This is a genomic window from Duganella sp. AC917, assembly GCF_979258245.1.
This window is the reverse complement of sequence record NZ_OZ409848.1, coordinates 1,425,754-1,483,424: the sequence shown is the minus strand read 5'-3', so window position 1 is coordinate 1,483,424 and position 57,671 is coordinate 1,425,754. Positions and strand designations below refer to the sequence as shown.

Below are 57,671 nucleotides of genomic sequence, written 5' to 3'. Positions count from 1 at the left end.
GGCGGCGCCGGCCGCCAGCATGCCCAGATAGGTCACGCCCCATTCGTAGCTGGTCAGGCGGAAATCGCCCGGCTTGAGGACGGCGTCCGGGTCCGGCTGCGTCAGGTCGGTGACCGGGGCGCCGCTGGTCTTGTGGATCAATTCGGCGGGAGTGGTCCGGTCCAGATAGTCGAACACGCGGTCCAGCACGGCTTTGACTTCATTGCGGTCCATCGCGCGATACGGGGTTGGATATTGCACTTCCAGCGCATGCAGCATGGCGTCGGCGGCCGCCGGGCCCTTTTCCTGCGCGACCGGCGCGTCCTGCGCCGCGACCTCGAACGCCACGGGCGCCAGTCCCGCAAGCAGCGCGGCGGCCACGCCACGGCGCAATTTCAACGTGTTCAACAATGCCTTCTCCTTCGGTTCGAATGACTATCTGGTATGGAATGGCGCGGCTGCGGCGCGCGGATAACAATATGACGGGAACGGCGATGAATTCCTATGGGGCGCCGGCCGAAAATTGGCAATAATCAAGTTGTTGAGCGGGGAGATGTCGCGGCGGGGCCTGCGTTGAGGCCCCGCAGCGAATGTGGCGGGATGAACTGCTTGCGGGATTACTTCTCGAGCTGGTAGAAATGCAGCACGGTCGTTTGCGTATAGTCGCGGCCCGGATCGACGCGGGTGGTCGGGAACGCCGACTGGTTCGGGCTGTCCGGATAACCCTGCGCCTCAAAGCTGATCGACTGGTACTTGGTCAGCTTCTGGCCGCCCTTGCCGGTGATTTCACCCTTGAGGAAATTGCCGGTGTAGACCTGCATGCCCGGTTCGGTGGTGGAAATCTTCAGGCCACGTCCGGATTGGCGATCCTCGATCTTGACGGCCGGCTTCGGCGTGGCGGTCTTGCCGCCGCGCAGAAGGTAGTTGTGGTCGATGCCGCCGTTGGCCAGCGCCAGCTGCGGATGCTGCATGCGCACGCGCTCGGTCACATTGCCAGGGGTACGGAAGTCGAACGGCGTGCCGGCCACCGGCAGCGGCTCGCCGGTCGGGATCAAGGTCTTGTTGACCGGCAGGATCGCATCCGACTCGATGGTCAAGTCGGCGTCGGTGGCCAGGCGCGTGGCCGGGATGCCCGACAGGTTGATCATGCTGTGCCAGGTCAGGTTGACCACGGTCGGCTTGTCGGTGCTGGCGCCGTAGCGGATGGTCAGGTCGTTCTTGTTATTGAGCTCGTACGTCACGTCGGCCACCACGGTGCCCGGGAAGCCCTGGTCGCCGTCCGGCGACGTCAGCGTGAAGGTCACCGACGCCTTGTCGGCCGTCTGCGCGACGCTCTTGACGACCCAGTTGCGCTTGTCCCAGCCGATGGTGCCGCCGTGCAGCGTGTTGGGCGCCTCGTTGACCGCCAGCGCGAACTTCTTGCCGTCGAGCGCGAACGTGCCGTTGGCGATGCGGTTGGCGTAGCGGCCCACCGTCACGTTGGTGAAGCCCGGCGTGGCCTCGTAGCCGGCCAGCGTATCGTAGCCGACCGCCAGATCGGCGGCGTTGCCCTGCTTGTCCGGGAAGCGCAGGCTCTGCACCGTCGCGCCGTAGGAGATCAGCGTGGCCGACAGCCCGCCGGCGTTCTTCAGGACGATGGCCTCGACCTTGGCGCCGTTCGACAGCGTGCCGAAGGGCATGCGCGACAACGACACGCCCGCTGGCGCGGCGTCGTCGCGGGATGGCACTTGGCTGCAGGCGCTGAGGCCGACCAGGGTGCTGAGCAGGAAAATCTTGGCGGGTCTGGTGGAGATAGTCATGTTTAGGTGAGGTGTCCGTTAAAAAATGGGCGGCCGGCGGATGCCGGTTGTGCCTATGATAAATGCTGAGCTGACCGTCCGGCGCCCGGGAGCGGCCTTCTCGGCAAAAAAAGTGCGCCAGCCCGATATGCGGAGGCCGGCGCGTTGCTACCCGAATCAGCGCGCCAGGCTGGAAATCTCGCCGTCGGTCAATGCCGCACCGTAGATGCGCAAGTCGTCCATCGAGCCCTTGTACGGCGCGTCCCACCAGTTCACGCCCAGCGCGAATACGCCGGTGGTGGTGGTGAACACGTTGGGGAAGTTCACGCCGTTGAACCGCTTGGCGCCGTTGACATAGATATTAACGGCACCGTTCTTGACGGTGAACGCCACGTGCGACCACTGCCCGACCGGGATATTCATGCCCAGGCCGGCGTCATACCATGCCGTACCGGACCACAGCATGGAGGCCCCGCCGACGCCATCATGCCCCTTCGGCAGCAGGCTGACCCACGAATCGCCGTTGCGGGCGCCGAAGAAGGTCGTGGTGAATGCCGTCAACTGGGCCGGCTTGAGCCACATCGCCACCGTGTAGTTGTTGCTGGAAATCAACCCATTCGGCAAGCGCACACCGGTTGCGCCGTTAAAGACCGCCGCGCTGCCCTTCATGCCCGGCTCGTAGGCCAGGCTGCCGCCGCCGACATCGATCTTGGCGCCGATGACCGCGCCGGCGCCGAACGCGCCGGTCGAATCGCCCAGGTTGCCGTCGAAGGCGTAGTGGGCAATCATCCCGCCGAGCTTGCGCACGGTGACGACAAACGACTTGACCACGCGCGCCTGGCCCTTGGTGATGGTGGCCGTCAGCGTGACGGCGACATCGCTGGCCGGGCTGGTGACCTGCCCCGTGTTGCTCAACACGGCCGGATTCGACGACGTCCACGTGATCGCCGCGTCGCGCGCGCCGCTGGTCGGCAGCGTCATGTCGCCGGTGACCGCGTTGGTGTTGCCCAGCGTGAGCTGGTCGGCGATGGCATTGACCGTCTGCATGTCGCTGCGCGGCGTCAGGCGGCTGCCCATGATGGATATACCGTCGCGCGACGTCGCCGAGAACGTCATCACATAGCTTTGCGAGGTTTCATCCCACTGCTGGAGGAATACGCCTTTGAACGGCGGCGAGCCGGCCAGGTTGATCTCGGCCTGGTTGGCGCCCACCAGCGCCCAGTTGCCCGATGCGGCGCCGCTGACCGTCCCGTTCGCATTGAGCGTGATCAACTTCGACTTCTTAATGGTGGCGGAGATATCCTTGGCATGGTTGACGAACATATAGTCGCCAAACACGTGTCCGTGCTGGACCGGCGCCAGGGTTTCATTGGTGTTGCGGTAAGGCGCCACCACGGGCCAGCCGTCGGCGTTCATGAACATCTGGTGCACGCGGATTTGGTGCTGTTCGCCGCGCTCGGGGAAACGGGTGTGGAAAATCAGGAAATGCTTGCCCGTGGCAGCGTCGTAATACGCCGAATTGTGGCCCGCCGAGACATAGCCGGTGCCGATGCCGGTACCCGGCTCGCCAAGCTTGCGCTCGAACAGGAAATTGCCCATGATTTTCACGCCGTACGGCGCGATCGAGGCGTCGTCGAACAGCGGCTTGGTCGGATCGGCCTTGACGTTGGCCATGTTGACGCCCTGCGCGTCGAAGTACGGGCCGTCCGCCGAGGTGGCGCGCGACACGCGCATGTTGTAGCCGCCGGCCGCGTCCAGGCCGCCGAACGACGTGAACATATAGTAGTACTGCGTCACGGGGCTGAACATCACGTAAGCGCCCTCGATCCGGCTGTGGTTGCCGCCCATCAGTCGCTTGCCGTAGCCCTGCCCCGGCAGCGGCGTGCCGTTGACCGGATTCATCTGCATGATGAAAATACCGCCGGAGTAGGAACCGTAGATCATCCACAGCCTGCCGCCGTTGTCGAAAAACACGTTCGGGTCGACGGTGTTCGGATGCTTGAGGGCGTCGTAGACCGTGCCGTCATAGCTGGCCTGGCCCCACATGCCGGATTTGAGGATGATGCCCTTGTTCACATACGGGCCTTCGATCTTGTCGGCCACGGCGATGCCCAGCGCCGACCGCGGCGAATCGCCCTTGCAAGCGTTGTAGTACATATAGAACTTGCCGTCGGCCAGACGAATCACGTCCGGCGCCCACAGCGTATTCGATTGCGCCCAGCTGAATGTCTCGGCCAACTCCGTATAGACGTTGCTCGAACCGTTCAGGAACAGCTTATTGGTGGCGCTGACCGAATCGGTGATCGGCGTCCAGCGCATCAAGTCCTTGCTCTTGGCCGACGCAAGGTGCGAGCCGAACACATAATAAGTACCATCGGTTTTGATCACCGAGGGATCGTGGACGGAAGCGTTGAGGAAGGTTACCGGGACGGTCGGCGCTTGCGCGGCGGCCTGGGTGGACAGCATGGAGGACGCCAATACAGCGGCGGCTCCCCATAGCGAGAAGGATGTGGTCACGTTTTGTCTCCATTGATATTTTTATCGTTTTATCCGCCGGTGACCACGGACGCATTCCTTGTCGCCGGAAGCGGTCCGCAAATCCCATGGTCGGCTTTGCACGATATATCGATGGAAACAGCGTGTCCAATGACCTTTTATGGCGTCGCGATAGCCAAATGAGCATCGGACAGGATGGCAATTGTCATCGGGCGGCATACGAGGTCTATCAAGATCGGCAAATAGGCAAATACAGCGTCAAGGCTTCGCCTGCTGTGCGACGGAACCCGAAACCCTCATAGAACGCGGCCGCCCGGACATCCTTCGCATCGACGACCAGCACGCGCACGCCCAATGTCTTCCGCACGGATAGCGCCACATTGACGGCATGGGCCAGCAGCAATTGCCCATGTCCCCGACCTTTCGCTTCTTGCGTCACAGCCAGACGCGCAACTCGAATAGCCGGCACAGGATACTTGGGCAGCCGCTTGCGGTCGTCACCCTGGAGGTCATGCAAGTGCAACTCCGCTGCGGAAAGAGCGCAATACCCGAGGATACGCGCTGGTTGTGCGTCGTCGCCGTACAACTCCCGCGACTGCAATATTTAGACATATATTAATAGTTTGCGGCGTGCGCTAGGCAATCGCCGGAATCACGTGGTCGCCAATGTCTTTTAATACGCTGTGAACAGGCCGCGTCCGGCCGCTGACGTTGACGATGACATGCGAGACGCCCACCTCGGCCATCCGCCGTAAATAATGTGTCAGCGCCACGTGGCCGCTGCGCACGCCAAGCGGAATGGCTTCCGGCGCGGCGTGCGGGTCGGCCAGCAATTCGAGGTTCAGCGACTGGATAAACGGCTTGTCGATGCCATTGCCCCGCTCTCGCAGCGCTTGCTGCCATAACCCGATGCGCCCGAGCTGGCGTTCTTCTTCCCGGTGGTAGGAGGCCCAGCCGTCCGCGTTGGCGGCGGTCCATTGCAGCGACTGGCGCGACGAACCGACCACGATCATTGGAATCTGCGTGGCCGGACGGGGCAGGATTTCGAAGCCGCCGGTGTGACCCAGCAGCGCCGCGTGCGCTTCGGCGTTCGGGTTGAGCGCCGCACGCACAATGTTCCAGCCCTCGCGGTAGAGGGCCGCCGACTCCGCAACGTCTTTGCCGAATGCGGCAAACTCCGCCGGCCGGTCGCCGGACCCGAGCCCAAGGATAAATCTTCCGCCTGAGAGGCGATCAAGCGACAGCGCCGCTTTCGCCAGGTGCAAGGGATTACGCAGCGGCAGCACGGCGGCGGCGGTGCCCACGGCAATACGCTCGGTGGCGCCGGCCAGATGGGCGAGCCAGAGGAACGGGTCGTCCAGCGCGCTGACATTGCCCTCCTGCGGGATCATCAGCGGCACGTCGCGCGTCCACAAAGCGGCAAATCCGGCCGCTTCGGCGATTCTTGCGGTCAGGCGTGCCTCGACGGGATCGGCAGGCGTTGACGAGGGCATCGGGGCCGGCGTCATCAAACCGAGCGTCAAGCCGGTGCCCAGTACGTGGTTATAAGCGCGGTTATAGTTTGGGAGCATGGTATATAGGGAAACGAGTCCTGGCGATGTTGGCATTCCATCCAACATCATGCCCTATCGAGGGCGATCGTGCCTTCGGGCGCCGGGGACTTGGAGGGGGCTAACCGGGCAGTCGCGTCCCTGGCGGCGTCACCAAGCCAGTGCGCGCGGACCAATCGCCGCGCCCAGGGCGGTCGGAATGAGGATGCCCAACAGATACCAGGAACCGACGAATACAGGACTCATTTCCGGACAGTGCAGGCAGTACACGACCGCAGCCGCAGCGCCGGCGGAAAATCCCGCCGCCGCTCCCGCCAGTCGCAACCGGGTGGGCGCCCGTCTCCGAAGGATATGCAGGGCAGCGACGAACAATGGCAGCGACAGCACCGCGATCAGTAGCGGGCAATAGCGCCAGGTTCTGCCCCAGAACAGGTCCGAACGCCACTCCGGCGCGGCCAGCCAGAGCACCACGGCCGCCACCGCCCACAGCGCCAGCACCGGCCCGGCAATCAACAGCGGCAGTACTTGGACGTCGGCGCCGGGCGCCGCCAGCCGTTTGACCGCCAAGCCGCCCGCCCCGGCCAACGCCAGCGAAAAACCCAGCTTCAGCCAGAACGCCGGCGCTGTCAGCGCCAGGCCCAGGTCCGGCCGCACGCCCAATATCGCCAGCATCAGCAAGACGCTGGCGACCAGGGCGCCGAGCAACGGCAGCGCCGTGGCGCGCACCGGCCGCGCGGTCAGCGCCACATCCGGCCCGCTGGACAACATGTTGATCAAATCCTCTGTCTTCATGGCGAACCTCTCAGGATAGTGGCCAATGTCTTCATTCCGCGATGCACCGACACCTTGACGGCCGACTCCGACATCTGCAGCAACGCGGCGGCTTCCCGCGTCGATAGACCGTCCAGCTTGGTATGGATGATCGCATCGCGTTGCTTGGCCGGCAACAGGCCGAGCATCTTGGCGAGGTCGCGGCGCGCGTCACCGGCCTCCGCCTCGGCGCTGGAAAACAGCGCACCCTCGCCTTCGTCCACTTCGTCGAGCGAGTCGTGCAGGCTGTCGCGCCGGGCATGCCGGCGCAGCCAGTCGATCAGCTTGTACCTGGCGATGGTATAGACCCACGCCGTCAGCGGCACGGCGGTGTCGTAGCTCAGCCGCTGGTTGTGGATGGCCAGCAGCGCTTCCTGCACCAGATCCTCCACCTCGTCGGGCCAGCGGCTCAGGCGCCGGCGCAGGAAAGCCCGTAAATGGGTGGCCGTTGCCGTCAGAAACCGGCGATAAGCCAGGGCGTCACCGTCCCTGCCCTGTAAAAACAAGGCATGCAGGCGTAATTCGGTCAAGCGCAGGTGGTCCACCTCTTCTATTCGTCGCATCCCGGCCTTTGGTTACATTACGCGTGCGAATTATTTTTACGTATCTTTCGGCCCGGCTGTAACCAATCGCCACGCTGTCGCGAACTTCATGTTGCACGCTCGGTTTGTTGCTGTTGCCGCCGATGTCGTGCAATCACGTAGTTTAACTTGACAAGGAATGACCATGAACAAACTGACGACCACCCTGCTTGCCGCCTGCCTGATGATTTCGGGCGCCAGCTACGCCCAGGACGCGATGAAGAAGGACGACATGTCCAAGGACGCCATGGCCAAAGACGGCATGAAGAAGGAAACCATGAAAAAACCCATGCATCACGACAAAATGGCCAAGGATGACATGAAGAAGGACGCCATGGCCAAGGACGAGATGAAGAAAGACGACATGAAAAAGGACGACATGGCGAAAGATCCGATGAAGAAATAAGCGCCGGCGGCCGGGGTGCGGACGTGTCGCCGTTCCCGGTCACGGCGGCGCGGCGAACATGATAAGCGCGCCGAGCAAATAGAGCGGCGCCGTCGGTACGCACCGCTGAAAAGAATATCAAACTTGCTAAGGTATAATTTGCCACGAGTTGAGGAGTTGTGATGCAAAGCGAGCGCGACATGCGCAAACGGTTGCGGAAAATGCTGTCCAAATAGGCTCGGACACGCCAGCCCTTTCCGTGCACCGATCAGCAATTTTATTCCGGAGTGCGCACCGTGCATCCACCAGACAAGTCACCCCATGACATGCGCAGCGCTTTCCGGCGCGAGTTCGCTTCGCCACAAGTGTGGATGGTGCGCACCGTGGTGGTGGGCGCGGCCGCCGTGGCGGGTCTGGTGGTGGTCGGTTTCACCTGGCTGGCCGGCACCGCCCTGGCGCTGTTCGTGCAGATGGCCGGCGCCGCCTGGTGGCTGCCGCTGCTATGGACGCCGGCCTGTTGTGGCGTCATCGTCTGGCTGACGCGTCGCTACGCGCGCGGCGCCGGCGGCTCCGGCATTCCGCAGGTCATGGCCGCGCTGGCGCCGGAGCTATCCGGCGGTAGGCGGCCGCTGCTCGTCTCGTTGCGCCTGAGCGTGGCGAAGATCGGTCTGACCTCGGCCGGTCTGCTGGGCGGCCTGTCGCTGGGAAGGGAGGGACCGTCGGTGCAGATCGCCGCCGGCGTGATGCTCGCGGCGCGTCGCTGGCTGCCGCGCGGCAGCGGCGTCAGCGCCCATTCGCTGCTGGTGGCCGGCGGCGCCGCCGGCATCGCGGCGGCATTCAACACCCCGCTGGCCGGCGTCATGTTCGCCATCGAAGAATTGTCGCGCACGCCCGAACAGCGCAACAGCGGCCTGATCGTTTCAGGCATCGTGCTGGCCGGCCTGATCGCCGTTTCGGTGTATGGCAACGGCACCCATTTCGGCGTCATCCACCCCGGCCCGATCGGGCTGGCCCTGGTCGGCCCGGGCCTGCTGGTGACGTTGGTCGCCGGCTTGGCGGGCGGCCTGTTCGCCCGTCTGTTGCTGGCGTCGCTGCGCGGCACCTCGCCGGACCGGCCCAGCCGCTGGCGCCAGCGCTTTCCCGTGCGCTTCGCCATCGGTTGCGGGCTGGCGGTGGCGCTGATCGGCGTGGTCACCGGTGGCGCCACCTATGGCAGCGGCAACGAAGCAACGCGTGCCCTGCTCGACAGCCATGCCGACGTCCCGGTCGGGTTCGCGCTATTCAAGTTCATCGCCACCTGGCTGACGGCCTGGTCGGGTGTGCCGGCGGGCATCTTCGCGCCATCGCTGTCCATCGGCGCCGCGCTCGGCCACGACGTCGCCGTGCTTACCGGCTATCCGTACGCCCCGGCCGTCATCGCGCTCGGCATGGTCGGCTTCCTGGCCGCCGCCACGCAAGCGCCGCTCACCGCATTCATCATCGTGATGGAAATGGTAGACGGTCATGGCATGGTGCTCAGCCTGATGGCCTGCGCGGTCGTCGCCAGCACCGTCTCACGTGTGCTCAGTCCGCCGCTGTATGCGGCGCTGGCGTTGATACAGCTGCCGCCACGCCGGGTCTACCGAGCTCAGAACGGAGCCACGATGGGCGAGCAGTAATTCAAACCTCGCGATCCGACACTGAAGTGGTCCGTGACGCGAGCATCGTCCGTTCCAGCCCGGACTTGAGGCTCGTCCAGTAGCGCTCGCTGACAGGCAGTGACGGCCCGCAGCGCAGCGCTACCACGTAGCCGCCCTCCTGCTCCTGGCGTAGTCCCAGCACCTGATCCCGCCTGACCAGTATGCGCCGGTGAATACGCAGGAACTGCTCCGGGTCGAGGTATTGCACCAGTTCGGTCAACGTGGTCCGGTGCAACAGCGTACGCCCGGCCAGATGCAGCTCGACGTAGTTCCCCGCCGTCTCGATCCACAGCACATCCTCCACGGCCACTTTATCCATCCGCCCCACCGACCTGACGATCAGTTCACGCCAGAACCCGGGCGCGGGATCGGTGAACTGGCGCAAAGCCCGGGTGTACATGGCGCGTTGTTCCAGCAGCACCCGCGCGCGCGACATGGCCTCGTGCAGGCGCCGCTCGTCGACCGGCTTGACGATGTAGTCCAGCGCATGGGTGTCGAACGCTTCGAGCGCATGGCCCCGGTGGGCGGTGGCAAACACGATGAGCGGCGGCAGTTCCAGCCGGCTCAGGGAACGGGCCATCTCCACCCCGGACTCCTGGGGCATCTGGACGTCGAGCAGCACCAGGTCCACGTCGTTCGTTTGCATGAAGCTGCGCGCGGCGGCCGCACTGGGGCATTCGCCCGCCACCACCCACTCGCTGAGCGGCGCCAGCGACATCCGCAGATTGGTGCGCGCGTGCGCCTCGTCGTCGACAATCAGTACTTTAAAAGCCATCGTCAATCCATCACTTGCCATGGAAGCCGCAGTCCGGCCACGAAGCGGCCATCGATGCGCGCCACATCGAGCGACGCCAGCTTGCCATAGGCCAGTCCCAGCCGGGCCCGGATCCCGCGCAAGCCGATCCCCAGTCCCGCAGCCGGCGCTGCCTGGGGGAAGATCGGGTTGCTCACCCGAACCAGCAGGAATTCGCCGTCGCGCACGAACGTCACGCTGATATCGCTGCTATCGGCGTGGCATTCCAGGTCATGCCGCAACGCGTTTTCGACCAAGGGCTGCAGCAGCATCGGCGGACACTCCACGTCCTCGTCCAACACATCGTCGCCCTCGATGCTGACGCGCAGGCGCCCACCGAAACGCAGATGTTGCAGCTCCAGGTAATCGCGCACGAACTGCAGCTCCTGTTTTACGCTGACCCAGTCGCGCTCACTGCTTAACAGGGCGTACTGCAGCAAGTCGCCAAAGCGCGACAGGCCTTCCAGCGCCAGCGGCTTGTCGTCGGTCCGCACCATGGCGCCGATCGCGCTGAGCGTATTAAAAACAAAGTGCGGCTCGAGCTGTCCGCGCAGCGCGGCCAGGCGCTGCCGCTCCAGCGCCAATCGCACATCGGCCAGTTCGCGCGTCTGCGCCTGCCGCTGCTGCCACAGCAGGCCCGCCACGACGACGCCAAATGCGAGGGTCAACAACACGAACACCACGAACCACTCGAATTTACCCATCGAAATCAAGTAGTTCCACGCGTTCGGCAGGTTAGGCGCCAGGTCAACCTTGAAGCAGCGCCGATAGGCCAGGCCAAGCATCGCGACCGGCCAACACACGGCCAAGTAAAGCAGGTAACCGCGAACGATGCGCCGACGCGTGGCGAGCCAGTCGGGATGACGCCGATAGATCAGGTAGAGCACATAGCTTTGTACCATCATCACCGCGTAACCGCACCACCAGCCCAGCGTCATCATCCAGTAGCTGCGGGCGTCGCCGTGTAGCGTCGCGTCGCCGTAGGTGCTGATGCCCGCCACGGCGCACAGCAGCGTCCACAGTCCGAAGTTAATTACAAGGGCGCGCAAAGTAGCGGACATGAGTAGTTATTGTTGATTTAGTTGGCAAAGTATATCAGCCGCCCCCGGCCGCCTTGACCCCGTTCATCCCACGGCAAGCGGTGCTCGTCACACACCGGTGTGGGAGCGACCGTGCTTGCGCTACGCTGGCCGCTCCCCAACTTTCAGTCGACTACCCCATGCGTTTTTCCATCTTGCGACCAATTCCGCTTCTTGCTTTCAGCCTCGCCGCCGTGGCCGGCGACGACACACCGCCGACACAGCAGGTCGAGGTGCGCGGGCCCGCCAGCAGCCAACTGCGCCGCGACGATGCCGTCGGGCGCATCGTGATCGGCCGCGACGACCTGCAGCGCTACGGCGAAACCACATTGTCGGATGCGCTGAAGCGGCAGCCGGGCCTGAGCATCGTCGGCGGCGAGATACGCATGCGCGGTCTTGGCAGCGGGTACACGCAAATCCTCATCGACGGCCAGCCGGCGCCGACCAACTTTGATATCGCCACCTTGTCGCCCGAGCTGATCGAGCGCGTCGAGATCCAGCGCAGCGCGCAAGTCGATTCCAGCACGCAGTCGGTGGCCGGTTCGCTCAACATCATATTACGCAAGGTCTCTGGCGCGGCGCGGCGCACGGCGAAGATCAGCGCCGAACGGCAGGCCGGCGCCACCAGCCCCGCCGCCACCACGCAATGGACCGGACGCAGCGGCGCGCTCGGCTACGGCGTGACCGCAACCGCCAGCGAGACGCGCCGGCGCGACCGCTCGGCCACCGACGAACGAACCGACGATGCCGGTCTCGCGGACGTGCGCCGCCTGGACGATGACAATCGCAGCCGTACCCGTCGTTTCAGCGCCGCGCCACGCGCCGACCTCAAACTAGACGGCGGCGACACGTTGACCTGGCAAGGTCTGTTCGACCTGTCGCATCTGGACGCGCGCGCGGCGCAGGCCGAGACCACGCTGCAAGGAGCGCCCACCGCGTCTCCCGAATCCGGCTGGCGAGCGCTCTATAAAAACTGGCTGGCGAAGGCGAACCTGGCCTGGACGCATCGCTTCGACACCGGCAGTCTGACGCTCAAGGCGGGCATCGAGTTCAACAACCGGGACGGCGACTACCTTTTCCAAGGCATCGACGCCGGCGGCAATCCCTGGCTCGATCGCGCTGTCGTATCGCGCGCCGGCGAGCGCCGCGCCACCACCAGCGGCAAATATGTGACACCGCTGGCCGCCGGCCACGACATTGCGATCGGCTGGGACGCGTCCCATGTGCGGCGCGAGGAAAGCCGCCATCAGCGTGACACAAACCCACAGGCGCCGGATGCCGCGCCCATGTATAGGCTGGATCAGGACTACAACGCCAGCGTCGGGCAGGTAGCGATGTTCGCGCAGGACGAATGGAGCGTCACGCCGCGCCTGCAAGCGTATCTCGGCTTGCGTTGGGAGGGTTTGGAGACGCGCACCTGGGGCCCGGGCAACGCCGCGACCGCCTCTCGCGTGTGGAGCCCGGTGGCCCAAGTACTCTGGAAGCTGCCTGGCAGCACGCGCGACCAGCTGCGCCTCGCGCTCGCGCGCACGTACAAGGCGCCGCAACCACGCGACCTGGTGCCGCGCCGCTACACCGTCAACAACGACAACGGACCGACGCAGCCGGACTATCAGGGCAATCCATCGCTGCGTCCCGAGCTGGCCTGGGGCTTGGATGGCGCCCTCGAATCCTATTTTTCGCAGGATGCCATGGTCAGCGTGTCGGCCTATGTGCGGCGGATACAAGACGTGGTGCAGCTCAGGGTCTGGCAGGAAAACGGCGTCTGGATCAGCAGCCCGTCCAACGGCGGCGTCGCCAGTGTGCACGGTGTGGAGATTGACGCGCGCGTCCCGTTCAAGCTGGCATCGGCCAACGGAACCACGATCGAACTAAGGACCAATCTGGGCCGCAACTGGTCACGCGTTGACGGCTTCGCCGGTCCGGACAATCGCCTTGCCAATCAAGCGCCGCTGACCGCCAACCTGGGGCTCGATCTGCGCATGCCGCAAAACCGCGGCGCGGGCGCGAATCTCCGTTTTGTCGGCGGCTGGCAGGCGCGAACAGCACAGTCGCTGGTCCAGGAGACCGGCGTGGTGCGGGAGCTGGAAGCCTATGCAACCTGGCCGGCGGCAAGCGGCCGGCTGCGCTTCACGGTGGCCAACCTGCTGCAGTCGGCGCGTCGTACCGGTCAACGTTATGACGACGGCGTGTACGCAAGTACCCGCCTGTCGTTGGGCAGGGAGCGCCCGCTTTTCCGATTGCAGTATGAGGTACAGCAATAACCCAGGGACGCGCCGGGCACCGCTTGGCCGTTGCGCAAAGCTGTGCCATACTCATCATCGAAGACCGCGAAAAACGGCCATCCACGCCACCGTGTAGATGGCCGCGCACACGCCGACCGGCAATTCTGCCGGATCGGCCAGCGTTTCCCCCGACATCCGTCGGAACTTATTGCGAACAGGCCCGCCACCGGATCTGCCCGTATTTATTGGAACGCGCCGTGAATCATCCTGTTATCACCTCAAAATCCACCTCAAAACTGAGTATCGCCATTGTCGGCGCCGGCCTGGGCGGATTGACGCTCGCACGGGTTCTACACATCAACGGTATCGCAGCGACGATCTATGAAGCCGAGGCGTCGCCACGCGCCCGCACGCAAGGCGGCCTGTTGGACATCCACGAATACAACGGTCAGCAAGGACTGCGGACGGCAGGTTTGTACGAAAAATTCCTCGATATCGTGCTGCCGGGCGAGGATGCCAAGCGCGTCGTCGATAAACATGGCGATGTCTTGCTGGACCGGCCCGGGTTGGGCAATCTCGCGAGGCCCGAGGTGGACCGGGGCGCTTTGCGCCAACTGCTCATCGAGTCCCTGCCGCCCGGTACCATCCGGTGGGGCCGCAAGCTCACCGGGACCGCGCGTCCGGGCGGTGCGCAAACCGAACTGCTATTTGCCGATGGCTCGACGGCGACTTGCGATCTGTTGGTCGGCGCCGACGGCGCGTGGTCGAGGGTGCGCCCGTTGCTCTCCGCAGCCCGGCCGGAATATGTCGGCACCACCTTCATCGAGACCAGCCTGTTCGACGGCGACACCCGGCACAAAGCCAGCGCGGACGCAGTCGGACCGGGGACGCTGATGGCGGTAGCGCCCGGACAAGGCATTCTGGCGCACCGGTACGCAAACGGGACTTTGCACGCCTATATCGCGCTGAACCGGCCCGAGGCCTGGATCGATGCGCTTGACGTCAGCGTCCCCTCATCGGCGCTAGCGCGCCTCGCCGACGAGTTCAAGGAGTGGGCGGCACCACTACGGGCGCTGATCACCGACACCGAGACCGAGCCGGTGGTCCGGCCGATATATGCGCTCCCCATCTCCCATCGATGGCCGCGCGTTGCCGGTATTACGCTGTTGGGCGATGCGGCCCACTTGATGTCGCCCTTCGCGGGCGAAGGCGCCAACCTGGCGATTTACGATGGCGCAGAACTGGGCAAGGCGATCAGCACCTATCCTGACGATATCGAGGCGGCACTCGCCTGCTACGAACGAGACCTGTTCCCGCGCAGCGCATCGGTCGCGGCGCAGACAGCGCAGAACCATCAGCGCTTCTTCGGGCCGGACGCGCCCCGCAGCGTCGTCGAATTATTCAGTACAACGGTCCACCCGGCACGCTGACGAAGTTGCCGCCGCCGGCCGTGTTGTGAGACCATGGAGACCGCCCAACCGGACCGGATATCTCATGACAGCCACCCCGCAGCGTGACACCATCGCCACCCTCGCCGACCTTGAGGCATTGTTCGACCGGCCGGCGGCCCCGTCGATCACCAAGGAAGCGACTTTCATCCATCCGCACTACGCCACCTTGATCGCTGCCTCGCCGTTCGCGGTGCTGGCGACCAACGGCCCGGACGGACTCGATGCTTCGCCGCGCGGCGACGCGCCCGGTTTCGTTGTGGTGGAAGACGAGACGACGCTGCTGCTGCCGGAGCGGCGCGGGAACAATCGCATCGACAGCTTGCGTAACCTGGTCGCCGATCCGCGCGTGGCGCTGCTGTTTTTGATTCCCGGGCACGGTGAAACGTTGCGCGTTCAGGGCCGGGCCAGCATCGTGGTCACACCGGCGTTGCTGGAGCGCTTCGCGGTCGACGGCAACGCGCCAAAGTGCGTGCTGGCGATCAAGGTGGAGTCGGTGTTCTTCCAGTGCGCCCGCGCGATTTTGCGCTCACGCCTGTGGGATGCGGCGGCGGTGCGCGACACGGCGCTGCCCAGCCCAGGCGCCATTCTTGCCGCGCTTAGTAAAAACGGCATCGATGGCGACAAATACGACGCGGAGCTGCCGGCCCGCCAGCGCAGCACGCTGTATTGAGCGCACCGCGACAGGCGGCGCGCCCTTGGCGATTCATTACTGCTTGCCAACCTTGGCGGCGGCCTGCTCGATGACCTTGGCGACATCGGCCGGACGGGCGATGAAGGCCGCGTGGCTGCCGTTGATCTCGACGGTCGTGCTGCCTGCGCGCTTGGCCATGTAGCGCTGCAGGTCGGGATTGACGGTGCGGTCGGCGGTCGACACGATCGCCCAGCTCGGCCTGGTTTTCCAGGCCGCCTGCGTGACCGGCGCACCTGCCGTTTGCACGGCCGGCATCACCTGCGAGATCGCCATGAAGCGCGCCGTGGCGGCCGGCAGATCGGCGGCAAAGTCCGCGTGGAACAGCGATTGCTCGAAATACAGGTGACCGTCCGCGCTGGCCTTGATCGCATCGCTGGCCGGCGGCGTTTTCTTGACCAGGTCGAGCAGACTCTCCCCGGCGTCCGGCGCGAAGGCGGCCACATACACCAGCCCCGCCACTTTCGGATTGTTACCCGCTTCGGTGATGACCATGCCGCCATAGCTGTGGCCGACCAGGATGCTGTCGCCAGTCATGGCGTCGATCGCGCTTGCCGTCGCCTTGACGTCGTCGGCAAGCGAGGTCTCCGGCTGCTGCACGACAGCGACGTTGTAGCCGTCCTTGGTCAGGATGTCGGCCACGCCCTGCCAGCCGGAACCATCGGCGAAGAAGCCGTGAACCAAAACGATGTTTTTGACCGGCGCGGCCATGGCGGCGCTGCCGGTGCCGGCGGCGAAAGCGAGGGCGAGTGAAGCGGCGATGCGGGTAACGGTTTTCATGGCGAGTCTCCAAAAATAAACAAATAAAGAAGGTAGGTCATCGGATTCGGATAGTTGTCGCGGCGGCCGCATGGCGGCGCGCCGCGATGGTTTTAGGCGATCTGGGTCAGCAACAGGGCTGCCGCTTCCGCCGACGAGCCGGGGTTCTGGCCGGTGATCAGCAAACCGTCGCGGACCACGTACGAGCCCCAGTCGGGACCTTTGGAATACACGCCGCCCTTGGCGATGAGCTCATCTTCGACCAGGAACGGCACAACATTGGTCAAGCCGACGCCCTCTTCCTCGGTGTTGGTGAAGCCGGTGACTTGTTTGCCTTCGACCAGCGGGCGGCCGGCCGGCGTCTGGACATGGCGCAGCACGCCTGGCGCATGGCAGACCAGCGCCACCGGCTTGTTTGCGGCCAGGAACGACTCGATCAGCGCGATCGAGTTGCGGTCTTCCGCCAGGTCCCACAGCGGGCCGTGGCCGCCTGGATAAAACACGGTGTCGAAATCGGCCTGGTTGACACTATCGAGCCGAACGGTGGCCGCCAGTTGGGCGGTCGCGGCGGCGTCGGCTTCGAAGCGATGCGTTTGCGCGGTCTGGAACGACGGCTCATTGCTTTTCGGATCCAGCGGCGGCTGGCCGCCCAGAGGCGAGGCCAGCACCACCTCGACGCCGGCGTCCTTGAACGTGTAATACGGCGCGGCCAATTCTTCCAGCCAGAAGCCGGTCTTGCGGCCGGTGTTGCCCAGCGTGTCGTGGGAAGTCAAAACCATCAGTACTTTTTTCATGTTAGTTCTCCAAAGAAGTTAGGAAGCAAGGTAAGTACATCACGCCGGAGTAGACCAGTCGTCTAGGCCGACCGTAAAAAAAAGCCGGTCATCGCCGTCCCCTCCCACCCGGTTGAAATCGACCGGGCTTCATCTCGTGTGTTCATGGGAGGTACTTTAGCACCGATTAGACCAGTCGTCTACAACTATTTCAAAAAAAGATGCGCCCGCCCTCAGCGCATCGCCGTCTCGGGCAGCGCCGAGTTCGCGTTATATGGGCGGGCGCCTGAGCACTGAAAGCACCCAGGCGCGCAAGGCAGTTTACCTCTGCTCGCCGTTGGCCATCTGCCCGAAGACCTCGTCACGACGTACCCAGGCGTGATACAGCGCCGCGCCCAGGTGGGCCAGGATGGTCAGGAACAGCAGGTACGCCAGGACGCCATGCAGCGGGCGCAGGAAACCGTACACTCCCGGGCTATGCGGCAGGATTGCCGGCAGGTGCACGCCGCCAAACATCGTGATCGGATAGCCGCCGGCAGACAGCATGGCCCAGCCGATCAACGGCATCGCCAGCATCAGTCCATATAGCAGCCAGTGCGACGCGTGCGCGGCGAATTTCTGGATGGCCGGCAGGTCGGCCGGCAGCGCCGGCGTCGGCCGGGTCAGGCGGTTGACCAGTCGCACGATGGCCAGCAGCAGAATGGCGATGCCCAGTGGACGGTGCAGATCCAGCAGCTGGTCGCGGTAGCGCAGCGAGACGACCATGCCGGCGCCGACAAACAGCATGGCGAGGATGGCAAGTGCCATGGACCAGTGCAGCACCCGGGCGAGCAGGTTGAAGTGGCGTGGACGGTTCATCGGGCGCTCCCGTTCTGGGCGACAGGTTGGGTGGTTTTGCCCTGGCTGATTTCGCGTTCGCGGCGGTTGAACGACACCGAGTAGGCCGCGGAACGGGCATGCAGGACCGGATCATCGCTGGCGGCGATACCCACCGGCAGTATCAACGGGTCGAAATTGAGGTCGCGGCAAGGACCGGTCGCCTGCGGCTCGGCATGGGCCAGCGTCAAGGTGCCGAGGGTAGCCTCCTGCCGTGTGTCGGGCCAGGCCTTGGACGGATCCGTAATCGGATCGCCGGGGGCGGCGATTTGCACCACCATGTCCCAGACCAGCGGGCCGGCGGCCAGGCGCCGGTTCAGGTCTTCAATCAGGAAATCGGGATCGGCGGCCTTCAATTGGTCCGGCGTCATCGCGACGAACGGCAGCCGTGGACGCATCGACCAGCGCACCATGCGATCGGCGCCCTGCCCGTCCGTCAGGCGGAACGCGTTCACGCCGTTGAAACGGGTGCTGCCCAGGCTATCGGACCTGGGCGCCGATTTGGCCCACGCCTGGAACGCGGCGATCTCCGGATTGGCGGCCAGCACGGCCTTCATCTTCTCCGGGTCGGGCTTGCCGGTGGCGGGATCGGGCTTGCCGGCCTCGTTCATGGCCTGGAATGCCTGAGGGGTGGCGGCGGCAAAGAACGGAAAACTGTTCATCGCGATGCGCCACTCCTGGCCGTCGTCGGTTTTCAGCTGCACGGCCATGCCGCGCACCGGCGAGGCGCCGTCGGGCGCGTACGGGTTGTTCGACGACGAGGAAAAGCGGCCGATGACGGCGATCGACGGCTGCGAGAATGCGCGCGCCTTGGACAATTTGGCCGCTTCGGCCGTCGGCGCGAAGGTCCCGGCGAAGCAAACGCCCTTGCTGTGCGCGCGCCGGAAGCCGGCCGCTTGCTTGCCCGACCCTTCGGCGAAGTCCATCATTTTTTGCGGTGTCAGATTGTGGTTGCCGAACCAGCCGCCGACCCACGCGAACAGCGCGGCGAGGACGGCAAGGATCAGGGCGATCGGTAATAGCAGAATCAGGGAGCCACGGCGAGGCGTGGGCGTGGGGGTTGGCATGTCGGTCTGGCTTTCGTTGGTTCGATGGCGGATGACATCAATGCACCGATTTTAGCGGCCTTATCATTACTACCAGATTACTATTTGTTTCTGGCATGTATCAACGCACCGGCGGCCGGGATCACCCGTGCCGCCGGCTTTTACTGGCGGATCAGGCCGCCGGAGCGATTTCCAGGGCAAAGTCGCGATAGGAATGCAGCGGGCGGCCGAGTATCGTGGTCAAACGCTCGACGTCGCCGGCTGCGGGGATCATGCCGTCGCTGACATAACGCTCGGCCATCAGGCGCATCTCGTAGGCCATCCACTTCGGCATGAAGGTCGCCAGATTCTGCTCGAACCCGGTCGGGTCGTCGCCGCCATAGACCACGGGACGCCCCAGCACCTTGGACCAGATCGACGCCACCGCGGCGCCGGTGAGCGTGTCCGGACCGACCAGGTTGATGGTCTCGCTCGGCAGCTTGCCCGGTGCCTGCTCGCGGCGGACCAACTCGATCGCCGCGACTTCGGCGATGTCCCGGGCGTCGACCATGGCCACGCCTTTGCCGCCCACCGGCATCGGATAAACGCCGTGCTGGAAGATGACGTCCTTGACCATGTGCTCGTTGTCGATGAAGTACGACGGCCGCAGGATGGTGGCGCCAAAGCCCATCTGTTCGATCATCCGTTCGGCGCCCAGCTTGACGGCGAAGTGCGGCACGTTGACGAAGCGGTCGGCATGAAGCACCGACAGGTAGACCAGCCGATCGACGCCCGATTCGCGGGCGACGTTGAGGGTGATCAGCGCCTGGGTGAATTCGTCACCGGCCACCGCGTTGAGCAGGAACAGCGTGCTGACGCCTTTGAAGGCGCTGCGCAGCGAATCGATATCGAGCAGATCGCCTTTGACGATTTTCACGCTGGCCGGAAAGTCGGCCTTCGACGGATCGCGAACGAGGACGCGCACGTCGGCGCCACGGGTAACGAGTTGCTGGACAACTTGGCGGCCAACACGGCCGGTGGCGCCGGTAACGAGGATAGTCATGGTATTTCTCCTGAGTGGTGTTTGAGAAGATGTGCTTGGAAGACAGTTCCATAGTAACGGTACCGCACATGGTCCGATAGATGGCATAATGAGACTTGGCGTCTCACTGGTGGAACACATGGATTTGCTCGCACTGACCGATTTCAACCTCGTTGCCCGGCACGGCGGATTTGGACGGGCCGCCCGCGCCACCGGCCGCCCCAAGGCCACGCTCTCGCGCCGGGTCGCGGAACTGGAGGCCGGTCTCGGCCTGCGCCTGCTCGAGCGGGGCGCCAACTCGCTAAAGCTGACCGAGGAGGGGCGCGCACTTCATGAGCGCACTTGGGCCTTGCTGGCGGAAGTCGACGAGACGGTGGCGGCGATCGTGTCGGGCGGCGAGACGCCCCAAGGCAGGTTGCGGATCAGCGCGCCGCTGCTGTTTTCACACGCCGCCATGGGCAAACTGGCCGCTGGCTTCGCGCTGAAATATCCCCAGGTGAGGCTGGAGGTCACCACGGACGACCGCGCGGTCGACATGGTCGAGGAAGGCTACGACCTGGTCATCCGCGTTAATCCGGATCCCGATGCCAGTCTGGTTGGACGGATCTTTCTGCGCGATCGACTGGTCGTGGTGGCGCACCCGGATCTGCACCGGCCGACGGACCAGTCCGCCGTGCCGGCCGTGGCGCGCGGGACGGGCGATATGAGCACGGTGTGGAGCCTGGCGGCGCCGGCGGGGAAGTCGACCGTCGCCGTCGAGACGGTGCTGCGTTTGTCATCGCACTTCATGGTGCGCGACGCAGTTCGGCTGGGTACCGGCGCCGCGCGCCTGCCGCTGTCGCTGGTGCTCGGCGACCTCGCGGCCGGTTCACTGGTGGCTTGGGGTGATATCGATGCACCCGATGTCGCGCTGTGGGTGCTGTATCCCTCCAGGCGGCTACTGAGTGCCCGCGTGTCCGCGTTCCTCGGCTACCTGAGGGAGGCTTTTCCGAACGGTACGCCAGACGAGCTGGCCGCCTATATCACGCCCGCTTGAAACCGAATACAGTACTCTGCTGTTCACGCGCAAGACCTGCCGGTTGGCGGCGCAATCCGCCCCTCGGGCATGCTTATGGAATAACCCGAGGCGCAATTGCATCGCCAGCCGGCCCGTCACGCCACTGGTTGATGGGTGGCGTCATGCGCACCGCCAGCATGTCTTTTTCCACCGCGCTGTCGAGGCGTATGCCGACGTCGTAGTCCTCCCCGATCTGGTAGACGAAGCCGTCGTTGCTGTCGATGTCGAGTGGAAACCCAAGTCGCGATGCTAGCCCGCCGTCCAGCCGCCGCCGATTGCCTTGACCAGCTGCACGCCGGCCTGGCGGTAGCGGGTAGTCAGGTCCAGTTCGCTGCGGGCCGACTGCAGATACGCCGTCTGCGCCGTCACGACATCGAGGTAGCTGGCCGCGCCCTGGTCGTAGCGTTTCTTGGCCAGGTCCAGCGCGCGCTTGGCGGCTGCCGCCGCCAGATGGTCGGACTTTGCCGCCTCGTCGTAGTTGGTCAGCAAGGACAACTGGTCTTCCACCTGCTGGAAAGCGGTCAACACGACCGAGCGGTAGCGCTGGCCCGCTTCGTCCAGCACCGCCTCCGCGTTGGCGATCTGCGCCTTGCGCCGGCCGCCGTCGAGCAGGCTGACAGCCAGGGTCGGGCCGACCGCCCAGAACAGGTTGGACGCCTGCGCGAAGCGGCCGAAGTCGCCGGACTGCAAGCCCCCTGCCGCGTTCAACGTCAGTGAAGGGAACAGCGCCGCGCGCGCCACGCCCACCTGGTCGCTGGCGGCGGCCACGCGCGACGCGGCGGCGGCGAGGTCCGGCCGGCGCTGCAGCAACTGCGACGGCAAGCCCAAAGGCAACGCCGGCGTGATGAAACCGTCGCCGGCCGGGGCCACCGCGAAGTCGGCGGCGTTGGCGCCAACCAGCGCGGCGATCGCGTGCTCCTGCACATTGCGCTGCGCCTGGCGCTGGCGCAGCAGCGAGCGGGTCGATTCGAGCTGGGTCTCAGCGCGCGCCAGGTCCAGCCCGGAGGCGCTGCCGCCGTCATGGCGGTGGGTGATCAGGTCCGCCTGGCGCTTGTAGGCGGCTTCGGTCTCGCGCAGCAGATTGAGGTCGGCGTCGGCGCCGCGCAGCGCGAGCAGCGTGTCGGCCAGCTGCACCTGCAGCGACAGGCGCGCTGCCCCCAGGTCGGCGTCGGCGGCGCGCTCCTGCGCTACGCCCGCGCTGACCTGCTTGTCGATGCGACCCCACAGGTCGATCTCGTAGCCGAGATCGAATTCCAGGGTACCGCTGTCGTACTCGCTGGGCGAGGTGGCGCCGCGCAGCGGTTTGAGATCGGACTGGCGCAGGCGCTGGCCGTTGAGCGAAGCACCCAATGTCGGCGATTGCGCCGCGCGCAGCACGCCGGTGGCGGCCTGCGCCTGGCGGTAACGCGCCAGCGCGCTGGCCAGGTCCGGGCTGTTGGCGATCAGCTGCCGTTCCAGCTGATCGAGCTGTGGATCGGCGTACATGGTCCACCAGTCGGCCGGCAGCATCGGCGCCTGGTCGTTGGCGGCGGCCCAGCCGGGCGGCACGTCGCGGAAGCCGGCGGCCATCGGCACCGCCGGCGGCGTGCGCGGCGGCGCGTCGGCGCACGCCGCCAGGGCCAGGGTCACGGCCAGAGTCACGGGGGTGGCGTAGCGGATCTTCACGGCTTGGCCTTGGCGTTGGGGGTTGCGCCGGCGGCCGCGACACGCACCAGGTCGCCCGTGGCGACGCCGTCCGGCGGATTGGCGATGACCTGGTCTCCTTTGTCGAGGCCGGCGGCCACCTCGACCGCGTTGCCGAGGTCGCGTCCGACGGTGATGCGCTTGACCACCACGTGGTTGTCCTTGCCCAGCACCGCCACCTGGGTGCCGGCCTTGTTGAAGATCAGCGCGCTCGGCGGAATGCTCAGCGCCCCGCTCGACAACGGCGCATCGAAGTGGATCGACGCGTAGCCGCCCGGCAGCAGCTCGCGGCTGTCGTTGCGCACCGTCAGCTGCACCAGCATGGCGCCGGAGTTGGCGTTGATGGCCTGCGACAGCGACTGCACGGTGGCGGTGTAGACCTTGCCGGCGCGCTCGGGCACGGTCAGCTCGGCCTGGTCGCCGACCTTGATCGCGGCCACCTGGCGCTGCGGCACGTTGACGTAGACGCGCAGGCGGCTGATGTCGGATACCACGAACAGCTCGCTGCCGGGCGTGCCGCCGACATTGATCAGCGCGCCGACGTCGGTGTTGCGCGCGGTGACCACGCCATCGAACGGCGCCACCAGGCGCGTGTAGCGCTGCAGCGCCTGCACCCGGTCGACATTGGCCTGCATGGCGTTGACGGCCGACTGCTTGGCGGCCAGGTCGCCGGCCTTTTCATCGGCTTCCTGGCGCGAGACGGCGTCCGCGTCCAGCAGGCCCTGCCAACGCTTGGCGGTGCTGGTGGCCAATGTCAGGTTGCTGCGCGCGCTGGCCAGTTCGGCCTTGGCCTGAAGCAGTTGCTGATCAAGGTCCGGGGTTTCGATGTCGGCCAGCGTCTGGCCGGCCTTGACCGGCGCGCCGATGTCGACCTTCCAGTTTTTCAGGTAGCCGCTGACGCGGGCATAGATCGGCGCCCTCGCCCACGGCTCGATGCGCGCCGACAGGTCGATCGAGGCGCCCGCCATCTGCCCGGCCGGCAGGATGCTGACGGCCGGCACCAGCGGCGCGCTGGCTTCCTTGACTTGCTGCGCCTCGGAACGGCGGCTGATGACGCCGGCCGCGACCAGCGCGGCGGCCAGCACGATGAGCCCCAGAACCAGCGGCTTGTGCCCTTTACGGGGAGTGTTAGTTGGCATGGACGGGTGCTCCGGAAACAGGTTGGTCGTTATGCGGCGACGGGGTCGGCGAGGCCTTGGTCCCGGGCGCGTGTTTTTTGTGCACGATGCTGAACACCACCGGCACGAACAGCAAGGTGGCGGTGGTGGCGAAGATCAGGCCGCCGATGACGGCGCGGCCCAGCGGCGCGTTCTGCTCGCCGCCGTCGCCCAGGCCCAGCGCCATCGGCAGCATGCCGATGATCATCGACAGCGCGGTCATCAGCACCGGACGGAAGCGCACCGAGCCCGCCTCCAGCGCGGCGGCGGTGGCGTCGCCCAGTTCGTCGAGGCGTTCGCGCGCGAACGAGATCACCAGCACCGAGTTGGCGGTGGCCACGCCCATGCACATGATGGCGCCGGTCAGCGCCGGTACCGACAGCGTGGTGTTGGTGGCGAACAGCATCCAGACAATGCCGGCCAGCGCCGCCGGCAGCGCCGAGACGATCACGGCCGGGTCGAGCCACGACTGGAAGTTGACGACGATCAGGAAGTAAATCAGTACCACCGCGCCCAGCAGGCCAAACAGCAGTCCGGAGAACGCCCGGTCCATGGTCTTGACCTGGCCCAGCATCTGCGCCGACGCGCCCTTGGGCAGCTCCGCCTTGGTGTCGGCCAGCAGCTTGTTGATGTCCTTGGCGACGGCGCCGAGGTCGCGGTCCTGCGTGGTGGCGTAGATCTGCACCATCGGTGCGATATCGTACTGGCTCACCAGCGCCGACGCGGTGCCGCGTTCGAAGCGCGCCACGCCGCCCAGCGTCGTGCCGCCGGTGCTGGCGCCGTTGCCGACCGGCAGATTGGCCAGCGCCGACAACGAATCCAGCTGCGGTTGCGGGGTCTGCATGACGATCGGGTAGCTGACGCCGTTGGCCGGATTGAGCCAGAAGGTCGGCGCCACCTGCGACGAGCCGGCCAGGTTGACGACCATGCTGTTGGTGACGTCGCGCGTGGTCAGGCCCAGTTGCTGCGCCTGGCCACGGTCGACATCGACATTGAACACCGGCGCCTTGTTCGATTGCTGGATGCGGGCGTCGGCCACGCCGGGAATGGCGCGGATGCGCTTGAGCAGCTTCTCGGCGTAGACGTAGTTGTCGGCGATCTTGCCGCCGCGTATCTGCACGTCGATCGGCGCCGGCGAACCGAAGTTCAAAATCTGGCCGACGATGTCGGCCGGCGGGAACGAGAAGGTGGTGTCTGGGAACTCCTCCGGCAGCACCTTGCGCAGCTTGCGCACATACTCGGCGGTCGGCGCATGCTCCTCCCCCAGCGCGATCTGGAAGTCGCCGTCCTGCGCGCCCATCATGCCGGTGTTGTTGTAGACCATATTGATCGAGCTGGCCGGCATGCCGATGTTGTCGGTCATGGTGACGATTTCGCTGGCCGGAATCACGCGGCGGATCGCCTGGTCGATGCGGGCGAAGCGCGCGGCGGTTTCCTCGATGCGGGTGCCGACCGGCACGCGCGCGTGGATCAGCACCTGGCCGGAATCGACCGACGGGAAGAAGTTACTGCCCAGGAAAGGCACCAGCACGAACGACGCCGCCACCACCAGCAGGAAGCCGATGACGAACGGCGGCCGGTTGCCGATCGCCGATTGCAGGATGTCCATATAGTCGGCACGCACCTTTTCAAAGCGCGCCTCGAAACCGCGCTGGAAGCGCACCAGCGGGTTGCCCGACGGCTGCGGCGCGCCGTGGCCGCCGTGCGCGTGGGCGTGGCCCTCGCCGGTATCGTGCGGTGTCAGCAGGTAGTTGGCCATCGTCGGCACCAAGGTACGCGACAGGATGAACGAGCAGATCATCGCAAAGATCACTGCCTCGGCCATCGGCACGAACAGGAAGCGCGATACGCCGTCTAGGAAGAACATCGGCACGAACACGATGCAGATGCACAGCAGCGAGACAAAGGCCGGCGTGACGATCTGCGCGGCGCCATCGAGGATGGCGTTTTCCACCGACTTGCCCTGCTCCAGGTGCCAGTTGATGTTTTCGATGGTGACGGTGGCGTCGTCGACCAGGATGCCCACGGCCAGCGCCAGCCCGCCCAGGGTCATCAGGTTGAGCGACTCGCCGATGGCCGACAGCGCCACGATGGAACCGAGGATCGACAGCGGGATCGACACCGCAATGATGATGGTCGAGCGCCAGCTGCCAAGGAACAGCAGGATCATCAGCGACGTGAGCGCGGCAGCGATCACGCCTTCCGACGCCACGCCCTTGATGGCGGCGCGCACGAACACCGACTGGTCGTTGATCGGCGTGACCTTCAGCGCGTCCGGCCAGCCGGCCTTGAGCGTATCGATTTTCGAGCGCACGCCGTCGACGATGGCCAGTGTCGACGCCGAACCGTTCTTCAGCACCGACATCAGCACCGAGCGGCTGCCGTCGACGTGCACCACGTTGGTCTGCGGCGCGTTGCCGTCGTGGACGTTGGCGATGTCGCCCAGGTAGATGGTGGCGCCGTTGACTACCTTGACCGGCAGACGCGCCAGGTCGGCGATGGCCGACGGCGCGCTGTTGAGCTGGATCGTGTATTCGAGCGTATCGATTTTCTGCGTGCCGACCGGCGTCAGCACGTTTTGCGCCGCCAGCGCGTTGGCGATGTCCTGCGCCGACAGGCCGCGCGCCTGCAGCAGCGCCGGATCGACGTCGATCTGAACTTGCCGCTGCTTGCCGCCGTACGGCAGCGGAATGGCCGCGCCCGGCACGCTGACAAGCGGCGTGCGCACCGTGTTGGTGCCCAGGTCCGACAGCTGCTGTTCCGACAGGCCCTTGCCCGACAAGGCCACCTGCAGGATCGGCACGGTGGCGGCGTTGTAGTTGATGATCAGCGGCGGCGTGATCCCGGCCGGCATCTGCTTGAGCAGCGCCTGCGAGATCGCCGTCACCTGGGCGTTGGCCACCGCCACGTTGACGCCGGGCTGGAAGAAGATCTTGACGATGCTCACGCCGGTGTACGTATTGGCCTCGATGTGCTCGATGTCGTTGACCGTGGTGGTCAGCGCGCGCTGGAACAAGGTCGACACGCGCCCGGCCATCTGGTCGGGCGGCTGGCCGGTGTACTGCCACGCCACCGCGATCACCGGGATTTTGATGTCCGGGAAAATGTCGGTCGGCGTGCGCAGCGCCGCCAGCGGACCGGCGATCAGCAGCAGCAGGGCCATGACCACAAACGTATAGGGACGCCGGAGCGCCACGCGGACGATATCGATTAACACAAGTTACTCCCAGGACGAACCGGCCGGACATGACGGCGCGCCGTGGCACCGCGCGTTCCCGGGCAAGCCAGGAATGCGGACGCCACAGCGCGACGACATGTCGGCCAATTGCTACATTAGTGAATCAATTTTAGCCGTTTTATCGTTATTGACGGTTTAAGAATTGTTTCTGGAATGTATCAAGCATGCGCATCGACGCCAATGCGGCAATCGAGTTGTGCGATGCGCGCAACGCGGCGGTGCGGTTCCTCAAATGAAGGCTCGATAACGCACATACAGCACGCATAAGGCTGGCGAATTGCCATGGGTAAATGTTATCCTTCATTTGCCTACCCATATGCTTTCCAAGGAAACAGAAAAAATGACATTGCATGCCGAAACATCGTTCGAACAGGCCGATCTGGCTACTTTGCTGGAGCGCAGCGACGACAGCGCGCTGGACACCCTGGGTTTCGGTGTGATCGGGTTCGACCAGAGCGGCCAGGTCAAGCGTTACAACGCCTTCGAATCGCAAGCGGCGGGCCTGCGGGCGGAGCGCGTACTGGATCAAGACCTGTTCCTGGCCGTCGCGCCGTGCATGAACAACTTCATGGTGGCCCAGCGCTTCGCCGACGCGCGCGCAGAAGGCGCGCCGCTCGACGACATCATCAACTACGTGCTGACCTTGCGCATGCGCCCCACCAAGGTCAAGCTGCGGCTGTTGTACCAGCCAGGCGCCGCGCTGGCGTACGTGCTGGTGCTGCGGCCGTGAGCGCCGCCGGCGAGCATCCTGACGCGCAGGAATACGAGTCGCTGTTGCAGTTCCTGTACATGGCGCCGGTCGGCCTGGTGCAACTGGCTGCCGACGGCGGCATCCAGATGCTCAATCCGCTGTCGGCGCAACTGCTGATGCCGCTCAGCCGCGACGGCGGCCTGACCAACCTGTTCGAGGCGCTGGCGCCGGTCGCGCCCGACCTGCGCCAGCAGTGCGCCAGCTTCGCCGAGCCGCAAGGCCAGGTATGCGACGCCATCCGCCTGTATCTGCATGCAGACGACAAGGGCGGCGGGCCCCAGGTGATGTCGCTCAGCATGTTGAAGCTTGGCCCGGATCGCCTGATGGCGGTGCTCACCGACGTCACGGTGCAAGACCGGCGCGAGCGCCAGTTGCGCAAGACCGACGCCTGGCTCAATGCCATCATGACTAACATTACCGATTATGCACTGGTCAGTCTCGACCGCCAGGGCCGCGTCGAATCGTGGAACGAAAGCATCCAGCGCGTGACCGGCTACGATGCGGCCGCCATCAAGGGTCAGCACTACGCCCGTTTCTATCCCGACGGCGCCACCACCGAGGCACAGCAACTGGACCGCCTGCGCGAGGCCGACGAAAACGGCTGGACCCTGGACGAAGGCCTGCGGCTGCGCGCCGACGGCAGCCAATTCTGGGGCAGCGCGATGATTTCGCCGCTGCCGCTGCGCGGCGACGAAGCCGCTTCTGCGAGCACCGGCGCCGAGGCCCTGCTTCCAGCCGCCGACGACGAAGCGGCGTATTGCATGATCATCCGGGACATTTCCGACAAGCGCGACGTCAGCGAAGACTTGCGCAAGGCCACGTACAGCGACCACCTGACCGGGTTGTCGAACCGGCGCGGCTTCTTCGAGGCGGCCGACCTGGAGCTGACGCGCCGCAAGAAAGCCGCGCGCCCGGTCTCCCTGATCGCCATCGATGCCGACCACTTCAAGGCCATCAACGACCGCCACGGCCATCCGGCCGGCGACGCCGTGCTGGCCCACCTGGCGCAGACCATGCGCAGCGTGTGCCGCCAGGTCGATGTGCTGGCGCGCGTGGGCGGCGAGGAATTCGCCATCATCCTGCCATCGGTCGCGCTCGACGACGCGCTGGCCATCGCCGAGCGCCTGCGCGCCCAGGTGGAACTGACGCCGGCAATGTACGAGCAACAGCCGATCGCCTATTCGATCAGCATCGGCGTGGCCGTGATGGACGACACGCTGGCGGGCTTCGACGGCCTGATCAAGCGCGCCGACGAGGCCCTGTACGCGGCCAAACGGCGCGGGCGCAACCAGGTGGCGGTCTGGGAACCGCCGGCGACGGAGCAAGCATGAGCGGTGATACCGACCTGGCCTACGAAGCGCTGATCCAGTTCCTGTATCGGGCGCCGGTGGCGCTGATCCAGCTGCAACAAGACGGCGCCATCGAAATCCTCAACCCGATGGCGGCGCGCCTGCTGATGCCGCTCGCGCCCGACGGCGAGATGGAAAACTTCTTCCACGTGCTGCGCCGGCACGCACCCGACCTGCCGCAGCTGTGCGCCGACTTTTCCGCCGCGCAGGGCGTCATCTGCGAAGGCCGCCGCATCAGTATCGAGGCGACCGACGGCAACCCCGAGGGCCCCGCCGTACTCTCGCTCGGTCTGCTCAAACTCGACGACAACCGCCTGATGGCGGTGCTGCTGGACGCCACCCATGAAGTGGTGCGCGAGCAGCGCATGCTGGCCAGCGCGGCGCAGGTCGACACGCTCACGCAGTTGCCCAACCGGGCCGGCACGCTGACCCTGTTGCGCAAGATGGCCGCGCGCGAACGCGCCGCCACGGGCGACCATTGCGCGCTGCTGCTGGTCAACCTGGACCGTTTCAAGCAAGTCAACGATACGCTCGGCAACGCCGTCGGCAACCAGGTGCTCGCGCTGGTGGCCGAACGCCTGCGCGCGACGGTGCGCTCGAGCAGCCGCCCCGCCGGCGGCGGCATGGCCGTGGAAACCGCCACCCACGTCGGCGGCGACGAATTCACCGTGCTGCTCGACGGCTTGCCGGAACGGGCGATCGTCGAGCGCATCGCCGGCCGTTTGCTCGAGCGCCTGGGCAAGCCGTATCGGGTTGGCAACCAGGAACTGGCGCTCACGTTCAGCCTGGGCATGGTGATGCTCAACGACGGGGCGCACGACGCCGACGACTTGCTGCGCGACGCCGCGATTGCCATGACCGTGGCCAAGTCCCAGGGCGGCAACCGCATGGTCGCGTTCCAGCAGGAGATGCGCGACCAGGCCCTGCTGCGCAGCAGCCTGGAAGCGGATTTGCGCCTGGCCATCGAGCGCGCAGAATTGTTCAATGTGTACCAGCCGGTGGTCGGCCTGATGGCCGACGGCCGCATGGACCCCAGTGCCGGCGTGGAAGCGCTGGTGCGCTGGCGCCATCCGGCGCGCGGCCTGGTCGGTCCGATCGAGTTCATCGGCGTGGCCGAATCGACCGGCATGATCCATGCGATCGGCGAGCAGGTGCTGGCCACGGCGTGCCACGATTTCGTTGCCTGGCAGCGGCAATTGGGCGGAGACGCGCCGCGCCTGCTGGCGGTCAACCTGTCGCGCGCCCAGTTGACGCAAGCCGACCTGTGCGACAAGGTCGCCGCCATCCTCGCCGACACCGGCATGCCGGCGCTGCAACTGCAGCTGGAAATCACCGAGAGCCTGGCCGCGCAAGGCGCCGACATCCAGCAGCAACTGCTCGGGCTAAAACAACTGGGCGTCAAGTTGGCGCTCGACGATTTCGGCACCGGCTATTCGTCGCTGTCGAGCCTGCACCTGCTGCCGGTCGATACCGTCAAGATCGACCGCTCGTTCGTCAGCCTGGCGGCCAGCAGCGCGCACCACAAGGTGCTGATCGAGGCCACGGTGCTCGTCGCGCGCAGCCTCGGCATGACCACGGTGGCCGAAGGCATCGAAACCGTGGAACAGGCCAACGTGGCCCATGCGCAGGGCTGCGACAAGGGACAAGGGTATCTGTACAGCCGGCCACTCGAGAGCGCCGCGCTGTTGCAATGGCTGGAGAGGCAGCACGCGCCAGCGGCGGGTTGAAACGGGTCGGGGTAACGGTCTTCAACTTGTAGTGCGATAATAGTCACAGATGACTTCCACCGCCAAGCCCACCCGCCAGCCGCATGACGCGGCCGACATGAAACCCTGCTGCGCCGCCTCGCGTCCGCCCGTCGGCAGTCCTTCGACACCGGCGCTCCCGGGCGCCACGCAGTCCGTCGCGCCGGTGGCCGTGCCCGAGCCGCGCGCCATGATCGCCTTCCCCGCCGTCGACTTCCTGATGGGTACCGATTACGCGCGCGCCAACCACGGCGACGGCGAAGGCCCGGTGCGCCCGGTGACGCTGTCGCCGTTCGCGATCGACACTTATCCTGTCACCAACGCCGATTTCGCCGAGTTCGTGGACGCCACCGGCTATGTCACCGCGTCCGAACGCTACGGCAACTCCTTTGTCTTCCAGGGACAAATCCCGGCTGGCCGCTACGACGAACTGGTCATCGACACGCTGGCGGCGGCGCCGTGGTGGTGTCTGGTGGAAGGCGCGTCGTGGCGGTCGCCGGAAGGGCCGGGATCGACCATCGCCGGGCGCATGACGCATCCGGTGGTGCACGTGTGCTGGGACGATGCGATGGCCTACGCGGCCTGGAGCGGCGGCGTGCTGCCGACCGAGGCGCAGTGGGAATATGCCGCGCGCGGCGGCCTGGAACAGAAGCTGTATCCGTGGGGCGACGAGCTCACGCCGCAGGGACGCTTCCTGTGTAACACTTGGCAGGGCGAATTCCCGGACGTGAATACGGCTGCCGACGGTTACGCCGCCACCAGCCCGGTCGATGCGTTTCCGCCGAACGGCCATGGCCTGTATTCGGCGACCGGCAACACCTGGGAGTGGTGCCTGGACTTCTGGGGCACGGCTTTCAATGCCGACGCCAGCGCCGATCCGCAGGGCCCGGCGCACGGCGACGCCCGCGTGATGAAGGGCGGCTCTTTCCTGTGCCACGCTTCGTATTGCAACCGCTACCGGCCGGCCGCGCGCACGCGCAACACGCCGGACAGCGCGGCGTCCAACATCGGCTTTCGCTGCGCCAGGGCGCTGCCCCACCCTGCCGCTACCGTCGCTGCCGGCTAGCCTTTGCCGGCTTTGGGCGCCGGGTCCGGGTACTCGACCGAGGCGACGTGCTCGCGCGCCATGTCCTCGGCCATCCGGGCGACGATGTCCGGATGCGCGGCGGCGATGTTCTTGCTCTCTTTCGGATCGCGCGACAGGTCGTACAGTTCGAGCGGGCCATCGCGCGTCAGCCGCACCGCTTTCCATTTTCCCCGGCGCGCCGCCTGGCGGAATTCGGGATCGTAATATTCCCAGTACAGCAGCCGCTCGGCCGGCTGGCGCGCCGGATCGACCAACAGCGGCTTGAGGCTGACGCCGTCCGTCTTTTGCGCCTGCGCGCCGGCCAGATCGAGCGCCGTCGGCAGGAAATCGGGGAAATACACCGGCACATCGCTGACGGCGCCGGCGGGAATCTTGCCGGGCCAGCGCACGATCCACGGATCGCGGATGCCGCCTTCGTACATGTCGCGTTTGTACCCGGTCAGACCGCCGTTGGAGTCGAAAAAATCGGCGACACGGGTTTGCTGCGCCGTCGGCTCCGACCTTGGTCCATTGTCCGAGGCGAAGAAAATCACCGTGTCGCGTTCCAGCCCGGCGCTGGCGATCTTGTCGAGCAGCCGGCCGATGCCCTGGTCGAGATAATGGACCATGGCGGCGTAGGTTTTCTCGTCGTCGGCCCAGCCGGCGCGGTCGGCGTACGGACCGAAATCGGGCGCCGTGAACGGCGAATGGGGACTGTTATAGGCCGTGTACAGGAAGAACGGCGCATCGCGGTGGCGCTCGATGAAGTCGATCGAGTCCTCGGTGACCATGAACGGCTCGTAGCGGCCATGCTTGCCGTTGGCGTTTTCCGGGATGTCGACCAGTTTGTCGCCATGGACGCGCTGCGTTGGCCAATAGCCGGGCGTCTTGTCGAACTGGATCAGCCAGCCCTTGAATTCGTCGAAGCCGAATTTCGGCGGCGTGGCGCTGGCCTCGAAGCCGTCCAGGTGCCACTTGCCCATCAGGCCGGTGCGGTAACCGGCCGCCTGCAGATACTGCGCGACGGTGCGGTCTTCCGGCACCAGGTTCGGACGGCGCCAGAGCTGCGCGCTGCCGCCCTTGGTGCCCAGCTTGCCGCCGGCGATGGCGGTGTTGTCGCGGATGCGCGCATGGCCGGTATGCAGGCCTGTCATCAGCGCGCAACGCGACGGCCCGCACACAGGCGCGCCGGCGTAGCCCTGCGTGAACAGCATGCCCTCGCGGGCCAGACGGTCGATATTGGGCGTGGCGATCTTGCGTTGGCCGTAGATGGACGCGTCGCCATAGCCCATGTCATCGGCCAGGATGAAGATGATGTTGGGACGCCGCTCCCCCGCCGCCGGCGCGGCGAACACCGGCGCGGCGGCGATGGCCGCCAGCGCGCCGAGGATGAATTCTCTACGTAACATAGGTGCTTTCGAATGTTAATAGCGATAACCGAGCGTGACGCCCAGCGTGCGCACGTCGCCCAGGTAGCCGGTGACGGAGCCGTATTCGTTGTTGATGAGGCGTTTGTAGTAGGTCTTGTCGAAGGCATTGTTCAGCCACAGCGAAGCGCTCCACTCGCCTTGCCCCGCCTTGCCCGAGGTGCCCGCCGAGAACGCCGCCAGCCCGTAGCCTGAGACGCGCGAGAATTGCGACGCGTCGACCGTGCCGTACATCCAGCTGCGCCATGCGTAGCGGCCGGACACGAAGTTCTTGAGGCCATTGTCGGTGTTCCACTCGTAGCGCGCACCGACGTTGGCCGTCACGCGCGGCGCGTTGAACACGCGCTGGCCGGTAAGGTCGCACGATTTCGGCGGTCGCGCGCCCAGCAGGATCTCCGGCGGGCAGCGGGCATTGTGGTAGTCCGTGTAGTAGGTGTCGTTGAAGACGGCGGCGGCGTCGAATTGCCAGCTTCGGTTGGGCGCCCAGTGCACGGTCGCCTCGGCCCCGCGCGAAATATAGGCGCCGGCGTTGAGCAGGTAGGCTTGCTGGTCGACCGGATCGTAGCCCTGGGTCTGGAAATCGCGCACCTCGGTGGCAAACAGGTCGGCCTTGACGCGCAGGCGGTTGTTGTCGAAATCGGCCTTGACGCCGAGTTCCGCGCTGGCCGTGCGTTCGGGCTTGATGATCAGCGAATCGAGCCCGGCCTGCGCAGCGGCGCCCGACGAAATATTCAGGCCGCCGGATTTCTCGCCGTAAGACGTCGCCAAGTAGGTGCTCAGGCCCGGGGCCGCGCGCCAGGTGGCGACCACGGTGCCCGCAGGCAGATTGTTGGTCTGCGTCAGGTAGCCGGAATTGAACGGCGAGCGGTTGTAACGCACGAAACTGCCGCCGCGCTCGTCGTGGTTCAGGCGCGCGCCAGCGGTGATGTCGACGTCGTCGCTGACGTGCCAGGTGCCCTGAACAAACGGCGACAGCGAGCGGTCGCGCAACAGCCCGAGGCGGATGACGTCGAGCTTGCGCGATACGCCGGTGGCGGTGCCCAGCCAGAGGTCGGGCAGCGTGGTGTCGGCGTAGCGCGTGTGCGCCTCGATGCCCAGTTTCTGCCCGAGGTAGGTCAGGCCGAACGCATAATCGACCACGCCACCGGTGGGCGAATCGACGCGCAGTTCTTGCGACCAGCTGCGGTCGTGCTGCTGGAAGCCGCTGTCCGAATAGATCCGCACCGACTGGTAATCCGCCAGCGATGGCGCCGAATGGAAGTAGCGCATCGACGTGACCGAGCGCACGCTCCAGCCGTTCTCCAGCTGCCACTGGGCCAGCGCGGAGCCGCCGCCCTGCACCACGTGGGTATGGGTTTCGTCGTCGAGGTCGACGTTGCGGCCGAACACCACGTTGTTGCCGACCGTCCTGGAGCGGTTCAGATAGGGATCGGTGCCGTTGAGCGTGTGCGTCGCCACCAGCACCGGCGTCGGCTCGCTGTTGCTGTTGCTGTAGTCGGCCGACAGGCGCAGCTTGAAGTGCTCGCCGTCGCGGAACAGCAACTGGCCACGGGCGCCGTTCGAGCGGGCGCCGTTGAGATTGTTGCCCGTGCGCCGGTTGGTGACGGCGCCGTCGCTACCGCTACTGAGCAGGTTCAGCCGCCCCGCCCAGTTTTCCGACAACGGGCCGGACAGCACCGCCAGCACCCGCTCGTAACCATGCTGGCCGATCGACGCCGAAATCGACGCCTCCGGCACGAAGCTCGGCTCCTTGGTATGGATGTCGAGCACGCCGCCGGTGGCGTTGGCGCCGAACATCGTGCCTTGTGCGCCGCTCAGCACGTCCACCCAGGCGATGTCGCCCAGGCCCGAGAGCATGCCCGGCCGCGCCAGGTAGACGCCATCGACATAGATGGCCACGCTGCTGGCCATGCCTATATTCTGTTCGCCGCTGGGCTGGCCGCCGCCATCGCCGACGCCACGGATGGTGAGCTGCATGTCGGCCGGGTCGGTGCTCTGCACGTTCAGGCCGGGCACCAGCTGTTGCAAGTCCTCGAGCGAGTGAATGTTCTGCCGCTCGAACTGCTCGCCGGTGATGCGGTAGCGCGACGTGGGGGCGCGGCGCGGGTCCTCGTCGGCCGCGTCCTCGCCGCCGCGATTGCCGCTGACGGTGACGGTCGCCACCGGAGATGCGACGACGGCGGCGGCGGCCACCGGAGCCGCACGGGCGGCCGGCGCGGTGGACAACTGGAAGTCGCCGCCCGCAGCATTCTGGGCGTTTGCGCCCAATGGGAGCGTGGCAAGCACGGCCAGCGTCAGCGCGGTTTTTCGAAAAGTGTGAAACATGGGAAATCCTCATGGCAGTCGGTGATACCTTCCTTGTGCAATGAGATTTGAAAAGCGTCAGTGGAAACGTGAAATATTTTTTACTGCGACCGCTGGTCGGCCCCGCCCCTATCGCAATTTGATATGGACAGCCCGGCAAATAGCATTGCAGCCCCCCGGAGAAGCGGGCTATCTTCGGCTAGATGACTTTCAAGGGGGATGGTTTTGTCACAGCAAAGCAACGACGGCACCGCAATGACGATGGCTTTGGCCTGCCCGTTGAAGGGATCGGGTCTACGCTGGGACGCAGCGCACGGCAATTGGTGGTGGACGCATCCGCACACCAACAGCCTGTATTTCTGGCGCGAGGACGACACCCAGCCCGTCCGCCACCGCTTTCCGGACGCAGTGCACACGATCGCGCCATGCGCGAGCGGCGCCCTGTTGCTGGGCTTTGCCAAGAAACTGTGCATGCTGCCCCGGCCGATGAGCCGCGCGGGCGGCAAGGTTCATTCTCCCGAGACGACCGTACTATGCCTGGTCGATGCTGCCGAGCCTCGCACGGTCATCGCCGAAGCACGCACCGACCGCAGCGGTCGCCTCGTGTTTGGCACGCGGAATATCGGCGCTGATCAGCGTGCGATCGGCAGCTTCTTCCAGTATTCGGCGGAACATGGCTTGCGCCGTCTGGCGCTGCCAGCCGTCGTCGCGGCCAGCGCCATCTGTTTCAGCGCGGACGGCCGGACGCTGTATTTCGCCGACTCGGCCTGCGGCATCCTGCACGCGGCGGACTACGACTCCGAACTGGCGAGCGTGGGCGGATTGCGGCCGTTTGCCGCGTGCGCACCGGCCGCCACGGTGCAAGACGCGCTGGTCGACCAGCAAGGCTGCGTTTGGATCGCGCAGGGCGCAGCCGGCTCCCAGGGCGCGCTGGTGCGACACAGCCCGGATGGGACGCAGTTATGCGCCATCGCGCTGCCGCACCTGTCGGCGGTCAGCATGGCTTTTGGCGGCGGTGCGCTCGATACGCTCGTGCTTTCCGGCGTCAGCGGCGGCGTGCGCGCCACCCTGCCGGCGAGCGCCACCGGGCTGGCCGACACGCCGTTCGCCGATGCGCCGACCGCAGCCCCGCCGCGTTGACGGCGCGACCGGGCTACGCCATAGCTTCCACGCTGATGCTCATGGCAATGGTGAGCGACATCCCCGTGCCCAACTGGCGCAAGCCGTGGCTGGCCGGCGTCAGCATCTGATGCGCGTTGGGCGCGTGGCTGACCGGCTCGATGGCGATGTACGGGTGCGCCGCGCCGGGCTGGTAGCACTGCAAATAGCCGCATCCCTGATCGGCCCGTACGATGACGCGGCGGTCCGCATACACCAGGCTGGCCACCCCGCCCCATCCGGAGAAACAATTGTTGACGTTCCAGCCGAGCGCCAGCCGTGGCGACGGCTTCATCACCGGACGGTGCCGCGTCGGCAGCAAATCGTCGCCGATCTCCCACACGCCGCGCCAGTCGCTGTCGAAACATGTGCGGGCGTCGATCGGGAAATAGGGATGGAAGCCGGCGCCGGCCGGCATCGGCCTGGCATCGAGGTTGGTAAGCGTCAACGTGGTGATCAGTTGGCCTTGCTCTAGCGTGTACCGCATGACGGCGAGGAAGTCGAACGGCCAGTAGCCGTCGGCGCCGTGGCGCAGCGTCAATTCGGCACGCTCGGCCGTGGCGGCCGTCACGGTCCATGGCCGCTGCCAGCCGATGCCGTGCAGGCCATGGCGCTCAGGCGCGGCGTTGGGCGTCAGGCGGCCGAATCCGGGCAGCTCGGCGTTGCCCAATCGGTTGGCGTACGGCAGCATCGGGAAACTGGCCATGGCCGCGATGTCGGCGCCGCCCGGCGCCGGCCTGACGATGTCGACACCGTTCCAGCGCCAGTGTCCGAGCGCACCGCCCAACTGTGGAAACAAGCGCGCCTCGCTCTCTCCACAAGTGATGACCAATCCCTGCAATTTAGCGCTCCCCGATGCTGATTGCGCCCCCGCGCCCAGTGCGCGCGTCCAGCAATGATATTGGTTCGCCACCCAGCCCGATATGCCAGTGCAGGCCGCCGGCATACGCAATTCGTATGCGTCGCCTCCACCGGCGGGTCGGCCGGGATAAAGATTGACCGGATATCTTTATGTACATATCATTAAGCAATAAGCCTTTAGGATCACATGAATACTTTCCAGGCAGACCGTTTCGTGCGGGCGCATCTCAAGATGCGGCATATGGTGCTTTTGGTGGAACTGGGTCGTAACGGCTCGATCGCGCAAGCCGCGCAGGCGTCCAATCTGACCCAGCCCGGCGCCTCCAAGCTGATCGGCGAACTCGAACACCTGCTCGGCATCCAATTGTTCGAGCGCCAGGCCCGTGGCGTCACCCCCACGTGGTACGGGCAAGTACTGATACGGCGCGCCGGCATCGCGCTGGCAGAAATGACCGCCGCCCATCAGGAAATTTCGGAGCTGATCTCTGGCCTGCGCGGCAAGGTCGATATTGGCAGCGTGCTGACCCCGGCCACCGGCCTGCTGCCGAAGGCGATCAAATTGCTCAAGTCGCGCTATTCGCGCGTCCACGTGTCGGTCGACCTGAACACCAGCAAATCGATGGTCGAACGCCTCCGCAACGGCCAGCTCGACCTGGTCGTCGGCCGCATCCTCGACGCCGAGAGCGCCGCCGTGCTGGACTTCGAACCGATCACCGACGAGGACCACCGGCTAATCGTGCGCGCCGGCCATCCGCTGGCCGAACGCACCGACCTGGGACTTGCCGAACTTGCCGAACAGTCCTGGATCGTTCCGCCGTCGGGCAGCATCCTGCGCGACCGTTTGACCGCCTTGTTCCTGTCCGAAGGCCTGGAGCCGCCCATCGAGACGGTGGAAACGCTGTCGCCGCCGCTGGTGGCCTCGCTGCTGATGACCACCGACATGGTGGTAGCGCTGCCGGAGGCATTAGTCCAGAGCTATATCGACGTCGGCCTGCTGGTGGCCGTGCCGATCGACCTGCGCCTGCGCATGGACGTGTACGGCATTGTCACGCGCAAAGGCCACCAGCTCTCGCCGGTGGCCTCGGCCATGCTGACGGCGCTGCGCGAAGTCGCGGTGGAATACTATCCGAGCCGCGCCCGCCGCCGCCCGGCGGCCGACGCGGCTGGTCGCCACATCGGCGGTTAGTTCTTGACGAAGCTAAAGTCGTCGGCCACCAGCCAGTTATTGGCGTTGGCGACCGAGTAAATGCCCAAGGTCGCCTTGCCGTTGGTCACCGCGATATTCGGGATGATGATCTGGGTCCAGTTGGCGATCGGCGTATTGACGCTGTAATCGATCTCCGCGCCGCCGTAATTCTTCACATACACCTGCGCGGTGGTCTGGCCGCCGCTGCTCTTGACCCACGCCTTCAATGTGTAGGTGCCGTTGGGCAGCCCGGTCAGGTTCTGATAACGGCTGGCGCTGTAGGCGGCCGTGTGCTTGTGCTGCGTGGCCCAGCGCCCGGTGTGCCCGCCCAGCACATTGCTGTTCGGGTTGACGTCGGCCAGATTGGTCCAGTCCAGCCAGCCCGCCAGCGCGGTCTGCGACACGCGGTCGGCCTCGAAGCTCGGGTTCAGGCTGTAATTGTTGCCGGCGCCTACGCTCCAGGTGCCGGTGGCGGCGTCCAGGCTGAACTGGCTAAGCGAATTGAGCGTGGGCGTGGTGCCGCTGAAGCTGATCGGCATCCACTGGTTGTAGCCGATGCCGTTGCCGGCGAAATCGCTCCAGCGGTCGCCCGCGTACAGCACGGTGCTCGCGGCGCTGCCGTTCACCTGCACAAAGAAGCCGTTTTGCGTGACGTGCGAGAAATCCGCCTGCGAGCCGGCCAGCACGAATTCGGCCGTGTACGGCCCGTTGATCGCGTTGGCCGAGCGGCAGTAGGTCTGCGAGGCGTTCCAGCCATGCAGGTCCGAGGCGCAGAAATAATAGGTGCCGTTGTTCTTGAACATGGCGTTGCCCTCGCGGCCCACGCTGTTGAGGAACACATTGGTAGCCGGCTCGATGTTGAGCGAATCGGAGGCGCGGATCTGCGCGACGTACGAACGCTGGCGCCCGCCCGCATTGCTGAAGATAAGATAGGACGCGCCATCGGTGTCGGTGTAGACGGTCTGGTCGCCGGTGCCGTTACTGCTCACATTGGTGATGTAGGTCTGCACGTGGTGGTAGGTGAACGGCCCCACCGGCGTGTCGCTGGTGGCGAACAGCACGCCGGACAGCGTGGGTGATCCATACTGGGTCAGGAGCACATATTTCTTGGTGTTGCTGTTGTAGACCACTCCCATCCGTCCCAGCCAGATCGACGGATCGAAGAAGCCGCCTGCCGCCGCCGTCAGCGCGTTGCCCTCGAACTTCCACGTGGCCAGATCCGTCGACGAATACACGGTGACCGCATTGAAGGAGGAGTCATCGTTTTTGGCCACCGGGTTGGCGGCATACGTGACGGCGCCGTTGTACTTGGCGCCGTACCAGTAATAGGTCGAGCCGACCTTGAGAATGCCGCCGCCTTGCGAGTATATCGGGTTGTTGCTGGTGTCCTTCCAAAACACATCGTTCTGTATCGTCTTCGGCGCGGCGTGCGCCGGTACGACGGCGCCCAACAGTGCCAGGCATAAGACGGCAGCGCCGCGCGTGATCGACCTCGACTTGATAATCATTTTCTTGTCTCCTTGATGGTCAAAATAGTGGACCACACCGGTCCACGTGGAATACGCCCGGTGGCCCGGACGTAATGGGGTGCGGAGGTCGCGCGGCGCGTCGATGCGTACGGACGTTATTGCAGCTTAAGCCGCAGCAAATACACCGGCGTGACAGTCACCTGGCGCAACTCGGCCACTTGGTCGCGTCCCTTGAAATCGGGACGTGCCTCCTTGGGGATGTAGATCGGCGCGTCTGCGCGCAGCGGCAACACGGAGACCGTCAGTGGCTGGTCCAGCCGCGCCTCGACCTGGCGCAGGCCGAATTGCCAGCCGTAGCCGCTGTAATACCAGTCGTCGAGCATGTGCACGCCCGAATACAGCCGGCCGATGTCGCCGACGAAATCGATGCCGAGCAGCGCGTCGTCGAGCCCCTGTAACTGGGCGCGTGACACCGTTACCTTCCATGCGGCGGCGGCCTTGAAGGCTTCGGGGATCGGTTCCAGCGCGGCGTTGGCCAACCCGCCCTTCATCACCGGAGGCGCCACGCCGGCCTCGCGCACAGGAGTGATGGTGGCCGACAATACACGCCCCGGCAGCGTCGCGTCGAAACGCTGGAACACGCCGTCGGTCGACTCGCCGACGCGCGCACCGGCCGCCGTCGGCGCCTTGGCCAGCGCCGGAAATACGCTAACCCGGAAGCCCGGCTTGCCGACCGAGCGCAACTGCAACTCGCCGGCCGACGTCACCACTTGCTGCTCGCTCAGCAACAGGCGGCGCTTGCCGGCGACCTCGGCGATCGTCAACTGCCCGGCCTGTTCTGCGGTGAGCACCACCACGCGCACCGGCCCGGCTTGCGGCCGCGCGATGGTTACCGCCTCGGCCGTGCCTGCGGTCAGCCCGGACAGCACCAGCGCGCCGTCCTGCGTGCTGGCGGTGGCGCCCGCACTCTTCACGCGCGGCGCAAGCGCCGCGTCGAAGGCAAGTTCGACCGGAATATGCCGGTGCGCGGCAAACACATACAGCACCCCTTGCGCGCCCTGGTCGATGCGCGCCAGCGGTTGCACGGTGGCGTGGCGCAGCCGCACGCCGTCCAGGTCCAGGTTGAACGGCCAGACGAAGTAATCGCCGTCGGCGATAGTTACCGGGGTGCTCGGAAACACCAGCTTGCGGTCCGGCAGCGCTACCTCGAAACGCACGCCTTCATGGCTAGGCATCGAATATTGGCGCACATGATTGTTGACGAAGACGAAGCCGCTGTCGCCCTGGCTGCGCACGGCAAAGCGCGGCGTTTTCAGGTCGCCGGGGCCGCTCGGCACCACCGCAGGGCGATGCACGGTCATGGGCGCGAGACGCGCGCCGAAGTCCTGCAGGAACCAGTGGAACGGGCGCAGGCTGGCCAGCACCGGTCGCTGCTGCCCGTCCGGCCCGAGCGGCGCCTGGAAATCGTAGTTAATCAAGGGCACGTCGTTGTAAGCGCCGCTGCCGGTGCTTTCCTGCAGCCAGCCGCGCCCTTCCGGATTGCGCCCGCCGTGGAACATGTAATAGCCCAGCAGGTTGACGCCGGAGCCGATCTGGGTCGGTATCATCGAGGCGATGTCGTCGGCCGAGACCACTGGACGGCGCCGGTACATGAACGGCAAGCCCGGCCCGTACTCGGCGCCAAAGAACGGCACCTTGTCGATCTCTTCGTCGGCCGTGCCGACGCCATGGGCTTTCGTCTGCGCGCCCAGGTCGCCGCTCACGCGAGTATCGAAGCGGAAGGCGTGCGTCTCCTTCGGCGGCAGCTCGACCGTACTGACGGCCCACGGTTCATCGACGTAGCCACCGAACACGGGCGTGACTTCGCCGGGCGGGTACAGCGCGCCATCCCAGCCGGTGACCGTATAAAGCGGCACGTCCAGGCCGGCCTTGAGCGCGAGCTTCTTGAGCGCGCTGATGTGTTCGGCGCCCCGCCCCGGCCCGCGCAGGTTGTACTCGTTTTCCAGCTGGACCCCGACCACCGGCCCGCCATCCTTCCACAACAAGCCCTTGGCCTGCTTGCCGATTTCCCGGTACAGGCGCTCGACATAACCCATGTACTGCGGATCGTTGCCACGCGTCGGCATGGCGTAGACCACCCAGTCTGGCACGCCGCCGAAACGCGCCTCGCCGTGGGCCCACGGACCGATGCGTATCACCGCCTCCAGCCCGACCTTCTTGCACAGCTCGAGGAAATGGCGCAGGTCACGTCGTCCGCTCCAGTCGAATTTGCCCTCCTGCTCCTCGTGATGGTTCCAGAAAATGTAAATCGCCACCACGGTGATGCCGGCCGCCTTCATCTTGCGCAATTCCAGTTCCCATTGCGCCGACGGCGTGCGGGTGTAGTGGAATTCGCCCATCACCGGATACCACGGTTGACCGCCACGCGTCAGGTAGCGGCTGTTGATGCCGATGCGCACGCCGGCCGGCGACACCGCAGTGCCCTGTTTGACATGGCCCTCCAGCGGCGCGGCTGTGGCGGCGCTGGCGTCCACTTTCAACAGCATGTCGGCCCAGGCCGTCGATGTGGGGAAAAACACGGCGGCCAGCGCCGCGCCGATAACGCAAATCCTCTTCATGGTCAGTCGTCTCGAGTGATAGTTGGTAGTGAATGAAATCAGGATACGGTCCGGCGCGCGCGACCGGCCTCGCATTACTCATCGTAATGGACGTGGCCAACAGCAAGGTATGCATAAAGACAACGCTGCTATGCCCGATTTGTATGCGTGCTTTCAACTCCGGCAAGCGTCCCCGGCCTGGACCGGCTGCCCCGGGGGCATGTCAATTTAATATGGCTGCCGACCAATTCGATGTAGATAGCCCAACCTTGCGCCGGTTAGACTTTTTAGCAAGCCTATCCCCACAGAGGTGGGGCAAAGCCCAACACCAGACGACAAAAAAAAAGCTGCCGGACAGTCTAGCGCCGGTGGCACCATAAGGAGATCAAAGATGAATCCCGTATCCAAACGCGCCCGGCTGGGTGGAAGTGCGCTGGCGATCTTGAGCGCCACAAGCTGGTACACGACCGGCGCCTATGCCGCCGACGCACAAGCCTCGCCAGCGGCCGGGGTGGGTCAAACCTTGCCCGCCAGCGAGCCCCCGCCCGACGAATCAGTGGTGGTGGTGACCGGCTCGCGCATCCGCACCGGCGCCATGGAATCGACGCCGACGACCATGGTTTCGGTGGAAAAGTTGAACGCGACGACGCCAACCAGCGTGCAGGACGCGGTGATGAAATTGCCTGCATTCAACATGAGCTCGGCCACGCCGAACAGCAGCATCGCATCCAACGGCGCCGGTTACAATCAGCCTGGCAACTTCCTCGACCTGCGCGGGCTTGGCGCCATCCACACGCTGGTCCTGCAAGACGGCAACCGCGTGCCGTCGACCTTCTTCGACGGCCGCGTCGATACCAACATGTTGCCGCAGATGCTGATGAAGCGCGTGGACGTGGTAACCGGCGGCGTGTCGGCCGTCTACGGCTCGGACGCCGTGGCCGGCGTGGTCAACTTCATCACCGACACCAAGTTCAACGGCGTCAAAGGGATCGCGCAAGGCGGCTTGTCCAACTACGGCGACGCCGGCTCGTTCAAGACCGGCGTGGCGGTCGGCACCAACCTCGGCGAACGCGGCCACTTCATCGGCAGCGCCGAATTCTATAACCGCTCCGCCGTGTCCGACACCGCCAGCCGCGGCTTCGGCCGCAGCGGCGCCACCGTGGTCGGGGCAGGCACCAGCGCCTCGCCTTTTAACACGCTGTTGAACGTCAACCAGAGCAACGTCTCGTCGGGCGGTCTGGCGATGACCGGTCCGTTCGCCGGCCAGCGTTTCCTTCCCGACGGTTCACTCGCCCCGTTCAATCCCGGCGCGTCCACCGGCACCACCAATCTGGCGGTGGGCGGCGACGGCAGCCGCGCGGACCATCAATACCTGCTGTTCAAGCACCGCACCGCGCAGGGCTTCGCGCGCTTCGACTACGACCTCACCGACGACACGCATTTCTACATCCAGGGCCGCCTGACGCAGAACTCGGACTTCGGCGCCAACCAGATCTACACCAACGTCTCCAACGCCAGCAACGCCAATCCGACCGACACCGGCGGCAGCTACCCGCTGTGGATCTACCGCGACAACGCCTTCCTGAGCCCGTCGCAACGGGCCACGCTGGCGGGCGCCAACGTCTCCGCTTTCGCGCTGAACCGCATGGACAATGATTTGATGCGGCAGCTGGGCCTGGACCAGCGGCTCAAATCGGGCGCCATCACCTCCGGCATCAACGGCGACGTCGGCTACCGCGACTGGCGCTGGGACGCGCACCTGACACGCGGCGCCAACTCCAACGATTACACCACCCGCAACAACGTCAACGCGATGAAATTCTACGCGGCAGCCGATGCGGTGCTCGACCCGTCGACGGGCCAGGCCGTGTGCCGGGTGTCGATCGCCACGCCGGGCGCGTACCCGGGCTGCGTGCCGCTCAACCTGCTCGGCGCCGGCCGGGCCAGCGCGGCTGCCCTGGGATACATCTTCGACGATACCGGCTACCACGCCAGCAACGGCATGAGCAACGCCGCCATCAACGTCAACGGCACCTTGTTCGAAGGCTGGGCCGGCCCGGTCAAGTTCGCCGCCGGCTGGGAGTTCCGGCACGAGACGCTGGGCATGACGCCGACCGTCGCCGACAATTCATTCAACCCGCAATACCTGCGCCTCGGGCCGGACGGCAACGCCGCCCCGGGCAGCTACCCGGGCAGCAATCTGGCGTATTTTAAAGAAGTGCCGTCGGGGACGTCCGGCAAGTCGAACGTCAGCGAAAAGAACGTCGAATTGAACGTGCCGGTATTGGTGGACCTGCCGTTCATCAAAAATCTGACCTTGAGCTCGGCCTATCGGGTCGCCGACTACCGCGTCAGCGGCAACGACAGCTCGAATAAATTCTCGTCCAAAACGTGGAAGATCGGATTCGACTGGGCCGTCACCAACGGCTTCCGTCTGCGCGGCACGGCGTCGAAAGATTTCAGGGCACCGACCTTGTGGGAGCTGTATCAGTCGCGCTTTGTGTCGGCGGCCGGCCGCATCGATCCGCTGACCAATGTGGCCGGCTCGATCAACACGGTCTCCGGGGGCAATCCGAACCTGCGTCCGGAAATCGGCCACAACCAGACCCTTGGGATTGTGTGGCAACCGGCGGCGCTGCGTGACTTCAGTTTCTCGTTTGATGTATTCAACATGAAAATCACCGATGCCATCGCCGGAATCGACGGCTTCGACCCGAATGCGCAACGTCTGTGCCTGGGCTCGGATGGATCGTCGCCGTACTGCGCGCTGATTGTGCGCCCGGTTTCGTATAACAGCACGGCCGCCGGCAATTTCCCGACGCTGATCTACTCGGGCTTGCAAAACACCGCCGTGCAGCGTTCGCGCGGCTTCGACGCCGAGGTCGGTTACCACCATGCGCTCGGCAAGGCTGGCGACGTGACCCTGCGCGCCTTGTGGTCGCGCCAAAACCGCCTATCGTCCAACGCGTTCCCCGGCATTGAAGCGATCAACATCGCCGGCACCATCGACGCGCCCAAGGACAAGGTCAATTTGTCGGCAACCTACCAGAAGGATCGCTTCACCTTCGACGTACTGCAGCGCTACATCTCCAAGTCGCGCGTCGACGCCGGCACCGGCTTTGTCTACACCGATCCGTACGTATCGGCGTACCACCAAACCGACGTCAACCTCGCTTATGACATCAAGGTCGGCAGCGGCTCCGTTACCGCCTTCGTCAACGTGAGCAACGTGTTCAATACGACCGGCGAGCTGTATCAGAACCACTATTGGTCGGGTTCGCCAGGTATGCGCTATCCATCGGTGGCCTACGCCGACACCATCGGCCGCTATTTCACGGTGGGAGCGCGCTTCAAGTTCTAAAACCGGGTGCAGTTGATTCGGAGCCGCCGGCGCCTGATCGCTCTAGCGTCGAGCGGCGCCGGCGGCATCCGGGCGATCAGGCGGCAAATCCACCGTCGATCAGCAGGTCGGCGCCGGTGACGAACCCGGCTTCCGGTCCGGCCAGATAAGCGACCATGGCGGCGACTTCGTCGGCACGGCCGTGACGCGGCATGGCCATCAAGCCGTGCAGGCTGTCGGCGAAATCCCCCTCGGCCGGGTTCATTTCGGTGTCGATCGGGCCGGGTGCGACGTTGTTGACGGTGATCTGCCGGGGTCCCAGATCGCGCGCCAGCCCTTTGACCAGACCGGTCAATGCGGACTTGCTCATGGCGTAGGCCGCACCGCCGACGAACGGCATGCGCTGGGCGTTGGTGCTGCCGATGTTGATCACGCGGCCGCCCTCTTTCATGTGCGCCACGGCCGCCTTGGTGGCAACGAACACCGCGCGCACGTTCACTGCGACGGTGGCGTCGAAATCCGCCAGCGAAAACTCTTCGATCGATCCCAGCCGCAATACGCCCGCGCTGTTGACCAGGATGTCCAGACGGCCAAAGTGCGCTGCCGCCGTATCGATGGCATGGGTCAACGCGGCGGCGTCGTTGGCGTCGGCGTGGATGGCCAGCGCGCTGCCACCGGATGCCGCGATCTCGGCCACCAGCGCTTCGGCGGCGGCCGCCGAGGAACCGTAACCAATCGCCACTTGGGCGCCGTCGCGTGCCAACCGGCGCGCGGTGGCGGCGCCGATGCCGCGCGAACCGCCGTTGATGAAAGCGACTTTACCGTTCAGATTCGAGTTCATGATCATTTCCTTTCGATGGGTGAGTTGATGGATCAAGTATGGCGCCGCCAATTCATTCCGTGTAGCCTATAATTAGCAGCTACACTTTCAACCAACGGTATCAAATCGAAACGAATGCTCACCGAACTCAGCAGCTACCTCGACGCGTTTATCGCCTCCGCCAGCGAAGGCAGCTTTTCCGCCGCCGCGCGCAAACTGGGGTTGACGCCGGCCGCCGTCAGCAAAAGCGTGGCACGTCTGGAGAGTCAATTGGGCGTTCGCCTTTTCCAGCGCAGCACCCGCAGCCTGGCGCTGACGACCGACGGCGACCGTTTGTACGCGCAAGTACGCCTGCCCTGGAGCGAAATCGGTGACGCCTTGACCGCCTCGCGCCAGGGGGCCGGCAAGCCTGCGGGTATGCTGAAGGTGTCGATGGCTCACACGGTGGGCCGCAACTATCTGTTGCCCTTGCTGGACGACTTTATTGCACTTTACCCGGACGTGGTCCTGGACCTGCACTTCGACAACCGACAGGTCGATTTGATCGAGGAAGGATTCGATGTGGGCATCGGCGGTGGGATCGAGCTGACCGAAGGGTTGATCGCGCGCGAACTCGCGCGCGTGCACATCGTGCTGGCCGCCTCGCCCGCCTACCTTGCCCGTCATGCAGCGCCGGAAACGCCAACCGACCTGGCGCGCCACGGCGGGCTGCTGCGCCGCTCGCTGGCCACGGGCAGGCTGCAACCGTGGACGTTGAAGAACAAAGCCGGGCATGAGTTGGTTGCCAACGTTCGGCCGGTCGCCGTGCTCGACGATCCCGAAGCGATGACCAGCGCGGCCGCACGTGGATTCGGTGTCGCCCTGCTGCCGCTGCCGCACGCCTTGCCATACCTGGAAAGCGGCCAACTGGTCCGGCTGCTACCGGACTGGTATGCGGAGACGCGCCCGCTGACGGTCTACTATTCCAGCCGCAAGCTGGTGCCCGCCAAAACCCGCGTATTCGTCGATCATGTCGTCGAGCGGTTCCGGGCCAGCGGTCACGCCGCCCGTTTCAGCCAGGGCTGAGCCGTCCTTCGTAGTGTGGCTGCGATGTGAATGGCCCAACTGTGGAAAGTCCGCAACAGATAACCAGCTTCTTTCATGCAACAATAGCAATACGACTAACTCAGCTACGAGGATTGATCGCATGAAGATTTCTGGCACCCACAAGGCACCCTTGTTCCGTCGCTCCCGCTGCACCCACGCCGTATTGCTCGCGCTTGGCGCCATGAGCTTGACCGCTCATGCACAAGACATGCAGCGGGTAGAGATCACCGGCTCCAGTATCAAGCGCATCGAAGGCGAAGCGGCGCTGCCAGTGGAAATCATCAAGCGCGAAGATATCGACAAGGCCGGCGTGACCACTGCCGCCGAACTGCTGCAGAAGATATCCTCGAATGTCGGCGGCCTGACGGATGGTAGCAGCGTCAGCGACGTCATGGGCGGCCAGCGCGGTTTCAACGGCGCCAACCTGCGCGGCCTCGGTGTCTCCAGCACGCTGGTGCTGCTCAACGGCCGCCGCATGGCCAACTTCGCCAGCCCGGGCGACAGTTCCGGTGTCGATCTGAACAACATCCCGGCCGGCGCCATCCAGCGCGTCGAAGTGCTCAAGGATGGTGCGTCGGCGATTTACGGCACCGACGCCATGGGCGGCGTGATTAACTTCATCACCCGCAAGGACTACCAGGGGGGCGAGGCCAGCGTCTATGCGCTGGGCACGCACGAGGGCGGCGCCGGTAAAAAATCGGCTTCATTGTCCGGCGGCATCGGTTCCTTGAGCACCGACCGCTTCAATGTGTTCGGGGCACTGGACGTGCAGAAAACCGACCGCCTTGCCAGCTCGCAGCGCAAATTCATGCAGGAATACAGCCTGCCCGACCGCCTTTCGCCACAGTTGTCGAGCTACTCTTTCCCGGCCAACGTCGACCTGACTGCCGCCCAACTGGCGACACTCAACAATTCCGCCTACCTGAAGGGGTCCGGACCCGGCGGCACCTGGGTGCCCTCGCCGGGACGACGGGTCAACTTCGGCAATAGTACTTGCGTCAACGGCAGCCCGAACGTGGTGCGTCCGCTCGGTCCGGGCGGCACGGAAGGCTGCTCCTACAATTATATGGGGGATTCGGAAGTCTATCCCGACGCAAAAAAACAAAGCTTCATCGGCCGTGCCACCTTCCTGACGCCTGGCGACCATCAACTGTTTGCGGAAGTGCTGCTGAGCAAAGCCGAGACCAGCTACGCCGCCTCGCCCGCCACCTCGGGCAGCATCAATGGCACCAATGAGGGCATATTCCTACCGGCCAGTTTGCAGACGCAGACCGGCATCACCACCCCGGTCAACTTCCGCTTCCGCCTGACCGATGCCGGCCGGCGCACCTCGGAGGTGACCAGCAAGGCGTCGCGCTTCGTGGTCGGCGCGACCGGCAAGGTCGGCGCCTGGGAATACGATACGGCGTACAACCACAGCGTCAACAAGGCCACCGACCTCGATATCGACGGCTGGGTGTCGCGCAGCAGAATGCTGGCGGGCATCGCCAGCGGCAACTACAACCCGTTCGTGCCGGCCACCGATGATACTGGCCGCCAATTCATGAATTCCATCAAGATCCAAGGCGCCGCACGTGTTTCCAAAGGCACCAGCGACAGCATCGACGGCAAGCTGACGCGCGCGCTGATGGCGCTCGGCGGCGGCGACGCGATGCTGGCCGTGGGCGTCGAACTGCGGCGCGAGAAGACCGAGTTCAGCGCCACCGACGCGCTGCGCACCAACGACGTTCAGGGCGACCGGGCCAGCTCGGACGAACTGCTGGCCGACTCGTCCAACTCGCGCGACATTGTCGGCGTCTACACCGAGATCAATGCGCCGTTCAGCAAGGAATGGGAAGGCCAGTTCGCCATCCGCCACGACCGCTACAAGGGCGTGCACGATCCGCTCTCCAACATCACGACGCCGGCGCTGAGCACCACCAATCCGAAAATCGCCGTCAGCTACCGTCCAAGCAAGGAAGTGCTGGGCCGCGCCTCGTACGGCACCGGTTTCCGTGCGCCGTCCATTGCCGAATTGTTCCTGCCGGTGCGTTCCGGCACCACGGCCAGCTTCGTGAACGACCCGGTCTCCGGCGAAATTGCCCAGTTCGATCTCGACCGCTACGGCAATCCGCTGCTCAAACCGGAGAAGTCCAAGCAGTTTTCCGCTGGCCTGGTGCTGGAACCGAACAGAAACTGGAACGGCAGCCTCGACTACTGGATCATTCGCAAAACCGACATCATTTCTGAAATCGGCGAGCAAACCGTGTTCGACAATCCGATCTACTACAACGATCCGAATATCGTCGTGCGCGACGAAGATGGGGCCGTATCCTACCTGCAGTTCAAGAAAGAGAACCGTGGCAAGCTCAACACGTCCGGACTCGATATCGCGCTGAACTGGCGCGGCGACGCCACGGCGCTGGGCCGCTTCAGCGCCAGCTTGAACGGCACATTGATCACCAAATATGAATTCCAGTCCGATCCGAATTCGCCGATGACCGATGGCCTGGGCGTATTCCGCGACGACAAGGCCGTGCAGCGCTGGCGCCACAAGCTCAATATCGACTGGACCCGCGGTCCGGTCAATCTGAGCCTGGGTAACACTTTCTTCTCAAGCTATCGCGATCAGAACATTCCGGGCCTGGCGGATGCGGGCTGGAACGACCGGGATGTGAAGGCGTATTCGCTGTGGGACCTGACGGGCAGCTATGCGTTCACCAAGAACATCAAGCTGCGCGTTGGCGTCATCAATATGTTCGATACGGCGCCACCGTTCACCAACCAGTCGCGCTACTTCGAAGTGACTTGGGACCCGACTTACGGTGACCCGCGCGGCCGCTCGATGTTCGCCAACCTGCAGTACAAGTTCTAGGAAAAAGTTTTTTGCAGCGCCGGCCCCGGCGCCGGTTCGCCGCCTGCCAACTCGGCGGACGGTGGCTGGCTGACCCGAAATTGCAGGCAGCCACGCCGGGCCCAGTGATGCGCCACCGGTTTGGGCCCGATAACGCGGGGTTGGCCGCAGTGCTGGACGACCGCTACACGTGCCTGGTTCGGGCTTCCGCAAACAGCACCCGGCGCACCACCGATTTTCTGATGCAACGCCTGAGGAGCCGACCCGCATGAACAATTTCAAGGCGCTCGACTTCAACCTGCTCAAAGCGCTCGATGTCCTGCTCGACGAGAGCAATGTCACGCGCGCGGCAACCCGGCTGGGAGTGACCCAGCCGGCCATGACCGGCATGCTTAACCGGCTGCGCGAGAACTTCGGCGATCCTTTATTCGTGCGCGCCCAGCGCGGCATCGTGCCTACCCGGCGAGCGCTGGAACTGGCCGGGCCGCTCAAGCAGATCCTGGACGGTATCGCGGCGCTGCAGCAGCCTGCCATGTTCGATCCGGGCAGCGCCAGCAACACGTTGACCATCGCCGCGACCGACTACGCGCTGCGCGCCATTGCCCTGCCCTTCCTTTCCGCGCTTAAACAGCAGGCGCCGCACATCCGGGTGGCGCTGGTGCCGGTCGAAGACGCGCAGGTGCAGTTGCAACTCGAACGGGGCGATATCGACCTGGCGCTGGTGACGCCCGAGCGCACCGCGCCAGACCTGCATGCGCGCACCCTGTTCGAGGAGCATTATGTGTGCGTGTTGCGCGAAGGGCATCCAGCCTTGCAGGGCCGCAAGCGCTTGACGGTGGACCAGTTTTGCAAACTCGACCATGCGCTGGTGTCCTATGCCGGCGGCGCCTTCCGGGGTGTTACCGACGAGGCCCTGGCCATGCTGGGCAAGCAGCGCGCAGTCACCTTGTCGGTCAAGAGCTTCCTGATCGTGCCCGACATCTTGCGCGCCAGCGACATGGTGGCGATTCTGCCCAGCCGCCTGGTGGCCGGCATGCCGGGCCTGACTGTCTGCACACCGCCGATCGCCGTGCAGGGATTCACCAAGGTGGCGGCCTGGCACGAGCGCACCCACCGCGATCCCGCCCAGCGGTGGCTGCGCGAACTGTTATTCGCCCATTGCGCTGATACGCGCCGGTAGCCGCGCCGGTACCGGGCCAACAGGCGAGCAGGGCCTGCCGCTGGTCGTCCCACGCTACGCTTGCACTTTGGCGATGCGTGCTGCGGCTACCAGGCCATCAAGCCAGTCCTGGTGCCCATTGATCATGGGATTCGGTTTGGCATTGTGCAGTTGGACGGCTGGCTTGCCTTTTTGCGTTTCCTGCGTCAAGATGCGCACGCGGCCGCCATCAAGATCTTCGACCAGCCAGGCATGGTGCACGTCGAGGCGGTCGTCGGCGCCCTCGTCGCCAGCCCAGCCGTGCCATGCGACCCTGCCCGGCTGCCCGGCAGCAGGCGGCATGAATTCATTGCATTGCGCCTCGACCGGAAAGCCGAAGGTCTCGAAATAGAAACGGTCGCCGTCGCGCAGCACCGGGCCCAGGTTGTCGTAGAAACGCACATTTGCCGAATTGGCGTAATAGGTCGGCCAGTGCGCCGGCGTGGCGAGCAACGGCCAGATGTCGGCGGCGCTGAGGCCGGCAACGATGACTTCATTGGACGCGAAATTATCGGTGTAACCCGGAACATAGCCTTCAGGCCAGAAAATGGTATTCATGTGGAGCTCCTTGTATTGAAGGACACCATTTTGCCGATGTTGCAGCCATAAATCTAATCCCATATTTTTATCATACCCATAGGTCCAACTGATATCAAACTATGGCTAGTTGGGCTCCGGGATCCACGCAACGATAAGCAGAAAGCGCAGCGCATGAAGCGAAAAGCAATGGTCGCGCATTTCGCCAAGCCTATACTCGAGTCAACATTTCGCTACGAGGTGTGTAACCGCCTGGCCAGGCATCCAAAAAATGACTCGATGATTAGACAAGCCTGGAGACACTAAGATGAAACGCACGACTATGGGCGCTTGCCTGCTGCTATCGCTGGCCGCCTGCGGCTCGGACAATGGCCCCGCTGACGCGGTTGCCGCAACCCCCACCCCACCGGCGACGCCGGTCGGCGCTTACGACAGCGCCCTGGCGTTCGACAAGACCAAGTACACCACCATCAATGTCACCATCGACGGTGTGAACACGCCGGTACGCTGGTACAAGGAAGTCTGCTACGTCGGCAAGCCGATCCTGATGGCGACCACGCAGACCGGCATGTTCGGCGCCAGCACCCTCGCCAATCCGCAGTGCGGCTACCAGAGCATGAACGTGTTTGTCCCGGAAACCGCCGCTGCCAGCCAGGACGCGGCCATTTACTTCGCCGTCAACAACGGCGGCTGGATGGCCAGCTACATCAAGGCCAGCATCGCCGACGGCGCCAGCTTCAACAGCAGCACCAGCAATGTCGGCGCCGCGATCAAGGCCGGCTACGTTTACATCGACATCGCCACGCGCGGCCGTGGCATCGTCGCCGCCGATGGCAGTTATCCCGGCAAGGCGCCGGCGGCGATCGTCGACGCCAAGGCCGCGGTGCGCTACCTGCGTCTCAACGACGCCGCCATGCCCGGCAACGCCAACCACATCGTGGTGAACGGCACCAGCGGCGGCGGCGGATTGTCGGCCGCGCTGGGCGCGTCGGGCAACAGTACCGACTACCTGCCCTATCTGGCCGCCATCGGCGCCGCCGGCGTCACATCGGCGGGGGCAAGCATGCTGCGTGACGATGTGTTGGCGATCAACGCCTATTGTCCAATCACGGACCTGGGCAATGCCGATCTCCACTACGAGTGGATGTACAACATCCTGAACACCCGGCAGACAGTTGGCAGCCAGCCGAATCCGACGGGCAGCGCGACGCTGATGGCGAGGTTCGTCGCCTATCAGGCAGGCCTGGCGCTGAAGAACGCCAGCGGCGTGACGCTGACCGCCACCACGATGCTGGAAACGGTCAAGCAGGAAGTGATACGCTCTGCCGAAACCTATCTGGCATCCGGCGGCAAGATCCCCGCGCTGGGCGAAGTCATGACTTATAGCGCCGGCATGGGACCGGCCGCCTCCACCAAGACATATGTCAACGACTGGATCTCGGTGGACAACGGCGCCAAAAAAGTGACGTCGCTGGATATGGAGAAGTACCTGAAGTTCGTGGCCACACAAGCGGCGCTGAAGGCCACGCCCGCCTTCGACCAGACCGGGCTGACCATCACCGGCGCCGCCGGCGAGTCCAATATGTTCGGCGCGGCCACGCAAATCTACTCCAACTTCACCGAGTACAGCTGGGATAACAACGATGTCGCGGGCGATGGCATCGGCTACAAGGACACCGGCTTGTCGTGGTCCCAATATTCCACGCTGCCGACCACCGACGTCCTTGCCCAGGTCAAGCTGATCAACCCGATGGCCTATCTCGGTGGCGGCGGCACCACTGCGCCCTACTGGTATGTGCGGCATGGCACGCGGGACCGCGACACGTCCTTTACCGTGTCGCTGAACCTCAGCCGAGCGCTGGCGGCGGATGCCAAGGTCCAGGACGTCAACTATCGCCTGGCTTGGGATCAACCGCACGCTGGCAATTACGATGTGCCTGAAGCCATGGCCTGGATCGCCCAGACATTGAAAGCGGCTGCGGCGAAAGGTCTGTAACAAGAAAAAAGGCATCGCACGCGATGCCTTTTTTCTTAACGACTGTCTTCTTATTAGTCGATGTATTTCAAGCCTGCCTGTTCCAGCGGCGCGCGCATGTTATACATGTCCAGCCCTAGCACGCCGGCCGCAAGTTTGGCACGCTTTTCGCCCTCCACATCCTCGCGTTGTTGGGCGATGGCGGCCACGCGCGCCACATCGGCGGCGGGTACGATCACCACGCCGTCGTCGTCGGCGATGATGGCGTCGCCTGGGTTCACCAGCGCGCCCGCGCACAGCACCGGGATGTTGACCGATCCCAGAGTCGACTTGATGGTCCCCTTCGCGCTGACACATTTGCTCCAGACCGGAAAGCCCATCTCCTTCAAGATGCGCACATCGCGCACGCCCGCGTCGATGATCAGCGCCTTGGCGCCGCGCGCCATGAAACTGGTTGCCAGCAGATCGCCGAAGTAGCCGTCGGTGCATTCGGCCGTGATGGCGGCGACCACGATGTCGCCGGGCTGGATCTGCTCCGCCACCACGTGCATCATCCAGTTGTCTCCTGGGTGCAGCAGCACGGTGACGGCGATGCCGGCGGCCAGCTGGCCATTGTGGATCGGACGCATGTACGGCTTCATCAAACCGACCCGGCCCATGGCTTCGTGCACGGTGGCGCTGCCGAATTGGCCGAGATGATCGACGTGCGCGCGTTCGGCGCGCACGATATGGCGCTTGACGACGCCCAGTTGGTTCATCAGTGGCGTGCTCATAATCCCTTCTCCTTCAGTGCGGCGTCCAGGCGCGGGAACACATGGCGCGCGTTGCCTTCAAAAATGGCGCGACGATCGGCATCGCCGATGTCGGCCGCTTCGATATAACGTTTGGTGTCGTCGTAGTAGTGTCCTGTTTCGGGATCGATGCCGCGCACGGCGCCGATCATCTCGGACGCGAACAGCACGTTCTTGACCGGCATGACCTTGGTCAGCAGGTCGATGCCCGGCTGGTGGTAGACGCAGGTGTCGAAAAAGATATTGTTGAGCAGATGCTCGCCGAGCAGCGGCTTTTTCATTTCCTGGGCCAGGCCGCGGAAACGGCCCCAGTGATAAGGCACGGCGCCGCCGCCATGCGGGATCAGGAATTTCAGGTCCGGGAAGTCCTTGAACAAATCGCTGGTCAGGCATTGCATGAAGGCGGTGGTGTCGGCGTTCAGATAATGCGCGCCGGTGGTATGAAAGCACGGATTGCAGCTGGTGCTGACATGGATCATCGCCGGAATGCCATGTTCGACCATCTTCTCGTAGATCGGATACCAGGATTTGTCCGACAACGGCGGCGCGGTCCAGTGGCCGCCGGACGGATCGGGATTGAGGTTGATGCCGACCATGCCGTATTCCTTGACGCACCGTTCCAGCTCGGGGATACAACTGGCCGGATCGACGCCCGGCGATTGCGGCAGCATCGCCGCGCCGATAAAGTGATCCGGGAACAGCTGCGCCACGCGAGCGCACAGTTCGTTGCAGATCGCAGCCCAGGTGGCGCTGGTGTTGAAATCGCCGATGTGGTGCGCCATGAAACTGGCGCGCGGCGAGAAGATGGTCAGGTCGGAGCCGCGCTCTTTCATCAGGCGCAGCTGGTTGGCTTCGATCGATTCGCGCAACTCGTCGTCGCTGATGACCAGTTCCGAGACTTTCGGGCCCAGCTCCGGCGTGTTGAGGTAGGCGATCTGTTTGTTGCGCCACGCTTCCAGCGCTTTCGGCGCGGTGGTGTAGTGGCCGTGACAATCGATAATCAGGGGTTTGCGCATGGTGATCCTTGTCAGAAAATTGCGGGAACGAGCACTTCGCCCCGCATGATGGGCCGGGCGGTGCGCAGCAATGCGGCGCGCGCGACCTGCCCGGGATTGTGTGGATCGAGCTCCAGCTCGACGCTGAATTCGCCCGTCGGATGTTCGATCGACAGCGTCTTGCAAGCATCGAGGGGGACGACCGCGATGCCGTCGGCGATGGCGCCCGGCAGTACACAGGCGGTGGCCACGGTCACCGCCGCAAGCACGCCGATCGCGTCGTGGCAAACGTGTGGAATGAAGCAGCGCGTGGTCACGGCGCCGCCGTTGCGGGGCGCCGCGATCAGGCACATCTTCGGATAATTCTTGGCCGCGACGTCGCCGAGTCCCATCAGCGGCCCCGCCAGCAGGCGCAGCGCCTCCAGGCGCGCCTTCAATGGGCCGTTCGCATCCAGGTCGGCCACGGCTTCGTAGCCGGAAATATCGAAGTCCGATGCCCGTACCAACACCATCGGCATGCCGTTGTCGATCAACGTGGCGGCGATCTCAACGCCATCGACGTCGATACGGTCCAGCGCCCGGCCGCTTGGCAGTAGCGACCGACATACCGAACCCGCCGTATCGAGGAAGTTGATGCTGATCGGCGCGGCGCTGCCCGGCACGCCGTCGATCCGGGCGTCGCCCCCATAACGCAGCGCGCGCCCGGGCGTTTGCACGGTGACGTCGCAGCGCATGCCGGTGTTGAGGGTCAAGATGCGCGCCGTGGTGGTGCCGTCGCCGATCGGCAACAGGCCGCGCTCCAGCGCGAACGGCAGCACGGCGGCCAGCATGTTGCCGCAGTTCGGCGTGACATCCACGGTGTCGTTGTTCGGCTGGAGCTGCGCAAACAGGAAGTCGAGGTCGATGCCGGGCGTGGTGCTGGGGCGGACGATGCCCGCCTTGCTGGTCAATGGATGAGCGCCACCCAGGCCATCGATCTGACGCGGGTCGGGCGAGCCGAGCGCCGCCAGCAGCACGCGATCACGGGCGGCGGTGTCGGTTGGCAGCTCCGATTCGAGGAAAAAGGGGCCGCGCGAGGT

44 protein-coding genes (2 of these 44 only partly in view) are annotated in these 57,671 nt (G+C 65.0%); 17 read left to right on the top strand and 27 right to left on the bottom strand.

The features are described 5' to 3' along the window. The 7 genes from ACZ0BA_RS06625 to ACZ0BA_RS06595 all read right to left on the bottom strand — a co-directional run. On the bottom strand, positions 1-387 hold the start of the coding sequence (locus ACZ0BA_RS06625; RefSeq protein WP_463450531.1) for a glycoside hydrolase family 88/105 protein. 1,035 nt of this gene lie to the left of the window's left edge; only the first 387 of its 1,422 coding nucleotides appear in the window; it begins with the start codon at positions 385-387; its stop codon lies beyond the left edge, outside the window. Positions 388-596: 209 nt separating this feature from the next. Next, entirely contained in the window at positions 597-1,778 is a 1,182-nt protein-coding gene (locus ACZ0BA_RS06620; RefSeq protein WP_463450530.1) for an aldose epimerase family protein, read from the bottom strand. A gap of 156 nt (positions 1,779-1,934) precedes the next feature. Further along, complete coding sequence (locus ACZ0BA_RS06615) at positions 1,935-4,274, bottom strand: family 43 glycosylhydrolase (protein ID WP_463450529.1); 2,340 nt, start codon at positions 4,272-4,274, stop codon at positions 1,935-1,937. Positions 4,275-4,482: 208 nt separating this feature from the next. Continuing rightward, positions 4,483-4,839, bottom strand: coding sequence for a GNAT family N-acetyltransferase (locus tag ACZ0BA_RS06610; RefSeq protein ID WP_463450528.1), 357 nt, complete (start codon positions 4,837-4,839; stop codon positions 4,483-4,485). A 49-nt stretch (positions 4,840-4,888) separates the two neighbouring features. Then, on the bottom strand, positions 4,889-5,824 hold the full coding sequence (locus ACZ0BA_RS06605; protein ID WP_463450527.1) for a TIGR03571 family LLM class oxidoreductase: 936 nt from the start codon (positions 5,822-5,824) through the stop codon (positions 4,889-4,891). Positions 5,825-5,953: 129 nt separating this feature from the next. After that, a complete protein-coding gene (locus ACZ0BA_RS06600; protein ID WP_463450526.1) occupies positions 5,954-6,595 on the bottom strand; it encodes an NrsF family protein in 642 nt (213 codons plus the stop codon). Beyond that, entirely contained in the window at positions 6,592-7,176 is a 585-nt protein-coding gene (locus ACZ0BA_RS06595) for a sigma-70 family RNA polymerase sigma factor (protein ID WP_463450525.1), read from the bottom strand. The genes ACZ0BA_RS06600 and ACZ0BA_RS06595 overlap by 4 nt, the downstream gene beginning before the upstream one ends. A 163-nt stretch (positions 7,177-7,339) precedes the next feature. On the opposite strand from ACZ0BA_RS06595, the gene ACZ0BA_RS06590 reads away from it, so the two are divergent. Together ACZ0BA_RS06590 and ACZ0BA_RS06585 are read left to right on the top strand one after the other, a co-directional pair. Then, positions 7,340-7,600, top strand: coding sequence for a pentapeptide MXKDX repeat protein (locus ACZ0BA_RS06590; protein WP_463450524.1), 261 nt, complete (start codon positions 7,340-7,342; stop codon positions 7,598-7,600). 275 nt (positions 7,601-7,875) lie between these two features. After that, positions 7,876-9,237, top strand: coding sequence for a chloride channel protein (locus ACZ0BA_RS06585; protein WP_463450523.1), 1,362 nt, complete (start codon positions 7,876-7,878; stop codon positions 9,235-9,237). 1 nt (position 9,238) lies between these two features. On the opposite strand, the gene ACZ0BA_RS06580 is transcribed toward ACZ0BA_RS06585, so the two are convergent. Beyond that, entirely contained in the window at positions 9,239-10,033 is a 795-nt protein-coding gene (locus ACZ0BA_RS06580) for a LytR/AlgR family response regulator transcription factor (RefSeq protein WP_463450522.1), read from the bottom strand. A gap of 2 nt (positions 10,034-10,035) precedes the next feature. Beyond that, the gene (locus tag ACZ0BA_RS06575; RefSeq protein ID WP_463450521.1) at positions 10,036-11,112 is read right to left on the bottom strand and encodes a sensor histidine kinase; all 1,077 of its coding nucleotides are present in this window, start codon (positions 11,110-11,112) and stop codon (positions 10,036-10,038) included. Between the two features lie 158 nt (positions 11,113-11,270). Between ACZ0BA_RS06575 and ACZ0BA_RS06570 the strand changes: the two genes are divergently transcribed. From ACZ0BA_RS06570 to ACZ0BA_RS06560, 3 genes are all read left to right on the top strand, one after another. Further along, on the top strand, positions 11,271-13,394 hold the full coding sequence (locus tag ACZ0BA_RS06570; protein ID WP_463450520.1) for a TonB-dependent receptor plug domain-containing protein: 2,124 nt from the start codon (positions 11,271-11,273) through the stop codon (positions 13,392-13,394). A gap of 218 nt (positions 13,395-13,612) precedes the next feature. Then, on the top strand, positions 13,613-14,785 hold the full coding sequence (locus ACZ0BA_RS06565) for an FAD-dependent oxidoreductase (RefSeq protein ID WP_463450519.1): 1,173 nt from the start codon (positions 13,613-13,615) through the stop codon (positions 14,783-14,785). A gap of 64 nt (positions 14,786-14,849) precedes the next feature. Then, positions 14,850-15,476: a pyridoxamine 5'-phosphate oxidase family protein gene (locus tag ACZ0BA_RS06560; RefSeq protein WP_463450518.1), complete on the top strand. Its 627-nt coding sequence runs from the start codon at positions 14,850-14,852 to the stop codon at positions 15,474-15,476. A gap of 36 nt (positions 15,477-15,512) precedes the next feature. On the opposite strand, the gene ACZ0BA_RS06555 is transcribed toward ACZ0BA_RS06560, so the two are convergent. From ACZ0BA_RS06555 to ACZ0BA_RS06535, 5 genes are all read right to left on the bottom strand, one after another. Beyond that, positions 15,513-16,274: an alpha/beta fold hydrolase gene (locus ACZ0BA_RS06555; protein ID WP_463450517.1), complete on the bottom strand. Its 762-nt coding sequence runs from the start codon at positions 16,272-16,274 to the stop codon at positions 15,513-15,515. Between the two features lie 92 nt (positions 16,275-16,366). Then, a complete protein-coding gene (locus ACZ0BA_RS06550; RefSeq protein WP_463450516.1) occupies positions 16,367-17,047 on the bottom strand; it encodes a type 1 glutamine amidotransferase domain-containing protein in 681 nt (226 codons plus the stop codon). A gap of 300 nt (positions 17,048-17,347) precedes the next feature. After that, on the bottom strand, positions 17,348-17,884 hold the full coding sequence (locus ACZ0BA_RS06545; protein WP_463450515.1) for a cytochrome b: 537 nt from the start codon (positions 17,882-17,884) through the stop codon (positions 17,348-17,350). Beyond that, positions 17,881-18,969 (bottom strand): catalase family peroxidase, encoded by a 1,089-nt coding sequence (locus tag ACZ0BA_RS06540; RefSeq protein WP_463450514.1) that lies wholly within the window; start codon positions 18,967-18,969, stop codon positions 17,881-17,883. Before ACZ0BA_RS06540 ends, ACZ0BA_RS06545 begins: the two co-directional genes overlap by 4 nt. A 151-nt stretch (positions 18,970-19,120) precedes the next feature. Further along, a complete protein-coding gene (locus ACZ0BA_RS06535) occupies positions 19,121-19,990 on the bottom strand; it encodes an SDR family oxidoreductase (RefSeq protein WP_463450513.1) in 870 nt (289 codons plus the stop codon). 118 nt (positions 19,991-20,108) lie between these two features. Between ACZ0BA_RS06535 and ACZ0BA_RS06530 the strand changes: the two genes are divergently transcribed. After that, a complete protein-coding gene (locus tag ACZ0BA_RS06530; RefSeq protein WP_463450512.1) occupies positions 20,109-21,005 on the top strand; it encodes a LysR family transcriptional regulator in 897 nt (298 codons plus the stop codon). 270 nt (positions 21,006-21,275) lie between these two features. On the opposite strand, the gene ACZ0BA_RS06525 is transcribed toward ACZ0BA_RS06530, so the two are convergent. From ACZ0BA_RS06525 to ACZ0BA_RS06515, 3 genes are read right to left on the bottom strand one after another with little or no spacing between them, the layout of a single operon-like run. Next, complete coding sequence (locus tag ACZ0BA_RS06525) at positions 21,276-22,691, bottom strand: efflux transporter outer membrane subunit (protein ID WP_463450511.1); 1,416 nt, start codon at positions 22,689-22,691, stop codon at positions 21,276-21,278. Beyond that, positions 22,688-23,848 carry an efflux RND transporter periplasmic adaptor subunit gene (locus ACZ0BA_RS06520; protein WP_463450510.1) on the bottom strand — a complete coding sequence of 387 codons (1,161 nt, stop codon included), beginning with the start codon at positions 23,846-23,848 and terminating at the stop codon, positions 22,688-22,690. Before ACZ0BA_RS06520 ends, ACZ0BA_RS06525 begins: the two co-directional genes overlap by 4 nt. Continuing rightward, positions 23,838-27,083, bottom strand: coding sequence for an efflux RND transporter permease subunit (locus tag ACZ0BA_RS06515; protein WP_463450509.1), 3,246 nt, complete (start codon positions 27,081-27,083; stop codon positions 23,838-23,840). Before ACZ0BA_RS06515 ends, ACZ0BA_RS06520 begins: the two co-directional genes overlap by 11 nt. A 361-nt stretch (positions 27,084-27,444) precedes the next feature. Here ACZ0BA_RS06515 and ACZ0BA_RS06510 point away from each other — a divergent pair, with 361 nt between their 5' ends. The 4 genes from ACZ0BA_RS06510 to ACZ0BA_RS06495 are packed head-to-tail and all read left to right on the top strand — an operon-like array spanning position 27,445 to position 32,015. Next, positions 27,445-27,834, top strand: a complete 390-nt coding sequence (locus ACZ0BA_RS06510; RefSeq protein ID WP_463450508.1) for a phosphonate transporter — start codon at positions 27,445-27,447, stop codon at positions 27,832-27,834. Then, on the top strand, positions 27,831-29,186 hold the full coding sequence (locus tag ACZ0BA_RS06505; RefSeq protein ID WP_463450507.1) for a sensor domain-containing diguanylate cyclase: 1,356 nt from the start codon (positions 27,831-27,833) through the stop codon (positions 29,184-29,186). Before ACZ0BA_RS06510 ends, ACZ0BA_RS06505 begins: the two co-directional genes overlap by 4 nt. Continuing rightward, positions 29,183-30,931: a putative bifunctional diguanylate cyclase/phosphodiesterase gene (locus tag ACZ0BA_RS06500; RefSeq protein WP_463450506.1), complete on the top strand. Its 1,749-nt coding sequence runs from the start codon at positions 29,183-29,185 to the stop codon at positions 30,929-30,931. Before ACZ0BA_RS06505 ends, ACZ0BA_RS06500 begins: the two co-directional genes overlap by 4 nt. Positions 30,932-30,980: 49 nt before the next feature. Continuing rightward, the gene (locus tag ACZ0BA_RS06495; protein WP_463450505.1) at positions 30,981-32,015 is read left to right on the top strand and encodes a formylglycine-generating enzyme family protein; all 1,035 of its coding nucleotides are present in this window, start codon (positions 30,981-30,983) and stop codon (positions 32,013-32,015) included. Here ACZ0BA_RS06495 and ACZ0BA_RS06490 read toward each other — a convergent pair. Both ACZ0BA_RS06490 and ACZ0BA_RS06485 read right to left on the bottom strand, forming a co-directional pair. Further along, on the bottom strand, positions 32,012-33,424 hold the full coding sequence (locus tag ACZ0BA_RS06490; RefSeq protein WP_463450504.1) for an arylsulfatase: 1,413 nt from the start codon (positions 33,422-33,424) through the stop codon (positions 32,012-32,014). The genes ACZ0BA_RS06495 and ACZ0BA_RS06490 overlap by 4 nt on opposite strands. Positions 33,425-33,439: 15 nt before the next feature. Beyond that, positions 33,440-35,767, bottom strand: a complete 2,328-nt coding sequence (locus tag ACZ0BA_RS06485) for a TonB-dependent receptor (protein ID WP_463450503.1) — start codon at positions 35,765-35,767, stop codon at positions 33,440-33,442. A 204-nt stretch (positions 35,768-35,971) separates the two neighbouring features. Here ACZ0BA_RS06485 and ACZ0BA_RS06480 point away from each other — a divergent pair, with 204 nt between their 5' ends. Next, positions 35,972-36,886 carry an SMP-30/gluconolactonase/LRE family protein gene (locus tag ACZ0BA_RS06480; protein ID WP_463450502.1) on the top strand — a complete coding sequence of 305 codons (915 nt, stop codon included), beginning with the start codon at positions 35,972-35,974 and terminating at the stop codon, positions 36,884-36,886. 13 nt (positions 36,887-36,899) lie between these two features. On the opposite strand, the gene ACZ0BA_RS06475 is transcribed toward ACZ0BA_RS06480, so the two are convergent. Then, positions 36,900-37,703 (bottom strand): aldose epimerase family protein, encoded by an 804-nt coding sequence (locus tag ACZ0BA_RS06475; RefSeq protein WP_463450501.1) that lies wholly within the window; start codon positions 37,701-37,703, stop codon positions 36,900-36,902. A gap of 249 nt (positions 37,704-37,952) precedes the next feature. Between ACZ0BA_RS06475 and ACZ0BA_RS06470 the strand changes: the two genes are divergently transcribed. Further along, positions 37,953-38,951 (top strand): LysR substrate-binding domain-containing protein, encoded by a 999-nt coding sequence (locus ACZ0BA_RS06470; protein ID WP_463450500.1) that lies wholly within the window; start codon positions 37,953-37,955, stop codon positions 38,949-38,951. Here ACZ0BA_RS06470 and ACZ0BA_RS06465 read toward each other — a convergent pair. Further along, a complete protein-coding gene (locus ACZ0BA_RS06465; RefSeq protein ID WP_463450499.1) occupies positions 38,948-40,459 on the bottom strand; it encodes a family 43 glycosylhydrolase in 1,512 nt (503 codons plus the stop codon). The two genes, ACZ0BA_RS06470 and ACZ0BA_RS06465, sit on opposite strands and share 4 nt — an antisense overlap. Positions 40,460-40,575: 116 nt before the next feature. Then, complete coding sequence (locus ACZ0BA_RS06460; RefSeq protein WP_463450498.1) at positions 40,576-43,038, bottom strand: beta-galactosidase; 2,463 nt, start codon at positions 43,036-43,038, stop codon at positions 40,576-40,578. Positions 43,039-43,408: 370 nt separating this feature from the next. On the opposite strand from ACZ0BA_RS06460, the gene ACZ0BA_RS06455 reads away from it, so the two are divergent. Continuing rightward, the gene (locus ACZ0BA_RS06455) at positions 43,409-46,378 is read left to right on the top strand and encodes a TonB-dependent receptor domain-containing protein (RefSeq protein WP_463450497.1); all 2,970 of its coding nucleotides are present in this window, start codon (positions 43,409-43,411) and stop codon (positions 46,376-46,378) included. A 76-nt stretch (positions 46,379-46,454) separates the two neighbouring features. Here the strand turns inward: ACZ0BA_RS06455 and ACZ0BA_RS06450 are convergent, their stop codons facing one another. Continuing rightward, positions 46,455-47,198, bottom strand: a complete 744-nt coding sequence (locus ACZ0BA_RS06450) for an SDR family oxidoreductase (protein ID WP_463450496.1) — start codon at positions 47,196-47,198, stop codon at positions 46,455-46,457. A gap of 114 nt (positions 47,199-47,312) precedes the next feature. On the opposite strand from ACZ0BA_RS06450, the gene ACZ0BA_RS06445 reads away from it, so the two are divergent. The 3 genes from ACZ0BA_RS06445 (at position 47,313) to ACZ0BA_RS06435 (ending at position 52,276) form a co-directional block, all read left to right on the top strand. After that, positions 47,313-48,242: a LysR family transcriptional regulator gene (locus ACZ0BA_RS06445; protein ID WP_463450495.1), complete on the top strand. Its 930-nt coding sequence runs from the start codon at positions 47,313-47,315 to the stop codon at positions 48,240-48,242. Positions 48,243-48,363: 121 nt separating this feature from the next. Then, entirely contained in the window at positions 48,364-51,117 is a 2,754-nt protein-coding gene (locus ACZ0BA_RS06440) for a TonB-dependent receptor (RefSeq protein ID WP_463450494.1), read from the top strand. A gap of 247 nt (positions 51,118-51,364) precedes the next feature. After that, positions 51,365-52,276, top strand: a complete 912-nt coding sequence (locus ACZ0BA_RS06435) for a LysR family transcriptional regulator (RefSeq protein WP_463450493.1) — start codon at positions 51,365-51,367, stop codon at positions 52,274-52,276. Positions 52,277-52,330: 54 nt separating this feature from the next. On the opposite strand, the gene ACZ0BA_RS06430 is transcribed toward ACZ0BA_RS06435, so the two are convergent. Then, the gene (locus ACZ0BA_RS06430; protein WP_463450492.1) at positions 52,331-52,852 is read right to left on the bottom strand and encodes an SRPBCC family protein; all 522 of its coding nucleotides are present in this window, start codon (positions 52,850-52,852) and stop codon (positions 52,331-52,333) included. A gap of 286 nt (positions 52,853-53,138) precedes the next feature. On the opposite strand from ACZ0BA_RS06430, the gene ACZ0BA_RS06425 reads away from it, so the two are divergent. Continuing rightward, complete coding sequence (locus ACZ0BA_RS06425; protein ID WP_463450491.1) at positions 53,139-54,827, top strand: subtype B tannase; 1,689 nt, start codon at positions 53,139-53,141, stop codon at positions 54,825-54,827. Between the two features lie 53 nt (positions 54,828-54,880). Here ACZ0BA_RS06425 and ligK read toward each other — a convergent pair whose 3' ends face one another. The 3 genes in view from ligK to ACZ0BA_RS06410 are tightly spaced (at most 23 nt apart) and all read right to left on the bottom strand, a layout consistent with a single transcriptional unit that may run on beyond the window. After that, positions 54,881-55,564 carry a 4-carboxy-4-hydroxy-2-oxoadipate aldolase/oxaloacetate decarboxylase gene (gene ligK / locus ACZ0BA_RS06420; protein ID WP_463454715.1) on the bottom strand — a complete coding sequence of 228 codons (684 nt, stop codon included), beginning with the start codon at positions 55,562-55,564 and terminating at the stop codon, positions 54,881-54,883. 11 nt (positions 55,565-55,575) lie between these two features. Continuing rightward, positions 55,576-56,601 (bottom strand): amidohydrolase family protein, encoded by a 1,026-nt coding sequence (locus ACZ0BA_RS06415; protein ID WP_463454714.1) that lies wholly within the window; start codon positions 56,599-56,601, stop codon positions 55,576-55,578. A gap of 23 nt (positions 56,602-56,624) precedes the next feature. Further along, a protein-coding gene (locus ACZ0BA_RS06410; RefSeq protein WP_463450490.1) for a 4-oxalomesaconate tautomerase crosses the window boundary here: on the bottom strand, positions 56,625-57,671 show its 3' portion. 60 nt of this gene lie beyond the right edge of the window; the window shows 1,047 of its 1,107 coding nt (coding positions 61-1,107); its start codon lies off the right edge, out of view; it ends in the stop codon at positions 56,625-56,627.

What these genes read in the sequence shown, in the direction of transcription:
- ACZ0BA_RS06620 (WP_463450530.1), bottom strand. Translation starts at nt 1,778, where the DNA reads ATGACTATCTCCACCAGACCCGCCAAGATTTTCCTGCTCAGCACCCTG.
- ACZ0BA_RS06500 (WP_463450506.1), top strand. Translation starts at nt 29,183, where the DNA reads ATGAGCGGTGATACCGACCTGGCCTACGAAGCGCTGATCCAGTTCCTG.
- ACZ0BA_RS06445 (WP_463450495.1), top strand. Translation starts at nt 47,313, where the DNA reads ATGCTCACCGAACTCAGCAGCTACCTCGACGCGTTTATCGCCTCCGCC.
- ACZ0BA_RS06465 (WP_463450499.1), bottom strand. Translation starts at nt 40,459, where the DNA reads ATGATTATCAAGTCGAGGTCGATCACGCGCGGCGCTGCCGTCTTATGC.
- ACZ0BA_RS06560 (WP_463450518.1), top strand. Translation starts at nt 14,850, where the DNA reads ATGACAGCCACCCCGCAGCGTGACACCATCGCCACCCTCGCCGACCTT.
- ACZ0BA_RS06570 (WP_463450520.1), top strand. Translation starts at nt 11,271, where the DNA reads ATGCGTTTTTCCATCTTGCGACCAATTCCGCTTCTTGCTTTCAGCCTC.
- ACZ0BA_RS06485 (WP_463450503.1), bottom strand. Translation starts at nt 35,767, where the DNA reads ATGTTTCACACTTTTCGAAAAACCGCGCTGACGCTGGCCGTGCTTGCC.
- ACZ0BA_RS06545 (WP_463450515.1), bottom strand. Translation starts at nt 17,884, where the DNA reads ATGAACCGTCCACGCCACTTCAACCTGCTCGCCCGGGTGCTGCACTGG.
- ACZ0BA_RS06470 (WP_463450500.1), top strand. Translation starts at nt 37,953, where the DNA reads ATGAATACTTTCCAGGCAGACCGTTTCGTGCGGGCGCATCTCAAGATG.
- ACZ0BA_RS06460 (WP_463450498.1), bottom strand. Translation starts at nt 43,038, where the DNA reads ATGAAGAGGATTTGCGTTATCGGCGCGGCGCTGGCCGCCGTGTTTTTC.
- ligK (WP_463454715.1), bottom strand. Translation starts at nt 55,564, where the DNA reads ATGAACCAACTGGGCGTCGTCAAGCGCCATATCGTGCGCGCCGAACGC.
- ACZ0BA_RS06490 (WP_463450504.1), bottom strand. Translation starts at nt 33,424, where the DNA reads ATGTTACGTAGAGAATTCATCCTCGGCGCGCTGGCGGCCATCGCCGCC.
- ACZ0BA_RS06495 (WP_463450505.1), top strand. Translation starts at nt 30,981, where the DNA reads ATGACTTCCACCGCCAAGCCCACCCGCCAGCCGCATGACGCGGCCGAC.
- ACZ0BA_RS06530 (WP_463450512.1), top strand. Translation starts at nt 20,109, where the DNA reads ATGGATTTGCTCGCACTGACCGATTTCAACCTCGTTGCCCGGCACGGC.
- ACZ0BA_RS06455 (WP_463450497.1), top strand. Translation starts at nt 43,409, where the DNA reads ATGAATCCCGTATCCAAACGCGCCCGGCTGGGTGGAAGTGCGCTGGCG.
- ACZ0BA_RS06440 (WP_463450494.1), top strand. Translation starts at nt 48,364, where the DNA reads ATGAAGATTTCTGGCACCCACAAGGCACCCTTGTTCCGTCGCTCCCGC.
- ACZ0BA_RS06555 (WP_463450517.1), bottom strand. Translation starts at nt 16,274, where the DNA reads ATGAAAACCGTTACCCGCATCGCCGCTTCACTCGCCCTCGCTTTCGCC.
- ACZ0BA_RS06535 (WP_463450513.1), bottom strand. Translation starts at nt 19,990, where the DNA reads ATGACTATCCTCGTTACCGGCGCCACCGGCCGTGTTGGCCGCCAAGTT.
- ACZ0BA_RS06550 (WP_463450516.1), bottom strand. Translation starts at nt 17,047, where the DNA reads ATGAAAAAAGTACTGATGGTTTTGACTTCCCACGACACGCTGGGCAAC.
- ACZ0BA_RS06590 (WP_463450524.1), top strand. Translation starts at nt 7,340, where the DNA reads ATGAACAAACTGACGACCACCCTGCTTGCCGCCTGCCTGATGATTTCG.
- ACZ0BA_RS06510 (WP_463450508.1), top strand. Translation starts at nt 27,445, where the DNA reads ATGACATTGCATGCCGAAACATCGTTCGAACAGGCCGATCTGGCTACT.
- ACZ0BA_RS06430 (WP_463450492.1), bottom strand. Translation starts at nt 52,852, where the DNA reads ATGAATACCATTTTCTGGCCTGAAGGCTATGTTCCGGGTTACACCGAT.
- ACZ0BA_RS06575 (WP_463450521.1), bottom strand. Translation starts at nt 11,112, where the DNA reads ATGTCCGCTACTTTGCGCGCCCTTGTAATTAACTTCGGACTGTGGACG.
- ACZ0BA_RS06425 (WP_463450491.1), top strand. Translation starts at nt 53,139, where the DNA reads ATGAAACGCACGACTATGGGCGCTTGCCTGCTGCTATCGCTGGCCGCC.
- ACZ0BA_RS06605 (WP_463450527.1), bottom strand. Translation starts at nt 5,824, where the DNA reads ATGCTCCCAAACTATAACCGCGCTTATAACCACGTACTGGGCACCGGC.
- ACZ0BA_RS06435 (WP_463450493.1), top strand. Translation starts at nt 51,365, where the DNA reads ATGAACAATTTCAAGGCGCTCGACTTCAACCTGCTCAAAGCGCTCGAT.
- ACZ0BA_RS06595 (WP_463450525.1), bottom strand. Translation starts at nt 7,176, where the DNA reads ATGCGACGAATAGAAGAGGTGGACCACCTGCGCTTGACCGAATTACGC.
- ACZ0BA_RS06580 (WP_463450522.1), bottom strand. Translation starts at nt 10,033, where the DNA reads ATGGCTTTTAAAGTACTGATTGTCGACGACGAGGCGCACGCGCGCACC.
- ACZ0BA_RS06540 (WP_463450514.1), bottom strand. Translation starts at nt 18,969, where the DNA reads ATGCCAACCCCCACGCCCACGCCTCGCCGTGGCTCCCTGATTCTGCTA.
- ACZ0BA_RS06450 (WP_463450496.1), bottom strand. Translation starts at nt 47,198, where the DNA reads ATGAACTCGAATCTGAACGGTAAAGTCGCTTTCATCAACGGCGGTTCG.
- ACZ0BA_RS06520 (WP_463450510.1), bottom strand. Translation starts at nt 23,848, where the DNA reads ATGCCAACTAACACTCCCCGTAAAGGGCACAAGCCGCTGGTTCTGGGG.
- ACZ0BA_RS06600 (WP_463450526.1), bottom strand. Translation starts at nt 6,595, where the DNA reads ATGAAGACAGAGGATTTGATCAACATGTTGTCCAGCGGGCCGGATGTG.